This window comes from Mycoplasmopsis anatis (assembly GCF_900660655.1).
In the GTDB taxonomy this organism is placed as follows: Bacteria; Bacillota_I; Bacilli_A; order Mycoplasmatales; family Metamycoplasmataceae; genus Mycoplasmopsis; species Mycoplasmopsis anatis.
Window position 1 is genome coordinate 461,372 of the sequence record NZ_LR215035.1, and the last position, 57,671, is coordinate 519,042.

The window sequence follows — 57,671 nt, forward strand, 5'->3', positions numbered from 1 at the left end:
CATGACCGATTTTAAAATTTTTTTCAATATTATTTTGAGATAAGTAATAAATATTTGTTAATTCTATTGATCATTATTTGAATTTGTTCATCAGAAAATTTGTCCATTGAAATACCTTTAGCAATATATCTTCTGATATGTCTATGAATGTTCTCGATAGAACCTTTTTGATATGAGCAGTACGCGTCACATTTGTATAAATTGTTTTGATTAATAACTTCGTGCAACAACACGTTCTCGGAGCCGTTGTCAATTGTTAAAGTTTTGATTTTTAATGCGTTATTTTCAATAATTTTAATCAATGATTTTTTAACTGCTAATGAAGTTTTTAGTGACCTAACTGAATAGAGTCTTCTAGATTTTCTATCTAAAACAGTAACTAAACAATACTTGTCCTCACGTTTACCAATAACTGTATCAAGTTCATAATGACCTTCCATAGTTCTATTGTTAGCTTCCTCAGGTCTTTGATGAATTGGAATTGCATTTTTAAGAGAACTTTTTTGAGTTTTAACAGTTCTCTTTCGGTATTTTCCTACCGAAAGAAATTGTAAAATATCTATAGATAATGAAAACTCATTTGACTTTAAGCACTTATATACAGTGCTTGTCGTAGGACAAGGACTATTAGGGTAATGTTTTTTAAATTTATTAACAAGTGCTTTAGCAGAAACTTTTATGGCTCTTTTTGTAAAATCCTTACTAAATCGATTTTTTCTAAAATAGTCAACTTCTTCATTTCAAAATCTAATAAAATCTTTTCATTTGTTTTGAATAGTTTTTGAGTGAAGTCTAGTTCTTCTTGACCTATAAAATATCAAATGTTCAGCTAACAAATTAAAATCTATATAGTTAACATAGTTAATATAATTGTCGCAATTGCGACAAACTTTCTTAAATTTCTTAACAAAATCACCTTGATTTGTTGCAGAAATTTTTAATAGTTTTTTAATAGTTTTTGGTTGAAATCTTACAATGTTTGAAACTTGAGAAATGGTTTTATTTTGCCCTATTAACCTTAAACATTCATTAAAATGAAGAATACTCATTTGATTCTCTTTCAATAGTCTTGTTTTTAAGACTTTCGAATGTAATAACCTAATTTCTTCATCAGAATTCTTTATCAAATAATGATTGTTAGGAAGATGTTTTCGTTTAGTTTTTATACACACAACTTTTTCAAGAGAATTTTTAATATTTGCTATAATCATACTGGGTCCTTTCGTATTTTTTGGAGCAATATTATTTTACTAAAAGACCCAATAAATAAAAACAGTCATGCGATAATGGTCGCATGACTTTTCTATTTTACGTGAAATATAAAAAATATTTATGATCAACAATATAGACCATAAATATTTATTAAATTAAAACAATAAAATAAAATGATCAATTGGAAATAAAATTTGTTACACAAAATAAAATAATTTATTTATAGATTAATTTAAAAAAAATATTCATTTAAAATTAGTTTTGAAAAACACCATAAAAATGATAAAATAAATAAGCAATATTTAATTGCAGAAAGTAGATTCACTTCTCACCTGATAGCCAATAGCTTTGGGTTTTGCTACAATTAAATGATCATCAAATGATGACCTTTTTTAGTAGAGCAGAAGTGGGAAACCACATTTTTATTTTAAGGAGTATGTTATAAAAGCAGGAAATAGAAAACCTAGTGCAGAGCACTATGTAAATCAAGCAATCCCTTTCAAACAAGTTTTTCTTATAGGGCCAGATGGTGAAAAAATTGGAGTTAAATACACAAATGAAGCTATCGAAATGGCAAAAAGTCAAAAACTTGATTTGGTTTTAATTCAAGTTGAACCAAAACCAATAGCCAGAATGTTGGATTATGGTAAGTTCAAGTACGACCGTAAGAAAAACAAAAAGAAATTAAGGAAAAACAAACTAACATACAAAATCGCGAAGTTCGTCTTACACCTATGATTGGTGAAAATGACTTACTTACTAAAAGTCGTAAAGCACGTGAATTCTTGCTTAAAGGAGACAGAATTAAAGTGTCACTTAAGCTAAGAGGGCGTGAAATAGGACGTCAAGATTTAGGATTAGCTACATTAGATAAGTTTTTCAAAACTCTTGAAGATATAGCGGAAATCACTAAGGAAGCTGTGTTAGTAAATGATCGTTTTCTTGATATGAATCTCCAACCAAATAAACAAAAAATAGCTAAATACATGAAAAAGTTAGAAGACGAAAAGAAAAATGACGTCTCAACTAAAGAAGGAGAATAAATGCCAAAGATGAAATCTAAAAGTGCGTTAAAAAAACGTATTAAAATCACTGGAACTGGTAAAGTTTTAAGAGAACAAGCTTTCCGTTCACATTTAGCGCAAAATAAAACAACTAAGCAAAAACGTCATGCCCGTAAATCAAAATTAATGTCTAGATCAGATATCAAAAGATTTAAAGCATTATTTTAGTTAATTAACTAAAACACTAAAAATAAAATTTAAAACAAAGATTGAAAGGAAATAGATATTATGGCAAGAGTTAAAGGCGGAACAGTTACAAGAGCAAGACGTAAAAAATGATTAAAATTAGCTAAAGGATACTTTGGACACAAATCAATTGGTTACAAAGTTGCTAAACAAGCAGTTGTTAAATCATGAACATATGCTTTTAGAGACCGTAAGCAAGTTAAAAGAGACTTTCGTAAATTATGAATCGCTCGTATTAATGCAGCTACTAGAGCTGAAGGAATGAGCTACTCAAGATTTATTAACGGATTAAAGAAAGCTAATATTACAATCAACAGAAAAATGCTATCTGAATTGGCTATTAATGAACCTAATACATTTAAAGCATTAGTTAAAATAGTTGAAGATCAAAAATAATAACAACCATTGGTTGTTTTTATTTAACTTGTTAAATAAAAAAGTTTATAATTTATAAAGATTTAAAATAGGGGTAAAAATGGATAAAAAAAGGGTAGTAATTGGTTTAAGTGGTGGAGTTGACTCTTCAGTTGCAGCTTATTTATTAAAAGAGCAAGGGTATGAAGTTATTGGATTATTTATGCGAAATTGAGATAGCATGTTAAATAACGATATTTTAGGTAATGAAGATATATCTCAAGAAGTATGTCCACAAGAGCAAGATTATCTAGATGCAATTCAAGTTGCTAAAAAACTCGGTATTGAGTTACACCGAGTAGATTTTATAAAAGAATATTGAGATAATGTTTTTCAAAACTTTATTGAAGAATACAAAAAAGGTAGAACCCCCAACCCAGATATTTTATGCAACAAATACATAAAATTCAACGCCTTTTCGAATTATGCATTTAACGACTTAAATGCTGATTACATCGCAATGGGACACTACGCCAAAGTAAAAAATGGACATTTATATCGAGCTAAAGATGTCAATAAAGATCAAACCTATTTTTTATCACAATTAACTCATGAACAGTTATCTCGAGTTATTATGCCTCTTTCAGATCTAAATAAGGATGAAGTAAGAGAAATAGCTAAAAAAATAGGTTTAGTTACCGCTAATAAAAAAGATTCGACCGGAATATGTTTTATAGGTGAGAGAAATTTTGTTAAATTCTTACAAAATTATATCCCAGCTCAACCAGGTGATACAGTTGATATTATAACTGGAGAAAAAGTTGGTACTCATGATGGGTGTTACTATTACACAATAGGTCAAAGAAAAGGTCTTAATTTAGGTGGTATGAAAGAGCCTTACTATGTATGTGGTCATAATGTGCATAAAAATATATTATATGTTGCACCAGCATCACATGAAGAATTTCTAAATTCAAACAATTTAATTGCTTCAAACTTAAACTTAAATAATCATGATTTTAATTATGAAAATCTTAGTGCTAAATTTAGATACAGACAAAATGATATTAAAGTAAGAATAAAGATGCTTGATGATGATCGTGTTAGAGTTTATTATGATCAAGGTTCGCAAGCAGTTACACCAGGACAACAAGTTGTTTTATACGATGGAGAAAAATGTATTGGTGGTGGAATTATTGAAGAAATTTTCTACAATGATAAAAAATTAGATTATATTTAATCAAAGGACAAAATATGAATTCAAAAGAAATTAGACAAAGTTGATTGGATTTTTTCAAATCTAAGAATCACTTAGTAGTTGAAAGTAAAAGTTTAATCCCCGTAAATGACCCTTCACTTTTATGAATTAACTCAGGAGTAGCTACTCTGAAAGATTATTTCTCTGGTAAAAAAATACCCCCTTCAAATAGATTAACTAACTCTCAAAAATCAATTCGTACTAACGATATTGAAAATGTTGGAATTACAGCTAGACACCATACATTTTTTGAAATGCTTGGTAATTTTTCAATTGGAGACTATTTCAAAAAAGAAGCAATTGCTTTTGCTGTTGAATATTTATTAGATGTTCTTAAGCTAGATAAAGAAAGACTTTACTTTACATATTACTGTGAAGATATTGAAACCAAAGAATTATGAATGTCACACGGAATTACTGAAGATAAAATGATTCCAGGCTCAAAAGATACAAACTTTTGAGAAGTGGGTAGCGGACCATGTGGTCCTAATACTGAAATTTTTTATGATCGTGGTGAAAAATATGATTCAAGAGGAATTGAATTATTAAAAAATGACATTGAAAACGATAGATATATTGAAATTTGAAACATTGTTTTTTCAACATATAACTCAGATGGTGAAGGTAATTATACAGAGTTAAAACAAAAAAATATCGATACTGGTGCGGGGTTTGAAAGATTAGTTTCAATCATGCAAGATGCACCAACTAACTATGATACCGACTTATTTTTACCAATTATTCATGAAATTGAAAAATACACTGATTTTAAATATGATACAAATAATTATTTTGTTAAAAACAAGGAACAAGAATTAATAAACACTAATTTCAAAATAATTGCAGATCACATGAGAACAGTAGTTAATGCTATTGCCGATGGAGCTAAACCTTCTAATGTGGGACGTGGATATATTTTAAGAAGACTTTTAAGAAGAAGTATCTACAAATCTTTTGAATTAAAAATAAATGAACAACCATTTTTATTTAATCTTTGCTCTGTTATTAAAAAAACTTTACCATTTGAATATGATGAAACTGAAGTATCTAATATCATCAAACAAGAAGAAAATCTATTTGCAAACACGATGGAAAAAGGTCGTCAGCTACTTGCTAAACACATTGACGAAAATACAAAAGAATTTTCTGGAGAATTAGCTTTCAAACTTTTTGAAACTTATGGTTTCCCAATTGAATTAACCAGTGAAATTTTAAGTCAAAATAATATAACAATCAATCTTGATGAATTTAATTTAGCTAAGGAAAAACACACCGAAGCATCGAGAGTACAAAAAGTAAGTGGTATGGAAAAAGCTATTAACGTACTTGCTTTAATAAATTCTAAACTTGATAAATTCATAGGATATGATCACACTGATAATCAAACAAAGATTTTGAAATTAATGGATAGTGAAAATTTTGTTGATGAAATAGATGGTGTTGGATATGTGATTTTAGAGGAAACTCCATTTTACGCAACTAGTGGTGGACAAAAGCACGACCGTGGTCACATGATTCAAAATGGAAATAAAATTAAAATTCTAGATGTATTCAAAGATAAATTTGGTAACCATATACATAAAGTTAGTGGTGCCTTAAATGTTGATGATGAAGTGGAATGTCATGTAGATAAAACTATCAGACTTGGTTTAGAAAGAAACCACTCAGGAACTCACCTACTATTCTGTGCATTAAGAACTATTTTGGGAAATCAAATTGTTCAACTTGGATCAGACAATAATGAAGAGCGTTTAACCTTTGATATGCCAGCCGATGAAAAACCTACAAATGAACAAATTAGAGAAATCGAAAAATTAGTTAGAAACTATATTAAACGTGACGTAAAAAGAAATTATCTTCAAATGACAACTGAAGAAGCTAAAGCAATGGGAGCTATTATGACACTTGAAGAAGGTGAATATATGGATCCTAAAAACGTTAGAATTGTTCAATTCGAAGGTATAACAGCTGATCTTTGTGGAGGAACACACTTATCAAATAGCGCTAAATTGGAGAATTTTAAAATTACAAACGTTGATAAAAAAGGTGCTAGAATTTACAGAATTAGAGCAATTTCATCAAATAAATTAGTTAATGAATACTTAAATTCACAAATTGATGAAATTTTAGAATTACTAAATTCTTCAGTGGCTAAAATAAAAGAACTTGATTCATTATATAAATTAGAAGTTAAAGCAGTTTTTGAAGATAAAGAAGAATACATCGATTATTTAAATAATTTAGTTGAACAAGTAAAAGAAGATTCTAAAGCAATTCAAAAGAAATTATCAAACATTTCGAATGATGATTATATTTTAGAATTAGATTTAGAAATCAATGGTATAAATTTCTTAGTTGCTTCAACTAATAATTCAAATATTGTTAAAAATTTAGCTTCAACACTAAGAGAAGAAAATGTTGAAAAATTAGTAATAGTTTATTTGAAAGATTCACTTCCATCAGTTATTTCAATCGCTTCTAAAAAATACGATTCAAATCAATTTGCTAAAATCATTTGAGAAAAGTTTGATGGAAAAGGTGGAGGAAATAAAATTTTATCAATGGGTAGAATTAACAAAACTTTTAATATAGCTGAACTTTTTACAGATAATGCGTAAATTAGCTTTAGATTTAGGTACAAGAACATGTGGCTTTGCTATAAGTGATGAATTAGCGATAATTGCAAGCCCGCTTGAAAATTTTAGATTTGAAGAAAATGATTTTAATTCTGTAATTCATAAAACCTTAGCATATATAAATCATTACGAAAACATTGATGAAATAATTTTAGGTTTACCACTTCGTTCAAATGGTTCTAAAAGTGAGAGAACTATTATGGTTGAAGAATTCAAAAGTATTCTAGAAAGTAATTTAGTTAAAAACAATATTAATATTAAAATAAAACTCATAAATGAATATGGTTCTACTAAAGATGCCGAAAGTGTAATGATACAAGCTGGTTTATCTCGTAAAAAAAGAAAAAATCACAAAGATAAATTAGCAGCAGCAATAATTTTAGAAAGATACTTGAATTAGGAGTAATTATGAAGTTAATCTTAATAATTAGTGCAATAGTAGTGTTTATTCTTGGAATATCTATAGGAATGTTTTTAATTTTTAAAGCAAAAAGTATGCAAAAAAAATTAATTAAAGAATATGATTCAAAAATACAAGAAGACATAATTAAAATTAGAGAAAAATATGGAGAATTACCAGCTCATCTTTCAGAATTATTTCCTTGCAAAATTGATAAATTAGATGTTGAATTTATGATTCAAACAATCTGCAGAAACAACTATGAAAAAACCTTGATTATAAGTGATGAGTTATACTCATTCGCAACAGCTCAGGAAGTAACTAAAAAGTCCCTTTATTATATACCTGAATTTTTTGATGGTAGTAAATGGAATGAAGTTGTTAACTCAAATGATAAAGACATTATTAATTTTAAGCCTATTAAATATAATGAAGAAAATTTAGATTTGATCATTGTTTTTAAAGACATTGACCCCTACTCAATTTATAAAAAAATGTACTCAAAATTGAATAAAAATGGAATGATTATTATTAAATTTTCTAAAACAAATAAACAAGAATTCACACTACTTAAAAATGAATTATATAATAACGGAATACCACATGAGTTTTCGTTTGTAAAAACAAAATATTTATTTATCAGAAAAGACTAATAAAAGGATAAATGGTAAAATAATAATTAGGAGGAAAAATGGCAGTACAAAACCAAAATGATCAAAAAATATATATAGCATTAGAAACTCTTGAAAAATATAAAAAGGAATATGATAACTTAGTAAATGTTGAACGTCCTTTAGTTCAAGAAGCTCTTAAAGAAGCTAGAGCTCAAGGGGACCTCTCTGAAAACGCGGAATACGATGCAGCAAGAGATCGTCAAGCAATGGTTGAGTCAAGAATTAGTGAACTAGAAAGTATTATTGATCGTGCAGTAATTATCGAAAACAACCTAAAAGGTAAAGTTGGAATCGGTACAACAGTTACATTTAAAAATTTAAATGATAATGAACAAATCACAGTAACAATTATGGGTTCTCATGATGCTAACCCATTCGAAGGTAAAATATCAAATGAAAGTCCTTTGGCAGAAGCTTTACTTGAACACAAAATGGGTGATGTAGTTGAAGTTGACGCCCCTGTTAAATACTCTATACAAATCTTAAAAATTGAACAACAGTAGGATAATATGTTAATTGGAATTAGTGGAATGATAAGCAGTGGTAAAAGTACACTAACAAGCAAGTTAGTGAATTTTTATGGTGAACACTGCTTATTTTTAAATGAATACGAACATGATGATGAAGTATTTAACACTTTCTTAAAATGACTATATGATAGAAAAAATAATATTGGTCTTGGATTCCAAACATATGTTATTGAGAATCATCTAGCTAGAGTTAATGGTATAAATTATAGATTTAATCTTCTAGGAATGGACAAAAATAAAGAATATATATTTTTAGACCGTTTTTGTCTAGAACATTATATTTTTGCTCTAGTAAACTTAAAAACAAGCCAGCAAAAAGTATGATTAGCTTATCAAAAAGCCTTTGAAGCAATGGTATCAAATGAACAACTACCAGAATTAGTTATTTATTTAGATATTAGTTTTGAAACTTTCAAACAAAGAATTATGCAACGTGGTAGAGAGGTTGAAATCAATAATTTCGAGATTAACAAAGAATATTTTAATGAATTGCATTCAACCTATAAAACAATGTTTTTAAAATTAATCGAAAAATACAAACTTACTTGCAAAATAATAAATACAAATAACATGAATGAGGATGAAGTATTTAAAGAAGCGGCAAAACTAATTGAAGAATATACAAAGTCAAGAAATTGTGAGGTTTTTAATGAATAACATCATCGAAATAAAAGGTTTAACAAAGATTTATGATAAGAAAGTTAAAGCTGTAGATAATATTGACTTCGAAGTAAAAGAAGGTGGGTTATTTAGCTTTTTAGGACTTAATGGGGCTGGTAAAAGTACAACTATCAATATTATTTCTGGAATACTTAAAAAAACAAGCGGTAAAGTCATTATTAATGGTTATGATATTGATCAATACCCAGAAAAAACTAAAGAATATATCGGAATGGTTTTCCAAAAATCAGTTTTAGATGGGGAATTAAGCGTTTATGAAAATCTTTATTTAAGAGGGAAATTATATTTCAAAGATAAAAATGCTTTGAAAGAAAGAATTGAAAAAGTAATACAGCAGTTTGAACTTTCAAATATTAGTAAAAGACAATACAATAAGCTCTCTGGTGGTCAAAAACGTAGAGTAGATATTGCAAGAGCAATGATCCATAATCCTAAAATCCTAATTTTAGATGAACCAACCACTGGGCTTGACCCAATTACAAGAATTCTTGTTTGAAATGTTATAAAAAAACAACAAATAGAAAATAATATGACCATTTTCTTAACTACGCATTATCTTGAAGAAGCAAACGATTCTGATTATGTATGTATAATAGATAATGGTGTTATTAAAGTTAAGGGAACACCAGCTGAACTTAAAAAATCATATTCGTGAACCACGTTAAAATTAACACCTAAAAATATTGATCAATTTATAACAAAATTAAATCAAAAATTTGATAGATTCAATGATACACTAGTTATTGAATTTAAAACATTCGATGAGGCTAATAAGTTTTTATTAAATGTTATAAATGAACTATCATCATATGAAGTAATTAAAGGGAACATGGACCAAGTTTTCTTAAATGTTACTAATAAGAAAGTTAGTGAGGTTTAACATGATTGCATTATTAACTAGATTATTCAAAATTTTCTTTAAAAGAAAATTATCAGTCATATTCACATTACTTACTCCATTAATTATTATTTTTGTTTATATATTGGTTCTAAAAAACAACTTTAATAAAAACACCGATGATTTTATAGCTAAATTAACTCACAGTATGATGGTTGAACAGAATTCATTAGATTATATTAAAGAGAGAATGTATTCAATGGCCGATCAATTCTTTATTTGTGGACTTCTAGCTACTACCAGCTTCACAATAGCTTTTAGCTTGTGTAAAAGTATGATTGACGATAAAGATAAAGAGATTATTAACGATTTTATTTCAACACCAATTAGAAGTTGAAAGATAAGATACTCTTATATAATTTTCAACATTTTAGCTAATTGAATGATAACAACCTTTATTTTTATAATAGCTCTAATTTATATCAGCGCAACCAACTCAATTGCATATATGAAGCCAATTAAAATATTCTTTGTATATTTAATTTCACTTTTAGGAGTTGTTTCTTCATCACTATTAGCAGTTAATATTTTTTGAAGTGTTAAAAAAGACTGAGTATACTCAGCAGTGTTAATGCCAATTTCAGTAATTTCTGGTTTTGCTATTGGTGCTTATATGCCTGTTTCACTTTTCCCTGATTTTATCGAATCAATTTTCAACTTAATTCCTGCTTCAGGATTGTCAATATCAATGAGAAATATCTTGATGAATGAATCATTTAATGAAATTATTAAAAAAATGAATGAGTTAACAAATAACCAGTTTAACAATTCGCAAGTTTTCATTGACTTATTCAGTATTAAAGGTAATTTATTTGGAACATATTTTGACTATAAATTATTCACTTTATATGCTTCGATATTTACTATACTATTAGGACTAGGTATATTATTATTAGATATCAAACATAAAAAAAGAGTTAAATAAACTCTTTTTTATTTTAAAATAAAAAAGTTTAATACGTGAATTCGTATTAAACCTACGCAATAAGAATTAATGGTGCGCGAGGAGGGACTCGAACCCTCAAGCCGTTAAGCACTAGAGCCTAAATCTAGCGTGTCTGCCAATTTCACCACTCGCGCAATAAATTTGTAAAATAATTATAACACTTTTTATTTTTAAACGTAGTAAATAAAAAATATAAAGTGGAAAAGTCATGCGACCATTATTTTTATTTAAAGAGCTTGAAGTACAATAGTGCTTCAATATTTATAATTATATTGCTTTTTTATATAAAAAAGCACACCAAAAGAATCGGTCATGACCGATTTTAAAATTTTTTTCAATATTATTTTGAGATAAGTAATAAATATTTGTTAATTCTATTGATCATTATTTGAATTTGTTCATCAGAAAATTTGTCCATTGAAATACCTTTAGCAATATATCTTCTGATATGTCTATGAATGTTCTCGATAGAACCTTTTTGATATGAGCAGTACGCGTCACATTTGTATAAATTGTTTTGATTAATAACTTCGTGCAACAACACGTTCTCGGAGCCGTTGTCAATTGTTAAAGTTTTGATTTTTAATGCGTTATTTTCAATAATTTTAATCAATGATTTTTTAACTGCTAATGAAGTTTTTAGTGACCTAACTGAATAGAGTCTTCTAGATTTTCTATCTAAAACAGTAACTAAACAATACTTGTCCTCACGTTTACCAATAACTGTATCAAGTTCATAATGACCTTCCATAGTTCTATTGTTAGCTTCCTCAGGTCTTTGATGAATTGGAATTGCATTTTTAAGAGAACTTTTTTGAGTTTTAACAGTTCTCTTTCGGTATTTTCCTACCGAAAGAAATTGTAAAATATCTATAGATAATGAAAACTCATTTGACTTTAAGCACTTATATACAGTGCTTGTCGTAGGACAAGGACTATTAGGGTAATGTTTTTTAAATTTATTAACAAGTGCTTTAGCAGAAACTTTTATGGCTCTTTTTGTAAAATCCTTACTAAATCGATTTTTTCTAAAATAGTCAACTTCTTCATTTCAAAATCTAATAAAATCTTTTCATTTGTTTTGAATAGTTTTTGAGTGAAGTCTAGTTCTTCTTGACCTATAAAATATCAAATGTTCAGCTAACAAATTAAAATCTATATAGTTAACATAGTTAATATAATTGTCGCAATTGCGACAAACTTTCTTAAATTTCTTAACAAAATCACCTTGATTTGTTGCAGAAATTTTTAATAGTTTTTTAATAGTTTTTGGTTGAAATCTTACAATGTTTGAAACTTGAGAAATGGTTTTATTTTGCCCTATTAACCTTAAACATTCATTAAAATGAAGAATACTCATTTGATTCTCTTTCAATAGTCTTGTTTTTAAGACTTTCGAATGTAATAACCTAATTTCTTCATCAGAATTCTTTATCAAATAATGATTGTTAGGAAGATGTTTTCGTTTAGTTTTTATACACACAACTTTTTCAAGAGAATTTTTAATATTTGCTATAATCATACTGGGTCCTTTCGTATTTTTTGGAGCAATATTATTTTACTAAAAGACCCAATAAATAAAAACAGTCATGCGATAATGGTCGCATGACTTTTCTATTTTACGAGTAAATAAAAAATAAAAAGTTGTTATAAAGTGGAAAAGTCATGCGACCATTATTTTTATTTAAAGAGCTTGAAGTACGATAGTGCTTCAATATTTATAATTATATTGATTTTTTAATTAAAAAAGCACATCAAAAGAATCGGTCATGACCGATTTTTAAATTTTTTTAATATTATTTTGAGATAAGTGATAAATATTCGTTAATTCTATTGATCATTATTTGAATTTGTTCATCGGAAAATTTATCCATAGAAATTCCTTTAGCAATATATCTTCTGATATGTCTGTGAATGTTCTCAATAGAACCTTTTTGATATGAGCAGTATGCGTCACATTTGTATAAATTGTTTTGATTAATAACCTCGTGCAACAACACGTTCTCGGAGCCATTGTCAATCGTTAAAGTTTTGATTCTCAATTTGTTATTTTCGATAATTTTAATTAGCGATTTCTTTACTGCTAGAGAAGTCTTTAGTGATCTAACTGAATAAAGTTTTCTAGATTTTCTATCTAAAACAGTAACTAAACAATACTTGTCCTCACGTTTACCAATAACTGTATCAAGTTCGTAATGGCCTTCTGTAGTTCTATTGTTAGCTTCCTCAGGTCTTTGATGAATCGGAATAGCATTTTTAAGAGAACTTTTTTGAGTTTTTTTAATTCTTTTTTTGTATTTTCCTACCGAAAGAAATTGCAAAATATCTATAGATAAAGAAAACTCATTTGACTTTAAGCACTTATATACAGTGCTTGCAGTAGGACAAGAACTGTTAGGATACAGTTTCTTAAATTTATTAACGATCGCTTTAGCAGAAACTTTTATAGCTCTTTTTGTAAAGTCCTTACTAAATCTATTTTTTCTAAAATAGTTGACCTCATCATTTCAAAATCTAACAAAATTTTTTCATTTGTTTTGAATAGTTTTTGAATGAAGCCTAGTTCTTTTTGATTTATAAAATATCAAATGCTCAGCTAATAAATTAAAATCTATGTAATTAACATAGTTAATATAATTGTCGCAGTTGCGACAAACTTTCTTAAATTTCTTAACAAAATCGCCTTGATTTGTTGTAGAAATTTTTAATAGTTTTTTAATAGTTTTTGTTTGAAATCCGACAATACTTGAAACTTGAGAGACGGTTTTATTTTCTTTGATTAATCTTAGACATTCATTAAAATGAAGGATGCTCATTTGATTTTCTTTCAATAGTCTAGTTTTTATAACTTTTGAATGTAATAGTCTAATTTCATCATCAGAATTCTTTATCAAATAATGAGTATTTGTGAGGTGTTTTTGTTTATTTTTTATACACACAACTTTATCAAGATAATTTTTAATATTTGCTATAATCATATTGGGTCCTTTCGTATTTTTGGACACTATTATTTTACTAAAAGACCCAATAAATAAAAACGGTCATGCGATAATGGTCGCATGACTTTTCTATTTTACGAATTTTTTCAAGACTATTATTAAATAAGTGATAAGTATTCGTTAATTCTATTAATCATTATTTAAATTTGGAAATCTAAATATTTTTTATCTAAACCCTTTTAGTAATATATCTATTGATATATCTACAAATATTCTTAATTGAACCATTTTGATAGTAGCAATATACTCACATTTGTATAAGTTGTTATTATTAATAACCTCATATAACAACACATTCGAAAGCCATTGTTAATTGATAGAGCTTTGACTTGCAATAACAATTTTAATAATTTTGATCACTGATTTTTTACTAAAAGACCCAATAAATAAAAACAGTCATGTGCTAATGAACACATGACTTTTCTATTTTATTAAAAAACAAGGATAAACCTTGTTCTTTAATAATTATTATTTTAATTTAGCAAAGTAATCAACTGTTCTTACTAATTGGCATACGTATGACATTTCGTTGTCGTATCATGCAAATAATTTGTATAGGTTTCCGTCTTTTGTAGATTTAACTGATGTTAATTCTGGATCGAAGATTGAACCATATGTTGATCCAATAATGTCAGATGAAACGATTGGGTTTGTTTCGTATTTTAATGTTTCATTAGCAGCTTTAGCAAATGCAGCATTAATTTCTTCTACTGTTGGTTGTTTGTCTAACACTAATGTTAAGTCAACAAGTGATCCTGTAATTGTTGGAACACGAACAGCTGAACCATCTAAAATTCCAGCAGCTTCAGGAACTACAAGACCAATAGCTTTAGCAGCTCCTGTTGTTGTAGGAACCATGTTTTGAGCAGCAGCTCTAGCTCTACGTAAGTCACGGTGAGGAGCATCTTGAATGTTTTGGTCTCCTGTGTATGAGTGGATTGTTGTCATGAATCCTGATTTAATTCCAAAGTTGTCTACTAAAACTTTAACAACTGGAGCTAAACAGTTTGTTGTACATGAAGCACCAGAAATAATGTCATCTTGTGCTGTTAATGTTTCGTGGTTTACGTTGTAAACGATTGTTTTAACATCGCTTCCAGCTGGAGCTGAAACAACAACTTTTTTAGCACCTGCTTTTAAGTGTTTTGAAGCTCCTTCACGTTTTACGAATCTTCCTGTACATTCTAATACAAGGTCAATTCCTAATTCACCTCATGGTAAGTTTTCTGGATCTTTTTCAGCGAAAACTTTAATTTCATTTCCGTTTAAGAATAATGAATCTCCTTCAACTTTAACATCAGCTTTTAATTGTCCAAAAGCTGTATCGAATTTCAACAAGTGTGCTAATGTTTTAGCATCTGTTAAGTCATTTACAGCAACAACTACTAAATCTTTGTTGTTTAATTCAACTAAACGACGTAAAACTAATCTTCCAATTCTTCCGAATCCGTTAATTGCAATTTTTTTCATTGGATATACCTTTCTAATTTAATAAATATATTTATTTGTATAGATTTATACATAAATATTATATAGATTTAACTAAATATAGGAGTTAACTTTTAACTATAGAAAAACTATTATGGTAATAATAACAAGAAGTTTATTTTATTCTTATTGATGGAAAATGTTCATAACCTAAATCATTAATAGGTTTAATATAATCATTCTGAACTATTTCATATGAAAAGTTATTTATATTAATTGAGTTTGTTGTATTAACAAAAGAATTAAAAACAAATCCTAATTCACTTATTAATTTAGCTTTTTGAAGGGAAGTTAAATTTTCAACAAAATTAGATAATAATGTATCAAAGTCTGCTTGATTTTGATTAGTTAATTTCTTTAGTATTGATAATAACTCGAATTTTTCTGCAAATTCAGAATTTTTCACAAAACTCTTAAGTGCATTTTTGTCAAATTTCTTAATAGCTTCAATATAACTATTATTTATATATTCTATATTTGAGTATGTTATAAAAGTATTATGTTTATTAAAATATGATAAATCAACTTCTTTGAATTTCACACTTATATGTTCATTTAACCCATTTATGATTTTTTCTAAATTTGAATAAATTTGTTTGTATCTAAAAGAACCCAAGTGTAAAAATGGTATTGTAAACGATATTTTCTCATTTGTTTCTAAGCTAAATTTACTAATTAATTCATTTAACTCTTTCTTTATATATTCATAGTGTGGAGATTTTAATAACTCTTCATAATCAATTAATAAATTAGAGGTTTGATAATACTTGTAATCAATTGGATTTATTGTTTTAATTTCAGTTAAGTTATTATTAAATATGTATTGTTGGTTAACTCAGTTGTATGAGTCTGTTAATTGCTTATATGATGAGTGTTGGTCTGAAATATCGATGAATGGATTTATAACGCTAAGTCAATAATCATTTCCTGTTGTTAGTTTTATAAACTCATTAACGTTAATTGAGTTAAATATAAAATTTCTAAATAAAATTGAATTAGTGTCACTGAAGAAAAATTCTTTAACTTTAGAATAATCTAGAGCGGCAATATTATCACCATATATAATTTTAGAAAAGGTATCGTTAAAATCAAATTCATAACCTTGTTTAAAATCATAATTTAATATTAACTTATTAATATTAGTGTTTGAAATATTATTAAATTTAGGTTGCAACCCATAAATTGAACTATTATTTTTTATATTTTCAATCTGTGAAGTATTAAAAATACTTAAATCAGCTTCACTAACCAAAGTTTGTCTAAAACTTTTAAACGTTTGTAATCTAAAAGTTTCATCGTCTAAAGGAGTAGAATTAAAATTTAATATTATTTTATTTAATGTACTATCAGAATTATTGAACTCTACATCAGCTGAGTGCTGATTTTTAATAAAAACTTGCTTGTCAATAGAATTTTTATTTAATACGTAATTACTTAAAAAAAGCATTTGTTCTAAAGAAGGTTTATACATATTAATAGATATATTATTTTCCTCTAAAAATTCTGTTGATATAGGATTAAATATCATATTTTGAATCATTTGTTCAAAGATAAAATTACCGGCTAATCCATTACTTGAATTTATTATCAACATATCATTTTCTATTGAAAACTGTATTCCGTAGTCTTCTAATAAATTTAATAATTGAGTACTATTATTTAAATTAACAATAAAATCATTAGCTTTTAACTTATATTTTGTTGGTTCACCATCTTTGTTTACATAATTAATATTTTTAATTAAAAACTTAATTTTTTTTGCTTTATTTAGATTATTAAAAAAGTCTTTATTATTAATTGAAAAAACATCCGAACTACTAAGTTTTATTATTGGTTCATTTTTAATAATTTGATTAAGATCGTTATATGAATTATTATTATAAACCTGTGTTGTACTATCACTAAATTCCAAAATTAAGCCATCTATTAAGTTTAACTTTAAATATTTCTTAGTTGATTGTTTAACTTCGTTATTAACGTTATCATAAATCATTTTATCATAGTAATTGTATGAAATTAATGGACTAAAAAGTAATGACTCAGTGTCATTATCAATTTTATTAAATGAATTTAGACTAAATTTATCATTAATCAAGGTGTTTTCAAAATTAAAACTTTTAATATATATTCGTTTATCCTTTATATCTCCTATATACTGACAGGAAACGACAGGCAAAAACGAAACAAAAGCTACTACAGAAAACAGATGTTTTTTTAATTTCATATTCTCCTATCTTATTACAACTTTTGAACATATGTATAAATTCACAGTTAATATTTTAAGCGTAACAATATAAAAACAAATACCAAAAATTACTAGTGAAGTTAGATAAAAATCACTAAAGTTGTCCAAAATGTATTTGAATAAATTGCCAATATTTAGGCTCTCTTTAATTCCTTCTACATTATAAAAACTAATACTTGAAAGAATAAGTATAACTACTGTAAATTGATCAATAACTAAACTTAACGATCTTGCTAAAACTCTGGGAAAAATCACATTAAAAATAATTTTTATTTGGCTATACCCATTTACTTTATAAGCATCAATTAATAAACTATTTTTCAACTCTTTTGTGTCTGGATAAGCACTAAAGAAGAAAACCGGAATCATAATGATACTTAATATAATAATAGCTAATCAGTGCTTGTATCCGAAAATATTAAAAAGCAAAATTGAAATTAAGGTTGAAGGAATTAACGAAATTGTTGAAATTAATAATTTGTCAATTGATAAGTTAAAATTAAACCTATAAGCTAGAATAGTGCCTAAGGAATTTCCAACTAAAATAGCTATGAAACAGCTAATTATTGATATTAAAATTGTTATACCAAAACTATTTATAAAAATTGAATAATTATCATACCCTTCATTATTTGTACCAAATCATGGGATAAAGTGTAATATTTCAATATTATTTTTTTCCAAAGACAAGGCGTTGATAAGCTTATAAGGATTATAAGTCAATGACACAATATTTTCAGAATAAACTGTTTTTATTATTTCTATTTTATTTTCAGAAGCTAATTTTATTATTAAATCATATTCATTGTCATAATTAAAACTTTTTGTGATATATGGATTAAAAATGTTTGGTAAGTTATAAGAAAGATGACTATTTAATACTACTTCATCATATTTATATGGATATAAAAATAAACTTAGTAATATTCAAATAATGAATAAAAATAATAAAACAGTAAAAACTAAATTTATTTTTTTAGAGAAAAACCTAACAAAAAACTTATTGCTGTTCTGGTTAGCAAAAGAATTAGATTCAACTTTATTTAGAGATAGTTTAAATAGATTATTCATATCTACCTCCGATTTTTTTTATAAATCTTAGTTTAGATTGTTTTCCTAATAAAATTTTCTTTGATGAAAATGGATTTAGTAATTGAACTAATAAATCGATCAAAAACTGTAACGAAAAAATTATTACTGTTGTAAAGAAAATTAAAAACATAATTAAGTCATTTTCACCCAATCTAAAACCATTTAAAAGAATTAGTGATTGTCCTGGAATTTGAAATAATCTTTCTATAATTAATGAAAATGCTATATTAATGGTTAATGTAGGAACAATAAAATCAACTAAATTAAGGAAAGAGTTTTTAAAAATATAACTAATAAATATTTTTCTACTACTTAACCCGCAAGTTTTAGCATGCAATATAAACTCTTTATAAATGAGCTCTAGAACAACAGTTTTGGTAGGCAAAGCAATTACACTAGTGGTTAGAACTGTTAAAACCAAAATAGGAGTTATTAGAGAATTAATAGTTATATTAATATTTATCAATGTAGGTTCAATAAATATTATTGGGGCGTCAATTGATTCAATAAAATTTATAATAAAAGGAATTATTATGAAAATCGGTATTGATGAGATAATAAATAAAATAATTTGGGTGGTAATTTCATGTCCTTTATTATTGTTATAGGCCATATAAACACCTATAATATATCCCAAAATTATTCCAATTATAAAACTTATAAAAACAATTATTGATGTTCATTTAAAATAATTAAAGAATAAGTTTGAAATATTTTTGAACTCGCTATTTAAAATCTCACTTTTAATAGTTCCAAATTTTAAGCTAATAACATTAACTCAATATTTACCTAATTGTTTTAAAAGTGAAAAATCTCCAGAAACATCTGAAGTATTTTTTAGTGAAATTAACGTAATAAATAAATAGAAAATATTTATGATTATAAAAATAAGTAATATAAAAATAAATATTTTAAGTGTCAATTCCTTAATTATTCTCACATTTTCCTTTAATATTTTAAAAAAAGTCGCTAAAATAGCGACATGAACAAATTAAATTAAATTGTTTGTTTTTAACGCATTTTCAATTGCAGCAATTGCGTCATTTTCATCTTCACCTGATACTTTAAAAGTAACTTGCGCACCAAATTTAACACCTAAAGCCATAATATTCATTATTGATTTTAAGTTTGCTTCACGTCCACCAACTAAAAGTTTAGAATCTGATTTAAATTTAGATGCAGTACCTACAAGAATTGTTGCAGGTCTAGCGTGTAACCCGATAGGATCGGCAATTGTACATGTAAATTCTTTCATTTTCACCTCCAACTTATTTACTAATAATTGATATAAGAAATATTAACTAGTTAGTCTTAATAATTTTAGCATAAATATATAATTTTTAATCTAATTTGACTTTTATAAACTAATAAATTTATTTTATTTATTTTCTTTTTTGCTTTATTTGTAGATTTTTGGATTTTTTCCTAAGAAAATAACTTCATATATTTGATCATAAGTTTTAACTGGAATATAATTAATTTCTGATTTGATTTCATCAGGGATATCTTGAAGATTTTTAACATTAGCATCAGGAATAAAAATATTCTTGATTTTTCTTTGTGTTGCAGCAAATGATTTTTCTTTAAGTCCACCAATTTCAAGTACTTTACCTCTTAAGGTTATCTCTCCAGTCATTCCATAATTAGTTGGGACCGATCTCTTAGATAAAGCAGAAATAATAGCGGTTGTAAAGGTAACTCCAGCACTTGGACCATCTTTTGGGACCGCACCCTCAGGAACGTGGATATGAATTGTATTATTTTCAAAATCAAAATCATTTATTTCAAATTTTTCAGCATTTGCTCTAACATAGGTAAGAGCAATTTGTGCAGATTCTTGCATAACATCCTTAAGTTGGCCAGTTAATTTAATTTCTCCCTTGCCTGGATATGTTGTTACCTCTATTTGTAGTGTTGAACCACCATATGAAGTATATGCTAAACCGTTTACTATTCCTGGAACTTCATTTTGTTCAACTTCATCATCTTTGAATTTAACAACACCTAACATTTCGGTGATTTCTTTAGTTGTTATATTAAATTCAATTAATTTAGGATTATCAAGAACCTTAACAACAATTTTACGAGCTAACTTATCTAAAATTCTCTTTAGACCTCTAACTCCAGCTTCCATTGTGTAATGTTTAATGATGTATTTTAATTCCTGATCTGTAATTTTGAATTGTTCTTTAGTTAATGAAGCTTGTTCAATAACTTTAGGAATTAAATGATTTTTAGCGATTTGAATTTTTTCGTTAATTGTGTAAGGACTTAGTTCAATAATCTCAACACGGTCTAAAAGAGGTGCTGGAATATCTTCATAATAATTTGCTGTAGCAATAAATATTACTTTAGATAAGTCGTATTCATGTTCTAAATAATGATCTTGGAAATTAGTATTTTGTTCTGGGTCAAGAACCTCGAGCATAGCACTAGCTGGATCACCCTTCATATCTGAAGCCATTTTATCAATTTCATCAAGTAATACTAATGGATTTGAAACTCCAGATTTAGAAATTCCTTTTATAATCTTACCTGGCATAGCTCCAACATATGTTCTTCTGTGACCTCTAATTTCACTTTCATCATGAACACCACCAAGTGAAATTTTTACAAACTTTTTAACAAGAGCTTCGCTAATTGCTTTTGCTAAAGAAGTTTTTCCTGTACCTGGAGGACCAACTAAAGTTAGGATTGGAACATTGTTAAAAGTTTTGTTTTCATCTTTTTTGTTAGAATCATTTTTTTCTTTAAATAAATTTAGATCAATTTGTTGATTATCATCTAAATTTATCAATGTCCCTTTTTTGACAGGGTTATTATTTCTATTATTAATCATAACAGCAAGATATTCAACAATTCTTTCTTTAACTTCTTTTAGTCCATAGTGATATTTATCCAATACTTTTCTTGCTCTATTTATATCTAAAAAATCTTTTTCAACTTTTCTTCATGGGAGTTGTTTAAGAGTCTCGATATATGTCTTAGAAATATTTGCATCAGGACTTGCAGGCATCATTTGTGAATATCTATTTTCTTCATATTTAATGATTTTAATAACAGATTCTGGATAAATTTGCCTTAGTTTTTCATCTTCGATATCTTTAGAAAATTTATCAAAGTTTTCTGTTCCATCAATCTCATCAAGAGTTCCTTTGATAATTTTCATTTTTTCTCTCAACATATATTCTTTTTGATGTTGACTAAGAGATAAATTAATTTTTTCATTGATTTCATTTTCTAATTCAAGATTTTTTGCCATCGATGTTAGGAAATTACCAATGTTATTTATTTTTGAAGGAATATCAAATGACAAGAAATAATCCATTTTCTTGAATGTTCCAAATTTACTTTTTGTAAAGCTAAATATTAAAGAAATCATACCTTTATTTTCTTTAATATTTTTCTCGCTTAAACCATCTTCAGCTTGCAATTTTATAATTTCATCGTATGTATATGTTTTCTTTGTTAATGGATTCTTCATAAAAATTGATTCACCCATTTTCTCAAAAGCTAATGTCCCACTTAAAATACTAGTATTGCTATAATCTAGTTCTGAATAATTACTATTAGTTAAATTCTCATCTTCATCTGAAAAAACTACCATTAAATAATCTTCTCTTTCAGAAGGTAATGTCTTTTCAAGAATTTCTTTCTTCATCTCTTCAGTATATGAGCTAGATAAAAGTTCTAATTGTTTTTCAAAACTTTTTTTATTACTTGAGCAGAACGAGTGAGCTCTTGCTTTTCTAATTCCTTTGAACACTAAATAGTGTTTACCATTTTGTTCAAATGTTCTAATAAATTTAGCATATAAACAATAAGGAGCAATATTGTAATTTTCTTCTCCTTTATATCTATAAATTATTGCAATTCTATTATTATTTTCTACACTTAAAGTCTTTAGTGCTTCTAAATTATCTTCGTCTACTTCAATCATGCTTACAACACCAGGTAGTGTTATTTCATCTTCAAAAGTTACGAAATATTTCAGTATATTCATATTAATTTACTCCATTCTTTAGTTATTTTATTACAAAATTAACTAATTTATTTGGTACAAAAATTTCTTTTATTATTTTCTTATCTTCTAGTCATTTTTGAACTTGTTTTTTAGCTAACTTAATAATTTCATCTTTAGAAAGATTTTTATCAACGGTTATTTCAGCTCTTGCTTTACCATTAATTGTAATTCCATAGCTTACTTCATCAGTTTCAAGAGCTTTTTTATCAATATTAAAGTCATATAAATTCTTTAAATTGAAAAATTCTTCGGATAATTCTCATGCTAAGTGAGGTATGAAAGGTTCTAAAATATTTAATGTTACATAAAAGTATTCTTTAATTAATAATGGATTTGTAACATTTGAATATGCATTAAATGTTTCCATTGTTCAAGAAATTAAAGTATTGAATGCAAACTCATTTTTTGGTTCTTCGAAAATTTCTTTACTTTTCTTTAGACCTTCGTAAAGTTTTCTTCTTGCTTCTTTTTCTTCTTTGTTTAATTTTAATGTGTTAATTTTAGTGATATCATCATCTTTATTTATCTCAGCACTTCTTTCATATAATTTACGAATAAATTTAAAGCAACCAACAACTCCACTATCAAGTCATTCTAACTCTTTTTGAGGAGGGGCAGCAAAAAGAATAAATAGTCTAGTAGTATCAGCTCCAAATTTTTGAATCATTTCATTAGGATCGACTATATTACCTTTAGATTTAGACATTTTCGAACCATCTTTTAAGACCATTCCTTGAGTTAAAAGGTTGTTGAAAGGTTCGGTAAAACCAACCATTTCTAAATCTCTAAGAGCTTTAGTGAAAAATCTAGCATAAAGTAAATGCAATATTGCATGTTCAATTCCGCCAATGTATTGATCAACACTATTTCAATATTTTATTGATTCTTCATCAAACATTTTATCTTCTCTTAAATGAGGAGGTGTTGTATATCTTAAAAAATATCAACTAGATTCAAAAAATGTATCTAAAGTATCTGTTTCTCTAAGAGCTTTTTTATTACAATTTGGACATTTGGTTTCAGCTCATGCTTGATTTGTTTCAAGTGGATTACCATTACCTGTAAATTTAACATCGTAAGGTAAAGTAATTGGTAAATGTTCTAATTTTACTGGAAGAACACCACAATCTCCACATTTAATAAGGGGGATTGGAGTTCCTCAATATCTCTGTCTAGATATACCTCAATCTCTTAGATTATATTTTGTTGTTTTAGGATAATCAATTTCACTCTCTTTAATTTTTTGTTCTAAGTCAATGTTTAAATTATTACTTATGATGAATTTTTGATCTCTTTCAACAGTAAATGAACTTAATATTGCTTCTTCTTCAATATTAAATGATGCAAAGTCTGTAATATAAACAGGTAGGGTTTCCCCAGAAATAGGATGTTTTACAAAAAGTTTTGTATCAACTAAAATATTTTGCCCAAATGTTTTAGTATTAACATTTGAAACAATTTTTTCGCAAAGTTCTTTCTCATTCTTGCTAAATAAATTAGATGAAATTAATTTTTTTGCTAGTGAAGAGTTAACATTAAGAGCAATGAATGAAGAGTTATTGATTATAGTTTCTTTTTCTTCAAAAAGGTTTATTTTGTCAAACTCATGATCTAATATTTTTTTAGAATCTTCAATAAACTCAAATATTAATTCATATCCATTTTTCTTACCAATTCAATTTTTTTGCATTGCAATAACTTGTTTTGGCCATTTACCTTCAAGTAAGTCTAAATCTTGTAAAAGTTCTTCAGCGTAGTCGGTAATTTTTAAGTAATATTGTTCCATCTCTTTCTTACTTACAACTGAATCACAACGTCAACATTGGTTGTTAATAACTTGTTCATTAGCCAAAACAGTATTATCTACTTCACAATAATTAAGTAAAGTCTTTTTCTTATAAATCAAACCTTTTTCTCAAAGTTTTATAAAAATGTTTTGCTCTCATTTTGTATATATTTCATCAGCAGTAATACATTCATAATCCCAAGCAAACGACATACCTAGTTTTTTAATTTGATTATCCATTGATTGAATGTTTTGGTATGTTCAATTTCTAGGGTGAATTTGGTGCTTAATTGCAGCATTTTCAGCAGGCAAACCAAAAGCATCTCAACCAAATGGATGGAGAACATTAAAACCTTTTCTGCGATAATATCTAGCAATTACATCACCTAGAGAGTAATTTCTTACGTGCCCCATATGTAAATTACCGCTAGGATAAGGAAACATACTTAAAATGTACTTTTTAGGCAACTTAAGATTATTTTTAGGTTCAAATTCTTTACTTTCTTCTCACTTTTGTTGTCATTTATTTTCTATTAATTCAAAGTTATATTCGTTTTGCATGTTTTCTCCTTAATATTTGGTTTTTTTGTGAACTTCAATAAAGTTTTGTATAAATTTTGTCTTATATTCTCAAATTATAATTGGCAGTGAAAAGATGAAAATAATAAAACCATTCAATAAGTTAAATCCTAAATATAGCGATATTGAACCTAAGAAATAATTATCAATACCTAAGAAGTATCCTTTAAACTTAGTTTGATAATTTTCTAACAATAAAGTTAAAAACGGTTTTTCTAAAAGTTTAAAACTATAGAAATATAGCGAGTTAAACACAAATGTATTTAACAAACTCATTACTATAGCAGTAATCAGTGTTGAAACTACAAAAGATACTATAGATTTTACAAGAAAGTTCATTGAATTTTTTTTAAGAACTTTCATAAACAAAATATAAGTTAATACTAAAGTGATATTAGCTATAAGTAGGATTGTATTACCAATTAAATTAGTTAATATATCCGAACTTCCTGTAATAAATACTTTTAGTAAAAACCTTAAAAAAATCAATATAAAACCGTCAATAAAACTAATATAAACAAAAAAAATAAATATAAAAACTGTAGTTAATTCTATTGTAAAAAAGCTAATTTTTAGAAATTTTGATATGAAATCAAAAATCAAAACTAATGACAAGAATATACTTAAAATTGATATTCTAAAAATTATTGTTTTTTTCAATTTTTAACCCCCTATATTCTTACATTTTATAATTTATTTTAAATTTATATAATAATTTTAAAAAAATTCGTTTTTTAGCTAAAATTCAACAAAAATACACTTTTTGCCCATATTCAATTCATTAAAAGTACTCTTTAGAATTAAATTGCTAGATAAACCATGAAAATTATCAAAATTATAAAAATAATTAATACAAATATAAAAGCTACTCACCCAAAAATATTCCTTTTAACATTAATTGAATATGATTCTTTATTAATGTCTAATTTAGAAATTATTTTTTTGTTTTTTTCTTTCATTTGATTGATTTCATCTTCTGAAATCATAGATTTCTTCTCTTCTTTTTCCATCCTTATACCTTATGTTTATATATTTTACCATTTATTGTATGTATTTAGTAATAGTTTTAATAGTTCAAATTAAAAATGCAAATGTAAACATTTGCATCTTATATTACTTAACTTCAGCAACTTTAGTGCTTGATGTTGTAACCTTAGTACCAAATTTAGTTTCGATTGTTGTTTTACTTGATTCAGGTAAAATGACTGTAACTAAGTCAGTTCTTAGGTTTTTACTTTTAACTAAACTTAAGTTAACTTTAGCTAATTTATCACCAACTTGAACTAAACTTTCAAATCCCTCACCATTAAGTTTAACAGTATCTATACCAATGTGCAATAATGCACAAACATCGTCTTTAGTTTTAACAACATAAGCATGTTTTGTTGGGAATACCATAGCAACTTCTCCATCAAATGGAGCAAATACTGTAGCACTTTCCTTAGCGTTGAATTCAACAATAAATCCATCACCACTTAATTTTTCACTGAATACTCCATCATTTAATGTAGATAATTCCTTAATTTCACCAATAGCAGGCGCAAATACCTCAGTTATTGTTGAGTTTTATACTGTTTCTTTCTTACTTTCATGAGAGATTGGTTGTATATCTTTATTATTTTCTAAATAAGATTTAATTTTATCTCTCTGAGATTTAATTAAAGCGTTTAACTGTTCAGCTTTAGGTCCGAAAATTGCTTGAACGTGGTTATTTCCTTCCACTTTAACACCTGCAGCACCGGCAGCTTTAAGAGCTTCTTGATCAACTTTTGAAGCATCTACAACATCATAACGTAAACGTGATGCACAGTTATTAAATGCTGTAATGTTGTCAATTCCTCCATAAGCAACTACAACTGCAAGGGCAACTGGATCGATATTTTTAGCATCTTTTTTGTTTATGAAATCAGCTTTAGTAAATAATTTTGTATTTGAACCTCTTCCTGGAGTTTCAATATTAAATTTCTTAATAAAGAATAAGAATCCAAAGAAGTAAATTGGTACGTAAAATAGACCAACCACTAATGTTCATCAGAAGTGTGTACCTTTAGCAACTGGAATAATTCCGTAGATCAATAAGTCTAATAACCCTCCTGAAAATGCCATTCCAACATGAACGCCTAAAAGATTTGCAATCATAAATGAAAGTGCACATAAGAATGCATGGAATCCTCAGAATAAGTATGGAGCTAAGAATAAAAATGTAAATTCAATAGGCTCAGTAACTCCAGTAACTAAAGATGTAACTCCTGCTGGTATAACTGTACCAAGTGTAACTTTTCTGTTTTCTTTTGGTGCAGCCATAACCATAGCAAAAGCAGCGGCAGGAAGTCCAAAGATCATAAATGAAAATTTACCATCTAAGAAACGACCTATTTTCATTCCTAATTTATCACTAATAAAGTCATAAAGTGGAATTGAATAATTTTGTCCATTTAAAACATAATCAATTGTGTTGTATTTAAATCCAACAAGTGAAAGAGCTGCAGTTGAATCACCAACGTATTTATTTGGTTCATTTTGTACAACTTTGATTAATTCACGTAAACTTTCACCTGCAACTAGTCCATCTTGATTAATGAATTGTTGTAAAGGTCCATTAATTTCACCACCAGCATTAGTGTATCATAGTGGAGCATAGAAAGCATGGTGAAGTCCAAATGGTACAAGTGATCTTTCTAAATATCCAAAGATAAATGATTCAAATCCATAAGGAACTTTACCTAAAAAGTTTCCAAATAAGTTTAATGCAACTCCTATTCAAGGTCAAACTAACAAGAATACTAATGCTAGAATTGCGCTTGATGGAATTGTAATAATTGAAACAAATCTCTTTCCTCCAAAAAATGATAAAACCGAAGGAAGTTGAATTGTATGGAATCTATTGTATAAATATTGAACAAGAAGTCCAACAGAGATACCTCCAAAGGCTGAAGTTTGCAATGATTTGGTTCCAAGAGTAGTTCCAACAACATTAGTTAATGCTCGAGGATTTCTACCAAGTCCTTCAAATAAAATTTTGTAACCTACAAATTGTTTTTGAATTAAAACAACTTGATTTGAGACACTTGACGAGATTGTTATTTTATTTCCATCAAGTATCACACTAAATCCATCAACAACAACTTTATTATTTGCAGAATCAAATGCTAAATGTCCATCAGAAACTACAACAGTTCCACCAATTGAAAGTGTACCTGAGTTGTATACTATTTCTTTTCCATTGACTAATAATGGGTTTTCACTTGAAAATGAAGTTCATCTATTAGCAAGTTCACTCCCATTACCATTAATAATCATATATTGGTCAATATTTGTATCTCAAATAAATACTGATTGAACCGCATTAAAAATTAAATAACCTATCACTGCCGCAAAAACTCCAACACCAGCTTCATCTGTGAATGAGATAACAAATGCAGCCGCAAATAATAGAGGTAAGGCACCAAATACTGGGTCACCAAATTGCTTAATTAGGTCACCGATAGCTTGAAGTGCAAAAATATTTGCATCATCACCGATTTTACTTATCGTTGCACCAACACCTAAGAACAATCCAGCAATAGCCATAACCGAAATAGGTAACATGAAAGCACCAGAAATTTTAGATAAAATTTTTCTAGCTTTTCCACTTCCGCTATTATCAAGAGATCTTTTGGCTTTTTCTTTTTTGCCTCTTAAAACTTTTGTTAATTGCATATTTCCTTTCATATTATCGCTACAAAGAGTAGCATTTATATTATAAAAAATATCTTAGTTTTTTTATAACAAAATTAAAAATAAACTATGAAATATGAAATAAGCTATGAAATCAATTTAATAAGAAATCCAAAAGCTACTATAAAAAAGACAATCGAAAGAATCAAAGGCGCATTATATAAAGCTCTCAGACTTGATGGAACATACATTCCAGTAGCGTTGTAATCAGTTAATTTGCTCTTAGGGTGGTTTTTCTTATATTCTATCATTTGAGCTTGTTTATAGTTACGCATTTTCTTCATAGAAATTGGATAAAGTGATAAACAAAAAATCGCTAAAACTAAGCAAACAATTAAAGCAATAAGATAAATTCAAAAACTCATATTTCTCCTTTTGTTAAATAAAATTTTACAATGATTTTGAACAAAATATTTTAAATACATCAACTTACTTAAGTATCATAAATCATAAATATGGTAAAATTATTAATATAAAATAAAGGAACATAATGAAATTAACAATAATATCATCAATCACAGAAAATGAACGTGATACTAATAGTTTTTTAAAAGATTTAACTGAGCAAGATACTCAGGATTTTGAGGTTATTTTGTGTTTAAATAAATCAACAGGTACTAAAAAAATATTTTCAATCATCTCTGAGTATAGTAAATTTTTTGGTTCTCGTTTGAAGGTAATTTGAAATTATAAAAATCAGTCAGTTAACTACAACATTGCTAGTGCATTTAGGATTGCCAAAGGAAACTATATTACAATCATCAACAGCGATACATCACTTAGAAAATATTATTTATTAAAAATGATTGAACAAGCTACAAAATATGATGTAGATGTATTGGAATTTAAACCAAGATTAATTGGTTCTACACGTTGAAAGCCAAAAGCTAGAATTATAACTAATGAACCTGTAAAAATTGCAAATAGACCTGATGTTTTAGCTTACACATTCCCATTTATATTAAATAAAATTTTCAAAAAATCACTTGTTCAAAAATGTGACAAAAATTGACCAGAACATTCTACAGATGATAAATTAGCAGTAACACTAAACTATCAATTAATGCTCCTTTCTAAAACTTATATGTATGTAGATTCTAGAATTAAAAGGGATTACTTTGATTTAGAGACATGAATTAACCCTAAAACTTACTTCAATAATTTTAAAGATGTTGAAAAAATGTTTATGAATTATGAAAGTAAAATTATGCATGAATATGAATATGCCAAAAATTACTTCTTTAAGGTATTTCTACCAGGATTAATTACCAACATTTCATTTATAAGCGTAAGAAATTTAATCCATTACAAAGAATTGAATGAAAAAAGAAGTAAAAAATTTATAAATGACTTAAAACTTTATATTGATAAATTACAAAAATCACCAGAATTTAAAATATTTATGGATACTAACAATTATATGTTATTAAAAAATACTGAAACTGACATTATTAAAAATAATATTCCTGTTTCAAAATGACGTGCTATCCTTAATGAATTAGAAGAGTAAAAATGTATTTATATCAAAACTCAAGTTTTTTAAGAGATTCTTTAGTTCAATATTTGATACTATGATTTCTATAATTGTTTGTGTTTTTTTATTTTTTTTAATCGGTAAATTTACTGATTTAAGATATGTTGATTTTAATAAAATTCAATACTACTCAATTTTTATTTTAATCATTATTTTTTTAATTTTTTACTATATTTTTATCCCGTACTTTTTAAATGGTTCAACTCTGGGTATGCTTATTTTTAAGATGAAGATTATTCACGAGAATAAAGATAGAAGATTAAATTTAATGGATTTAGTAAAAAGAAATATTTTATTGTACATAGTAATTTTTAATCTACTTTATATTATTGTTTTTTTTAATAATGAAAGTATAAAGTTATTTAAATTAAGTGATGAACAGATAAAAAATTTAAGCTTTATCGATAAAACGAGAATTAATTTTAGTTACGCTTTTACAAGCGTATTCATGTTTGTTTCTTTTATTAATTTTGCAGTTTTATTACTGAACAAAAAGAAACTATCAGCACTTGAATACATCAGCTCAACTAGAGTTGTTAATAAAAAAATGGTATATATTCATCAAAACGAAAATATTAAATTGATGCCAATACAAATAGAAGAAAGAGAAATAATTTTATACATCAATGATTAGGAGGATGTTATGAGATTAAATAATATATCACTATTAGATGACTTAAATGAACAACAAAGAGAAGCTGTTCAATATTTTGACACTTCACTTAGAATTATCGCAGGTCCAGGTAGTGGAAAAACAAAGGTTTTAACTAGAAAAGTAGCTTACTTAATTAATGATTTAGGTATAACTCCTAATAAAATTTTAGCTGTTACTTTCACAAACAAAGCTGCAAATGAAATGTCTGAGAGAATTAGGCAATATTGTGATGCTGATACAAATAAGTTAAACATCAATACCTTTCACGCTTTATGTGCCAAAATTCTTAGAATAGAGTATTTAAGCGCAGAATTAAATAGTGACTTTTTAATTATTGATGAAATTGATAAAAAAGATATTCTCGCTAATGTTTACAAGGAATTAAATATTAGTAAAAGTCAAATAACTTTTTCTAATATGATTCAAAAAATATCTTGATATAAAAACACTAAAGTTACACTTGAAGAATTAGCTAAGGAAATGAGAATTTCAATTGATGATCCAATCATTCTGGCAATTAAAAGCTATGAGCGTGAATTATCAACAAAAAGAATGGTTGATTTTGATGATCTAATCATACATGTAGAAAATCTATTTGATAAACATCCTGAAATAGCCAAAAAATGATCAGAGAAATTCTCTTTTATTCTTGTTGATGAATTTCAAGACACTTCAGTATCTCAATATAATATTGTTAAAAAATTAATTAATAATGATACTCATCTTACAATAGTGGGTGACCCAGATCAAACAATTTATAATTGGCGTGGTGCTGATGTAAACTTAATTTTAGACTTCCATAAAGATTTTACTAACGCTAAAACTGTTGTATTAGAAAAAAATTATCGTTCAACTAAAAAAATTGTTAATTCTGCAAATCAATTGATTGTTCATAATAAGAAAAGATATGTCAAAGATTTAGTAACAGATAATGAAATAGGTAGTGATATTGAATTTTTCCATGCGTTTAATATGGAAGCTGAAGCTAGATGAGTAATTCAAAAAATTAATGAATTAAAGAAAAATAAAATTCAACTAAAAAATATTGCTATTCTTTACCGTTCAAATTTTTATTCTAGACCATTTGAAGAAGCCTTAATCAAAGAAAATATTAACCACAAAATCTTTAATGGCGTTAAATTCTTCCAAAGAGAAGAAATCAAAAACGCTATTGCATTCTTAAGAATTTTATATGATGGTTCTGACCTAGCTTTTGAGAGAATCATAAATGTCCCATCAAGAGGAATTGGTGAAGTAGCTTTAGAAAAATGTATTGAAATTGCAAAAAATAATAAAAAAACCTTATTCAATACATTTATTCAAGATTATAAAACCTTACCATTTAGAGCAAATATCATCAGAGAAAAAATTTATCCCTTTCTTCGTAGCATAAGAATACATAGTATTTGACTAAAATCTGAGAAAAGAAAACGAAAAATCTCTGAAGTTTTAAAATTATTCCTTGAAGATATCGGATATTTGAAATCAATAGAAAGTATAACCAATTTAAGAGGTTCAGCTCTAGATAATGTTAATGAATTAATTGAATCTATTAAAACATGAGAAGAAAAAAACCCTGATAAAGGTGTTAAGGAATATTTAGAAATGGTCTCACTTCTTAGCTCTTCAGATGAATTTGACTCAGGAACTAATTATGTATCATTAATGACAGTTCATTCAGCAAAAGGACTTGAATTTGATAATGTATTCATTGTCGGAATGAGTGAAAATATCTTCCCTTCTGTACGTTCTAATAATGATTCTAATCCTGAATTAATTGAAGAAGAAAGAAGATTAGCATATGTGGCCATCACTAGAGCAAGAAAAAGATTATTTATTTCTGATTCTCGTGGAATAGTTCTTGGTACAAGAATCGACAAATCACCATCTAGGTTTATTACAGAAATGGGTATTAATATTGAGAAATTTATTTTGGTTAAAGATGATTATGCAAGTTTTGATACTGATTTAATCAACGATGACCATTATAATGACAATATCATTGTAGGGGATTTTATTTCACACAACACATTCGGTGAAGGAGAAGTTTTAGAGGTTAATAATTCAGATATTATAGTTTCATTTGTTAATGACAATAAAACAAGAACACTTAGAAAAAATCATCCCGCAATTAAATTAATTAAGAAATAATTATGCAAACTTCAATACTTATTTTACTGATAGCAATTTTATTTATACTTCTTATTATTAGCGGGATAGTTTCAATAATAATTTTTAGATACGTTAATGGTCGTTCTAATAGTGGATTAATTTTATTTAAGATTGACTCAATTAACAAACGTGTTCTAAGATTTACCGAAACTGAAAAACTACTTCCAACTCCATTAGATTATAAAAAAGGTAAATTTGAAATTTATAATTATTTACCATTAAGTGATTTTTTAGAGTTTTTTGACTCACAGACAATTTCATTAATCAAGGATGTTTTAGATAATAACCTTAAAAGAAGGGTATTTATAACAGCTAAATTAAATTTAAATTCTAAAGTTAAAAAAACTTTTTTGGAATCATTAATTACTAAAATTGATAAAAAAACCAAAAGAAATGAAAATATAATATATAACTTAAATATTGTTCCTCTCGATGATGAGAGTTACTATTGTAGTATAAGCTGATTTTTGAATGAAATTTCTAAATCAAAAACATTCTATAAAAATGAAAAAAATGAATTTGTAAAGTATGTTAAGGGTCCATTTTTATGTATTTCAATATTAAAAAAACCTTACTATTTTATTAACGAAGTTTCGAAAAACGAAAAATTAAAATTAATGAAAAAATTAAAGTTGCAAGTTCATTTTGTTTCGGTTCATGAAACTAAAGAATTATTAATGTTTATAATTAAAATGCCAAAGAAACAAAAATATGAAACATTAATAAAATCAATAAACAATTTGAATCAATCAACTTTATTTAGAAAAATAATTGATGTTATTTCTATTCAAGAATTCAAAAAAATAATAGATAACTATGAATTTGAAGTTCTTATAAATAAAGCAAGATATTGTTTATATAACCTAAAAAACAATAATAGTACTGAGCAGTATTCGGTTTATCAAGTTTTAAGTGATTATAAAGAAGGATTTGACCAGTTTAGTACACAATACAATAATTTATTAGAAGCAAATAATAACTTAAAATATAAAATCAAAAAATCTTCAGTGCTTACATATGCTAAGTTAGAAAAAACTGAATATGATATTGTAACTTTTGAATATCCAGAAATTAATAAAAATTGAATTGAATTTTTCTTAAAAATACCTTATATAAGATATAAATTTGAAAATTTACAAATAGAAAATTTTATTAAGAGTAAAGAATTTTCGCAACACAACACAAATAAACAAAATAAGAAATGAATCTTACCAATTTCCGAGCAAAATTTCCTCAATATTTCAGCAGAGATAATACCTAAAAATGTAATATTAATGATTTATTCATTTGATAATAATTTTGACTATACCAAAATATTATTTAAGCTAGATGAATTTAAAAACAGAGAAATTGATTGTGCCATATATATCAATAAATTAACCAGTCAATTAATGAATTTAATGAATAATAAATTAGTTAATTTAATGATAATAGGTAAAAATATCACATCTAAGATTAATCAGCAAAAAATTTTCTTTGATTGCATGAATATCTATGAAGTTTCTAAGTCTATTAATTCTAAATTAATTTACGAAATAGACTCTTTAATGTTTGATAACTATCATATTGAAAAATTGGGAATAAACTATATCTATTCAGAAACTCCACTTAATACTCAGAAAAAATAAAAGCCTAAGTTTTAATTACTTATGGCTTTTATTTTTTATAAACGATTAACTTCAATAATAGCAAATTTATTATTTTTGTTTTTTGTTTCAATAACCTTGAAAGTTGCTATATCTTCAAAAGTATATTTTAAATTTTTTATTAATCTTACCCTTTTTGAACGTTTTAACATCCATTCAGATAAAGTCAGACTCAATTCATTTTCATCTAATTTTTCATCATTTAATTCAAGTTGCTTAAAAATATCTTTCATTAAAGCGTTTGATTTAACTCTAGATTTTTCTAAACTGATTTCGTAGATATCTTCAACTTCATCAGTTTCGTCATAAATTTCTCCAACAAGTTCTTCAATAATATCTTCAATAGTGATGATACCAATAACATCTGTTGAACTATTATTTTCCACTACAAAGGCCATTTGCGCCTTAGCGTATCTCATTTTTTCCAGAGCACTAGAAAGTATTGAATTAGCAGAAATGTAAGGGACAGATTTGATAAAATCTATTACCTTACCTCTTTTTAGGTGATAAATATCTTTAAGAATGACTATACCTATAAGTGTTCCATCTTTACTTTCAACAGGCAATCTTGAGTAATTCGAATCCTTAAATACTTCTAAGGCTTCTTCTATTGTACTGTTATATTTTATTGTGACAACTTCTTTTAGTTTAATGTAATGTTGAGTTACTTTAATTGAATCTAAATCAAGGGCATTTTGTGCTAGTAAACTCTCACCTTTTTGCAAAACGCCCTCTTCTTTAGCTATATCAATCATTGTTTTTAGTTCATCTTCAGAGTTTGTTATATATACTTTTTTACCTAGTTTACTAATAGGATAGGCAATAATAAAGAAAATTCAATTAAAGAACTCAATTAGTCATGCAAAATTTCTTAGGTAGAAAAATGGATTTGCTTTAGCAATCATCTTAGGCATTATCTCACCAACTATAACAATTATTGGAGTAACCACTAAAGTGGCTACAATTGCAACAAGACCTTGATCGTTTAATATAATTTGGCTAAGTAATAATGATGTCAATGTTGAAGAACTAATATTTACAATATTATTACCGATTAACACTGTACTTAAAACTTGGTTATACTTCTTGAGATGTCTTTGAACAAGTTTAGCTCCAGGTTGTTTATTTTCTACCATTTGCATCACTTTAGCAGCTGAAATAGATGTATATGCTGTTTCAGCACCACTAAAAATACTACTTAATAAAAATAGTAAAATTAAAACCACTAATAAAATTATTTTGATATAACTAGGCATTTAAAACCTCCATATCAAAATTAATTACTTTTTTATAAAAACTATGATAACAGGGGGATTCACCCATAATTACTCCTTATTGTTTTCTGTTTTTATCATATCACTAAAACGACTGATATTCATTTGAAATCTTAATTTTTTTGTGTCTGTAGCACCAGAACGATATTTACCTATAATAACATCAACAATCGATCCTGCTGCTTGTTCTTGCTCTTTTGTTAAAAAGCTAGGATTTTTTTTATTTTTATTATAATAATCGTCTCTATACAAGAAAAATATCATATCAGCATCTTGCTCAATCGCACCACTTTCACGTAAATCACTTAGTAATGGTCGCTTATCTTCTCTGTTTTCTACTGAACGAGAAAGTTGTGATAGTGCAATAACTGGCACGTTTAACTCACGTGCAAGTTGTTTGAGAGATCTTGAGATTTTAGCCACTTCATTTTGTCTATTATCTCTATTATTACCTTCAATTGATAAAAGTTGAAGGTAATCGATTACAATTAAGTCTAATCCAATAGTTCTCTTTAGTTTACGAGTTTTTCACATTATTTCACCAAGTGCAGAAGATGTGGACTCATCAATATATAAAGGTAATGGATCGATTGTGGTATATTTGGCAGTAGAAATTGTATTTCATTCCTCAGATGTAATAAATTGAGGTTTTTTAAGTTTATTGCCATCTATTTCAGCTATTGAAGCATAAATTCTTGACATTAATTGTAAATCTGACATTTCTAAACTGAAAAAAGCAACTTTTTTACCAACTCTAGCTGCATTAGTGGCAATATTTAGTGCAAATGCAGTTTTACCCATAGCTGGACGAGCTGCTATAATTATTAATTCCCCACCTTTAAATCCTTGAATGCTTTTATCCAATTCATTAAAACCAGTAGGAATCCCAAAAAGCTCATCAACATTAGCATTTCTTCTCTGATTTAAGTCCATGAAATACTCATCAGAAATTTCCTTAACCGATTTAAAATCGTTTATTCTAGCCACTTCGGATGCTTCAGAAATTTTCATCTCTAAAGTGGGAACAAAAACCTCCAGGTCTGTATTTAAGTCAGTTTTAACTTTATACAACATCATTTCAAGAGTATTTTCAACTTCTCGTAATGCACTTAAGCGATTTAGATGTTGAAAATATTGAATTCTGTTTTTTACCAAGGCTGCATTAATAACCAAATCATGAATATAATCAATGTTTATCTCACTATTTGAATGAGATAAATTCAAAATAAAGTTAACTAATTCTTGATACTCTAAAATATTTAATTCATGATTTGCATCATAATAATTCATTAGTGCATTATAAATAAGTTTATTAGCATATTTGTAGAAGCATTTTTCACTCAAGAAATTTTGTGCTTCTTCAAAGTATTTTTTCTCCTTAGATACAAGCAACATTCCTAAAACTTTTTTCTCACTAAATTCATCGTAATGAATTGTTGTATTACTGTTCTGTGTTAGGTTATTATTAACACTTGATGACATTTGTTACTTTACTTCCTTGATTTTTATTTCAATATAAACTTTAGCAATAATATCATTGTAAACTTTAACTTTAATTTCATGTGTTCCATTAGAAACTAAATGAATCTTTTCAAGAGAATGTTTATCTAATTTAAAACCAAGATTTTTAAGGTCTTTTTCAATTTGTTTAGTTGAAATAGATCCGTGTACGTTTAAATTAAAGTTAGCATCTATGTTAGCTTCGAGTTCATAAACTAATCTAACATTTTCTAATTCTTCTTTAACTCTAAGCGCTTCTTGTCTTGTTTCATGTTCTTTAGCACTTAGTTGGTCTAATTTTCTTTCTAATGTTCTTTTTGTTGCTTCATTAAAAGGTAAAGCTAATCCTTGACGAATTAAGAAGTTTTTTGCATATCCATCAGATACTTCAATAACTGTATTTGCTTTACCATCTTTACAATCTTTAATTAATATCACTTTCATTTGTTTTACCTCCAACAATCGCTTGAATAATATTATCAATAAATACTTCTAGTGGTTCATCTGTTACTGCTGCGGCAGTTCCAAAATGACCCCCTCCACCGACGTCCTCGCAAATAATTTGAACATTTGTATTTATTCCACGAGCACTAAGTTTGTATAAATTAGTGTTTTCTTGTTTAGCTACAACAAAACTTGCAACTCTCCCACTAATTTTTAAGATTTCATTACTTGCAATACTTATAATATCATTACTTACTTCAATATCTTTATATGCCAAGTAATAACCAGGTTTAACTTCCTGAATATTTTCAAGTAGTTCACTAACAATTTTATTTGTCTTTTCATCAATTTTTAATATTTCATTACTAATTGTTCCTTTAGCTCCTAAACTTTCTAAATAAGAAGCCGCACTAAAAGCTCTTGGTGTAATGGATTTAGTAAATTGAGCGGTATCTAAATATATTCCATTTAACAGCAACTGAGCGGTTAGTGAGTCAATAGTGTTATTTTCCTGAGTGAACATTATTACCTCACTAACAATTTCTGATGCACTTGAAGCATTTGGATCAATATAACGATTTTCTCTTAAACAGAAGTCAACACTTGGGCCTACTCTGTGGTGGTCAAAAATAAAAATATTATCAATCTTAGCATTTACAATAGCATCTGGGTTATCTGTTCTATTTAAAACTGAATTATCAACCAAAATAACAACCGTTGATGAATTCGTTAAAGAGTTTGCTTCAGAAGGTTTTATAAATATATCTTCGTCTTTTAAGTTGTGTTTCTTAATAACTTTTAATGCTGTCGAATCAAAAGTTGTATTACAAATATATGCTTGCTTACCAAAATTTCTAGCTAATTTATAAATACCATATGCACTTCCAATTGCATCTAAATCAGCAAATTTGTGGCCATATATAATTACGTTTTTAATACTTTTTGATTTTAGTTTTTGTTCAAGTTTGTTTGCTATTAATTTAATATTTGTCCTACTATTATCAGGTAAAATTTCACTACTTGAACCATAATATACAGGTGTTGACACATTAGAGAAAATAGTTACTTGATCACCACCACGATTTTTTGATTGTAGTAAAGCTTTTTTAGCTTGCTCAATTTTTGTATCAAGACTTGGTCAACCTTTAGCAAACCCCACAGATACACTAATACGTTCAGAAACTCCAATGTCAGAATAATTCTTAAAGGTTAGAAAATTAGCAAATGATTCTTTTTCTAACATATCTAGTGTTTTCTCATTACAAATAATGACAAATTTTCCATTTGTGTACTGTCTATAAATAAAATTGTATTCATTGTTTTTGACATACTTTTCAAAATTATCTACTATTGATTTATTTATATTGAATAGTTGTTCCTCACTTAAAATAGATTGGTAAAGTTGATAGTTGTCAATTTCAATTTCACCTAGAACAATTTTTTGATCTTTAAATTCACGAACAATATTAACTTCATTTGTAATATCTTTAATTGAAATTATATTTTTTAATGATCAAACTTTAACCTCATACTCAAAATTATTGTGAGAAATATTAAATGTATTTATTCTAGGGAACTCTTTTGATTTATTATAGTATTTTGTAAAGAAATCCTTTAATGATAAACCAATGACATTTCTATCGAATCTATTTTTGATAAAGGTACTTGCTCAAGTAATTCTTTCATCATTATTGTCGTAAATAATGATCCCAAAGTTATTGTTCGATATAATTTCGTCAATATATGAACTAAATGACTTTTTAACCAATTCACGACTTTTAATAAAATTAGAAATTGCGAAATATGAACTAAGAATGAATATAGTTAAAGCGAATAGCAATGCAATAATCGCTATTCATTCCATCAATACACTATGATTGTTAATACCTAAAATAAGTGATACTATTACTAAAACTAGTGAAGCAACTGCAATAATTATTCATAAATAAAACTGTTGTTTTTTATTCATATTTCTCCATTATAATAAATATATTTATTATTATACCAAATACTACACTTTTGAGTAGTTTGAAAGAGTCAAACAAATTAAAATATAAAGTGGAAAAGTCATGCGACCATTATTTTTATTTAAAGAGCTTGAAGTACGATAGTGCTTCAATATTTATAATTATATTGCTTTTTTATATAAAAAAGCACACCAAAAGAATCGGTCATGACCGATTTTAAATTTTTTTCAATATTATTTTGAGATAAGTAATAAATATTCGTTAATTCTATTGATCATTATTTGAATTTGTTCATCCGAAAATTTATCCATCGAAATTCCTTTAGTAATATATCTTCTGATATGTCTATGAATATTTTCGATTGAACCTTTTTGATATGAACAATATGCATCGCATTTGTATAAATTATTTTGATTAATAACTTCATGTAACAACACGTTCTCGGAGCCATTGTCTATTGTCAAAGTTTTGACTAGCAATGCATTATTTTTGATAATTTTGATCAGTGAGTTTTTTACTGCTAGTGAAGTCTTTAAGGATTTAACTGAATAAAGTTTTCTAGATTTTCTATCTAAAACAGTAACTAAGCAATATTTATCTTCGCGCTTACCAATAACTGTGTCAAGTTCATAATGTCCTTCAGTTGTTCTGTTGTTAGCTTCCTCAGGTCTTTGATGAATTCGGATTGCATTTTTAAGTGAACTTTTTTGAGTTTTAATAACTCTCTTTCGGTATTTTCCTACTGAAAGAAACTGCAAAATATCTATAGATAAGGAAAACTCATTTGACTTTAAACACTTATATACAGTACTTGTAGTGGGACAAGGACTATTAGGATAATGTTTTTTAAATTTATTAACAAGTGCCTTAGCAGAAACTTTTATAGCTCTTTTTGTAAAATCCTTACTAAAGCGATTTTCCCTAAAGTATTTAACTTCATTATTTCAAAATTTGACAAAACTTTTTCATTTATCTTGAATAGTTTTGGAATGAAGTCTAGTTCTTTTTGATTTATAAAATATTAAATGTTCAGCTAATAAATTAAAATCTAAATAGTTAACATAGTTAATATAATTGTCACAATTAGGACAAACTTTTTTAAATTTCTTAACAAAATCACCCTGATTTGTTGTAGAAATTTTCAACAGCCTTCTAATAGTTTTTGGTTGAAATCTTACAATTTTCGAAACTTGAGAAATAGTCTTATTTTCTTTAATTAATCTTAAACATTCATTGAAATGAAGAATACTCATTTGGTTTTCTTTTAATAATCTCGTTTTTATGATTTTTGAATGCAATAGCCTAATTTCTTCGTCAGAATTCTTTATCAAATAATGATTGTTATGAAGATGTTTTTGTTTAGTTTTTATGCATACAACTTCTTCTAAAGATTTTTTAATATTTGCTATAATCATATTGGGTCCTTTCTTATTTTTGCACTATTATTTTACTAAAAGACCCAATAAATAAAAACAGTCATGCGATAATGGTCGCATGACTTTTCTATTTTACGAAACAAATTAAAAATGTAAGCATAAGCTTACAATTATAATGGGAAATATTTAACTAATATTTCATAAGCTTGTTCTTGAGTTTTTGCATTCATTATTTCAGAGTGGAAATTATCATCTAAAGAATAATCTGCAATCACTTGTATAGAATCAAGTTGAATTTCACGGTCTTCTTTACTTAAAACTATAGTAAAAATTAAATTAACTTTTTTATTATCTTCAGCTTTTCAATCGATTCCATTTTTTAAAATAGCCAAAGAAATTGTTGGTTGAATAACAGTTGATGAAATACCATGTGGAATTGCAATTCCATCATTTAATGCTGTAGACATTAAATTTTCTCTATAATTCAATGCATTAAGAAATCTTGTTTTATCTTCGATGAAATTTGCTTCATATAATTTCTTAGCAATCATTTCTAGTGCATCGTTGTGATCGTTTACATCTATGTTTATAAAAATTGATTTAGGATTTAAAAGTTCTTTAATAATCATAAGAAATCTTTCTACTTTTTATTAAGTTTAGGCATAACTGAAATACTGAATGCTGATGGTCCACAATGAATGGCTACAGCACCAGAAGTAGACTGAATTGAGTCTAAAACAATTCCAAATTCTTCAGCTACTTGACTTACTAATTCAACAACCTTATGATCAAGTCCTCTAATTAATCTAAAAGAAAAATCATTGATTTTTTCATTTCCACCAATTATCTTAACTAGTTTTTCAAAAGTTTTGCTTATTAATGAGCTAGTTGTTCTCTTTAGTGTTGATACAGTAACAGATTCTCTGTATTTAAGTAATGGAATCATCTGTATTTTTGTCATAATAAACTTTTTAGCTCCAGTTAATCTTCCACCTTTGATAATATAATCAAGATTAACAGGTAAGATATATGTTTGAGATTTCTCATTTATTTCGTTAATTTCTTGAATTACTTTGTCAATATCTTGGTTCTTTTCAAAGCTTTTTTTAGCATATAGAGCAACATCAACAAATTGATCTCCACTGAAAAAATTACTTACTATATGAACATTTGTATATTCTTGAGCAATAGTTTTGCAATACCTAGCAGAACTACTTAAACTTTCATGAAGAATTAAAATAATGACTTCGTCAAAACTTTTGGCCATTCTTTCAATTTCTCCTTCAAGTAAATCTAATCTTGGAAGAGAAGTTAAAACATTATTTGCTTTTTCAATTTTATCTAATAAAATTTCAGGTTCTTGAAGTCCATCTTGAAAAACTTCACCATCAATTTCTGATTGAAGTGAAAGAAATCCAAAGCCATATGAATTAGCTTGTTCTTTAGTTAAAGAACTAAAAGAATCAATTATAAAACCTAATTTTTTCATATATTTATTATATTTATTTATATTTAAAAGCAAAATATTTTTTAATACTATATTTAATGTAAAAACAGAAAAAATAATTATCTTATTTGCAAGAATAAATTTAAGTAATTTAATGAATTTTTGCTCATTTTTTTGAAAATTTATTTGTCCACATAATAATATTTATCATTAGCTCTCAAATGGTTTGCTAATTTAGTTTTAATATTTGGGTAGATTTCTTTTAAAGACATTAAATATCAATTGTTTTGTGTTAATTCACCATTATTAGCGATATTTGAATTAAAAACACTACCGTTAAGGTAGTGAGATATATTATATAGAGAATGGTAAGGTTGAAAAAAAGATAATTAAATTTAGAATTATTGAAAATATAAATCCAAATGAAGTTCTTTGTGATTTTTTAATTTCTTTTTCTTTTTCGATTTCTTTTTTATTTTCTAGCATTTTTTGATAAGCAATTTTTTCGCTTGTACTCATTTTTTTAAGTTGTTTTTTTTGTTTATAGTCAATTCTATCTTGACGAGCTGCTTGATATCTTCTAAATGACGAACCCAGAAATCCTTTTGCAGCAACAATGCACAATAATCCAATTAATGCAGTAATAAGGAAAATAATATTAAGCATTTGAATAACTTTTTGTTTACCAAATACAAGTGCATAAATTATTAACCCTATCGAAATAATTTCTACAATTGTAAAATGAATATAAGTTCATTTATTTCTAATAGATTTAATTAAATAATCTTTTATTAAATAAATTACTTTCATATTATTTTAATGTACTTGCTTTATAGTGTTCTTCATTAATTCATTTTTCAAATTGTTGATCGGTTGAATAAATATAATGTTGATCTTCAACTTTGTGTAACGTAGGTATATTTGGGAACTGTTGTTCTTCTAAATACTTAAGTTCAAATGAGATATTTTGGAATTTTTCATTAGCATTTGAAATTTTAGGAATTGCTTTAAATAAATTATTTGTGTACGGATGAATAGGATTTTCATAAATTTTTTCAGTTTTTCCTGATTCTACAATCTTACCTAAGTGCATTATTTGTACATTATCTGCTACATATTCGATCATACTTAAATCATGAGCGATAAAGATCATTGCAATGTTTTTATTTTTACATAAGTCTTTAAGTAGGTTAACAACTTGAGCTTGAATTGAAATATCTAACGAAGCAATAGGCTCATCAGCAATAATAACTTTAGGTTCAGTAATTAATGCACGTGCAATTACAATACGTTGACGTTGTCCACCACTAAATTCATGTGGATAACGGTAAGCAAATTGTTTAAGAAGCCCAACACTTTCAAGTGATTTGTAGATTTTTTCTTTAATAAATAATTTCTTAATATCTTTTTTGAAAAAGTAATCTTTAATTTTAGAAGCTATTTTTCTGAAGAATACAACACTTATATTATTAAATTTATTATCAAGATCGTGAATTCCTAAAAGTTTATAGATGTTAAATAAATCTTTATCTAAATATTTCATCTCGATATCATATGCTTTAAGACCTTCAAGACGTTTTGAGACAGTGGCTTTATAAACATTTAATTCAACAACTAGTTTTTTAACTTCTTTTTTGCTATTTGCTTGTGATTTAATTTGTTGTTTAAAATTATGAACAAAAGAATCAAAAGCTTTTTCAAATAGTTTTAGTTGATTTTTGTATTCAACCTTAAGAGATAAATATTTTTCTTTACCAACGCTGATTTCTTTGTTAATTTTGTCTAATCTTAGGTTAAATTCATGAATATATTTTTTTAATTCATCTTGGTGAATTGCTTCAGCTTTATCTAAATTCTTTTGGTAAACTATTAAATCCTCAGATGAGTATTTTGCTTTAGCTTTACCTGCAATTTTAGTTAGATCATTTTCTAATTGAATGATTTTGTGATTTAAGTTATTGATTTTATTATTAAAATCTAAAGCACGCTCTTTTGAAATGCTAATTCATTTATCTAAATTTAGATGACTTGAGGAAACGATGAATTTAGATAAATTCAATTTAAAAGCATTTGTGAAAACTTTATTTGATTTAGCTAAATTACTTAATTTCTCATCTTTAGAAATCTCATCGTAAATGTTCTTTATTTTTTCATTAATTTCCTTGAACATCTCTCTAGTTTCATTTATAGACAAGTAATATAAAGTGTTTTTTATATTTTTGCAATTAGAACTCTTGATATTGTTTTTCAATCTATAAATCGGACATAAAGGAGTGTTACTGAACAAGTTAAATTTTGAACTGATTTTGCTTTTAAGAATTTTTCTAATAACCTTATTAATTTCACTAAGTTTTACTGAGTGAATATAAAATTCTTTATCAAAAGTATAGTTTGAATTATTGCTTTGGAACTTAGCTTCGTTGCTTAACTCATCTAAAAAGTTATTAAATGAGTTTTGAGCTATTGACATAATTTCATACTGCTCGTTTCTTAGTTCTTTTAGTTGGTTTTTTAATTCTTTAATAGTTTTTTTAGTGTTTAACTCTTCTTCAGAAATTTTTGATAACACATAAGCTTCATTGTAAGCATTTTTAGCATTTTGTAAATCAACCTCATCAAAATCAAGTTCATTATTTCTGAAATTTTCTTTCTTTTGATTATAAATCAATAATAATTCATCATTAACTTTGTGTAAATTAGTGATTATTATTGAGTTAATTTTATTTCTCTCTTCAATAAAGCTAAAAAGATTATTGAAATTATCTTCAGCTGAAAGATTACTGTCATATTTATAATTATTCAACTTCTCATTTCATACTTGATGAAAAGGAACTAATTTAGCATTAGCTAATTGATATGATTTTAATACAAGATTTCTGGTTCTTTCAAGGAATGAATAGTGGAAATTATCCTTAATACTGTTTCAATCTTTAGAAAGATCTTTGATTTCATCATTAATAATTCCATTTACAATAAGAGGTTCTTTAAGAATTGAGAATATTGTTTTTTGACCGTTTAATGATGCGTGTGGATCCTGGAAGATCATTTGGATATTTTTACGCATCATTTTAGTTCTTTTACGGCTTATTTTTTTACCAGAGATAATTTTGTCATCAAGTGAAACATAACCGTTAAAATCATCATAAAGTCTTAATAATGAACGACCAACTGTTGTTTTACCACTACCTGATTCTCCAATTAATCCAACAACTTCACCTTCATGAACTTTGAAAGAAACACCATCAACCGCACGGTTAATGTGGTTTTTGTTAATGAAATATTTTTTTAAGTTTTCTATTTCTAAAACTACTTTTTTATTATTCATCTTTAAAAACCTCTCTGAATTTTTCTAAACGTATTTGTAATTCTTTGCTTAATTCCACTTTTGGTGCTTCTGGGTGTAATAATCAAGTTGCTGCTGAGTGAGATTCACTTATTTTAATAAGTGGTGGTTCCTTGATAAAATCAATTTCTAGGGCGTAATCATTTCTTGGTGCAAAAGGATCTCCAAGAGGTAAATTATTCATATCTGGAGGTGTACCTTTAATTGAATAAAGTCTATCTTCTTTGTTTTCTGGAATAGCCGAGATAAGAGCTCATGTATATGGATGAGCCGGTTGAGTAAAGATATCTTTTTTAGTTCCTCTTTCAACGATTTTTCCGGCATACATAACATAAATGTAATCACAGAATTTAGCAACAACTGAGATGTTATGACTAATTAAAATAATTGAAATGTTCATTTTTTGCCGAATTTCTTCAAATAGAGCTAGAACACTAGCTTGAACTGTTGGATCAAGAGCAGTGGTTGGTTCGTCAGCAATAATTAACATAGGTTTAAGTGCAACAACCATTGTAATAACCACTCTTTGTTTCATACCACCACTAAGAGTATGTGGATACATATAAAACACTTGCTCCGCATTCATAATTCCAAATTGTTTAAGTAAACCAATTAAATATTTTATTTTTTCAGCCTTTGTTTTATTTTTTCAATCTTCATTGTAATTAAGTGCATCAAGAAGTTGTTTACCTATCTTACGAGTTGGGTTTAATGATGTAAGTGGATCTTGGGGAATATACCCGATTTTACTTCCACGCACTTTTCTTCATTCTCTTTCTCTTTTAAGCTTAGTTAAATCAACTCCATTAATTTCCATCACATCAGCACTAGTAAAGGTATTTTCATTAACGTTTATTAACGATTTAGATGTAACACTTTTACCTGAACCTGATTCTCCAACAAGTCCAACAATTTGTCCTTTTTTAATATTAAGGTCTACACCACGTACAATTGTGATAAATTTATTCTTCTTAAGTTTAAAACTTACTTTTAAGTTTTTAACTTTTAATAAAGTTTCTTGTTTTTTATCCATAATATACCCCTAGTTTTTACCTTTAATAACTTTTGGATCAAGTGCGTCATGGACACCAAGTGCTATGAAGTATAGAGAAACAGATATTCCCAATAAAATAAGTGATGGAAGAAGTAATACTCAAATGTTTTCACCTACCTTAGCAACTGCATTTGAAAGAATTGAACCTAAGTTAGCTTCATTTCCTTGGAAGAACCCTAAGAACGCAAGTGAAGAAACCGAAAGAATAATTGAAGGAATAGCTGAAACAAATGAAGTTGCTATCTTACCTATAATTGCAGGAAGCGCATGAGTATAGATTAATCTAGCTTTTTTAGCACCAATAGACTTACTTGCTGTAATATATTCTTCATCTTTGACGGTTATGATATACATTCTAGCTCCACCAACTGAACCAGTTCAACCTGTAAAGATTAGTGAAAAACCTAGAACTATATCACTTGTACCAAAAACTGATACGAATGTCAAAAGTCAAATTAATGAAGGGGGAGCTGAGAAAATTTCAATTAAACGCATAATGATTGTATCAATTAAACTTCCTGCATGAAAACCTAAATATGAACCAATAGCCACACCAATAAATGTTTGAATTGTGGCAACTATAATTGCAAGTCTAATTGCTTTTCAAGTACCGATTCAACTACTTGTTCAAATATCAACTCCAACATTATCAGTTCCTAAAATAGTATTTATTTGAAAGTTATTGTTTGCTTGAAGAGTCTTGCTCATTCAATCAATAATTTGATCGTTATTCATTGTAGCTAAAAGATTACTTTGATCTTTAACAGCAATTAATAATGAGTCAAAAGCTGCATAAGCATTTGGGTTGATTAAAAATGTAGTTGAACCTTTTGTTTCATAAAATTTTAATATTGGACTATTAGCAGGACCCATAATTTGTAATAAATTACTACTTAATTGTTTTGAAGTATCAGTATAAGCTAATTTTTGACCTAAAATATCATACAATTGCTTAAATCCTGGCTGTTTTGGGTCACTAAGATAATTAAGTAATTGACGTCATTTTTCTAGTGTTAAATCCGATCTCTCAATAGTAATATATTGAGCATCTCAAGAATAGATAGATGGAGATAAGTTCTTAACTTGTGGAGTTCCAGTAAGAGTTTTAATTACTTTTCCATTTTCGTCTACTATTGAAATAACTAAATTTTTAGCAATACTACTATTTTCAGGGAAAATAGAAGTTGCATTAACAATAATACTTATTAAAAGTATTGCAACAAAAAGAATTAAAAGTGATACAGCAAGTCAGTTTGTTGAGAAACGCTTAATAATTTCATTAATTAATTTTTTAGGTTTTCCTGCAATATTATTACCTAAATCAGAAGAGTTATTATGTTTTACTAATGATTTAGTTAACAATGGATTTAGTTTATATTTTTCATTAAATTCATTAGCATTCATTATAAATCCTCCTTAATTTTGTACATTTTATTTCTTTGGTGTTTGATTTTAAGTTTAGTAATAAAGTCAAATCCTGAATTGCTTCCGTATTTAATTCTTGGATCAAGAATGGTGTATGAAACGTCCACAATAATTGAAGTAAATAATCCTAATGCTGTAAATAACACAGTACTGAACATAATTAAATTAATTTCACCAGTTGGAAAGGCTTGAATAAGAGCTTTAGAAATTCCGGGAACATTTCAGTAGGTTTCAACTATAAAACTACCACTAAGAAGTCCTATATATGATGGAATAAATACTGCGGCAAGAGGAATTGAGATATTTCTTAAAACATACTTGAAGAAAATTTCAACATTCCCAATTCCTTTTGTTTTAGCAATTAAAACATAATTTGAAGTTAAAACTGTAATAATTTGGTTTCTTGTAAATGAAATATATCCCGAAAGAGAACCTAGCACAATAACTAAAATAGGTGGAGTTCATGAAAGAACAAATTGTCCTGTTGTATAAATACTTAGATCATTTTCACTTTCTGGATTTAAGAATCTTGGTGCTACACCAAAGTATTTAAGCATAAAACTAATTACAATTGGAGCAATAATAAATGATGGTAATGCAACGAAAATTAGTGTAAATGCATTGATAAATGAATCAAATAATGATCCTCTTTTATATCCAGCAAAAATTCCTAAAGTAACTCCGATCAATGCGCTTATAACAAATGAAGGTAAACTGATAATTAAACTAAATTTAATATATTTAAAGTAAAATTCAGGAATAGTATTTGATTTTGTATTTGCAAATATTGAATCATTATATGGAAGTCCAAAAGGTCTTTCTTTATCAAATAAATCTGCAATTCAATATCCAAATCTTAATAATGGGTTCATTTTTTGATCAATTCAATGGTCTTTAACTCATGGATCATTTCAATCTTCTATTTTATAAGGAATCAAGTGATGAATAACCGATTTTTCAAAAAGAGGTTTGGCAATATCGTAAATGTTACCTTTATCAGTAGCACCTCCAGAATTATTTCTATCACCACTAGTGGTTATGGCTGCTTCAAATTGTTTAACAAATGGATTATCACTAAATATATCTACTGTAAGATAAACAACAAATACAATGATAACCAAAGTTAAAAGGGCAAAACCAAGACGTTGTAGGATGTATTTAGTCATCTTTTTTCCTTTCTCTTTTAAATGCAATAAACAATTAGCAATTGCTAATTGTTTAAAACATTATTTATTATAAATTTGTTTTAATATTTCAAACTGCCATTGGACCATCAGTTGCTGGAATAATATAGTATGGATTAACAATTCTTTTAATGAATTTATCACCCGCTACAGCTCCGCTTCCATCAAATGCTGGTAATTGAGTATTTCCAATTTCTCTAACAAGAGCAACCGCTTGTTCATCATTCAAATGATTTGATTGATAATTTAATCAAAACTCAGCGCTAATAGTATTTAGTGAATCATATTGATTTCTTTCAGCAGCTGGAATTAATGAAAATTCTTTAGTTTCTGGGTTATATTTATATTGTCCTAAGTATGCACCTAAGTTATTAGCATCTTCAAGAGATAATGTAGGTCATACCTCAACTGGAATAGATAATTTTTTAGTTTTTGCATATTTAACAAAAGCTAATCCTGCTTTAACTAATTCAGGGAATGATTTCTCTAATTTTGTTTTATATTCATTATCTGTTGCAATAAGTGCAAAAAGATTGTGTAATTTCATTGCATTATTATATCCATCAAATCCTGAACCTATTCTTTCATAGTCATAAGTTCAACCTGAATATAATACAGGTGAGATAGAATTATAAGCAGCAAAGAATTTATACAATTTATCTCTAACCTGATCGTCACTAAGTCTAGTTTCTTGGAATTCAATTTGTAAACGACCTTTTTTATCTAATCTATTTCAAACTTCAACAATTCCCTTGTTTGCTTCGATATATGTAGCAAGCATGTTTGAATATCTTCAAGGAATAGTGATTTGAACTTTTTCATTAGTAAATCCTTTTTCTGCATAAACTCTATCCAATAATGCAGTCATTTTTTCGCTTAATTCATCAAAAATAACTGATTGATATTTTTTAGAATTTTCTACACCGAATGTTCTATTGTCATCAACTCTCATAAATTCTTGATTATTCAATTCATTAAATCTATATCTTTCACCAGTTTGTGAGTCAACCACGAATGTTTTTGTTACTTCATCATAGTAATCAAGTAATGTATTTGAAGTCTTATCATTAATTGGTGAAGCTGAGGCAAATGAGTTATTTCATGGTTTAACTGGGTTATCTGGATTTATTGTGTTAAATATAGCTCCTAAATTTAGTGCTGAAAGTAAAATTGTTTTAAATTCAATTCCTGTACCAGCTGTTGATTGTTTTAGCACATCTCCAACACTAACATATGTTTTAGAACTTGTACCTTCAGATCTGATAACTGATTTTGAGTTATTCAATTCTTTAACATTATATCCGTATAAAACATCATAAAATACCGAGTTCCCTTGCATATAAGCTAATCAAGAGTTATCAGCTCCAGGAACTGGTGCTAAAGATCAGAAAGTATTTCTTGTAATAGAATCTTTATTTCCTGCTTGAACATAGTCATAACTAATATCTTGAGCTAATTTTTTAGCTTCAGAGTTTAATTCGTTAATTCTAATAGTAGGCGATGAACCGCTGATGAAGTTATTTGAAATTGTATTAATTCAGATACTTGGATCAGATGGTGCTTGAGAGTATTGTTCTGAGAATGTTTTAATAGTTGAACTAGCATTTACTCATTCTTTATCATGATAATGTGTATTTACTTTGTAATTTACATATAATGAATTTGGATTATATCCTGAAGAGTAATATCTAGATGAGAATAAAGTGTTATCAATGCTTGTCCCATATCAGAATAGACCTGATTCTTTAACACTTCCTTCTGGTAAGTTTGCAATAGTTGTTTTGATATCTTCAACTTTTGCAGATTTTGATTGAATTTGATATACATCTTTATTTGAAGCATTTTCAATAATGTATTGACTTGGTGCCGCGATAAAACTTGAATCATCAAGCAATTTAGGCAAGTACTCAACAAATTTAGGATCTCTAGACTCATCTAATACATTAAATGTAAAGTATGAATTACCTTGTTCATCAACTCTAACGGATTTAGAAGGGTCTACTAAATCATCAAATGAAACGTTGAATAACTCAAATAAGTATTTATTAGTGAATGATGATGGTTCATCATTAGTAAAAGTAGTTGGTGCATTATTAAATTGAGTTGAAATTAATTTATCAGTTTCTATTGAACTACCATGTGAACGTCTATAACTTGCATCTGCATAAACTAATGTTCTAAGAGCACTCATTCTAAAGTCATCAGCAACAACTTTGTATTTAGTTTCATTACCATTTTTATCTACTCATTTTTGGTTAGGTCTAATTCTGAAACTCAATTTTGTAGCTTTAGCTAAATCGCTCATAAATTCTTTAGAGTTAATAGATTTAACATTTGAACTAATACCTTTAACAACAGATTGTTTCCATCCTTTAGTTACGTCTTCATTTAATTCATTTGATACTGAATCAATGTCATCGTTGTCGTATACTTTTCAATTACCATCAACTCATAATAAAATTTGATCAGCTAAGTCAAATTGCATCTTTTTAATAGATGGTCTTAAAATAATTGTTGTTTCCTCAACATTTAAACCATTAATTTTGGTTTTAGTTTCATAAACTGCTTTACCAACGTATGAATACTCAAGAAGCTTTCCAAATACCGATTCACTAATAGTACCACTTAATGTTCCTGAAAGCATTGAAGAGTCAAATGGATATGCACCTTCTGAATATGAACTGTTAAAGTATTGTGTGTAAAGTCCATTACTTGCAGCTAATTTTAATTCTTGTTTTAATGAAGGATTAATTTGTTCTGCAGCTAATTTATTGGTTCATCCTTTGTTTGTTACAGTAAGAGAAGTCTCAACATTTGTTTCAACTTTTGGTTTTTCTTCTTTTTTAGAGTTTGAACAGCTAGCAGAAAGAAAGGCTAGAGGTCCAACTGCAATAGTAGCAGAAGTTAAAAGTAGTCTTTTTTTCATTTTTTCTCCTTAAGTCAAATTGTTATGAAAGTACACAATTATTGAAAATAAAAAAGTTTTGCGACTTTAACTTCGCAAAACTTTTGATATAAATAATATTTATAATATCATAAAGAATTGTCGAAGTTATAGCACCAATGGTTTACCAAAGAATAAAAATCTTTTATGCTTTTTTATCAACAGTCTTGATTGCCATCAAGAGAGTTTCGGCCTTTATACCCTTTCTATAGTTTCTAAGCACGCCTGCTCCGCTATATACTATTGTTAGAGGCTCCTCTATAACTCAATCACAGAGACATCTAATAATTGTGTGTCTGTTGCAAATATTTTTTATTTTATTAAACAAATCAGACACAAAACTAAATTCAAATAAAATTATTTGAAAACTTAATCTTGTTAATAATCCGATTTATATTAAATTTCATAACGTAATTATTATAATGATTTTTTATTTTTTCCAAACTATTTTTTATACTATTTTCTTCCTATAAATTTTCTAAGTTGATGAATAACTTAGATTTCATAAATATTTGATAGTTAATTGTTAAATATAATTATTTTAGTTAGCTTTAATTAACATATAACTATGGGAAAATAATTGATTATTTTATACCTGCGATTTTCATTTTTCTATTAAAAATTTCAACATTACTATCACTTGAAAATTGAACTTGGATCTCCTTCATAGCAGCTACTTTTTCTTTATTACCTAAAACTAATTCTACGTTTTCATTAGTTAAATATTTTTCATCAGAAAGAAGAAGATCAATTGTAAAAATATAACTAGAAAGATTGTATCTATTTACTTTTTGTGAGTCATCTCTTAATTTAGTAATAAAAGTTAAATTACTTACATTACCAAGATCATCAGTATTTGTTACAAAATAATCTCTAAGAAGTTGGGCACGAGCATCAGTAAGTTTAGAAATTAATAACCTATCATTTTCTGTAAGTGATCTATTATTTACAGGGTTTACACTTTGATTTACAAATGCTAAGGTTTCATTTCTATTTTTTGAGTATGAAAGACCTAAATACGTATCATCTGAAGCTACTGTATTAACAGATGGTGATTTTCTTAAAGTTTTTAATGTTACTTTGGTCTTAACAACTTGAAAATTATTTGTTTGACCTGCAATAACTTTTGGATTAGCTTCGACTAATTCATAGCCTTTAGGAACATTATCAAAATTAACAACATCATTTTCTGACATCATGAATGTTAATGTATAAATAGCTTGATTGTTATAAATGTAATTTAAAACTGTAGATTTTTGTTGATTAGTTTCAGTTGTTTCTGGTTGAGTTGGTTGAGCTACATCTGGATTAGTTGTATTTCCATTTTCTGTACCAGTTGAAGGGTTTTCGGGTTGTTCTGGATTTGTAACTTCAGGTTTTTCTGGTTGAGTTGGTTGAGTTTCACTTGGATTAGTTGTATTTCCATTTTCTGTACCAGTTGAAGGATTTTTGGGTTGTTCTGGAGTACTTGGTTTTGTTTCGCCTGGGTTAGTTGTACTTCCGTTTTCTGTTCCGGTTGAAGGATTTTCAGGTTGTTCAGGTGTAGTAGTTTCAGGTTGGTTAGGTTTTGTTTCGCCTGGGTTAGTTGTACTTCCAGTTTCTGTACCAGTTGAAGGATTTTCTGGTTCTGTCGGTGTTGTTCCTGGTTGTTCAGGAGTACTTGGTTTTGTTTCGCCTGGGTTAGTTGTACTTCCGTTTTCTGTACCATTTGATGGGTTTGATGGGTTTGATGGTTCTTCTTCCTTTTTGGTATTTGAACATGCAGCAGAAATCGCGAACAATGCAGTAGATGATAATATTGAACCAACTAACAATAATTTATTTTTTATTTTTTTCATAATTTCTCCATTATTTTAGTAATTTATATAATCTATCCTCTAGTACAACAATACTATCTAATTGTGATCATTGACTAGGAGTTTTAGTTCTATCACCAACGATAAAATATAAATTTTCTTTGCTTAAGTAATTTGGATTTTTTAACACAAAATCAATTGTAAAGATGAATTTAGAAATCATAATAGGATAAATAAAACTTTCTTCATTAATGATTTTTTGTTTTAATTGATAAGCATTATATTCTTGAAAAATTACTTTTTGAGGTGAATTGTAGGCAAGAGATATAAGTTTTTGTCTTTCTTTTACAAGTTCATCATAAACATTTCTTTGTTCTTCGTTTAAATTATCAATAAAATCAACTTTTTCAACCACAGAATTAATTAAATATTGGTTGTTAACGTATTGACCTGATTCATTTTTTTCTTTAACGTATGTAATCACTCTATAACTCATTCTATCTTCTGTATTATTTGAATTTTCATATGTAACAAGTGGTTGTATTCTTAATCTAGTAAGTTTTTTAAATTCTACTGGTTTATTATCAGTTGAGTTTTCAGTTGTAAAATTACTATTTTCTCCATTATTTGAAGGTGATTCAGGTTGTTCAGGTGTACTTGGATTAGTTGTACTTCCAGTTTCTGTACCAGTTGAAGGATTTTCTGGTTGCTCAGGTGTAGTAGTTTCACCAGTTTCAGGTTGATTAGGTTGAGTTTCGCCTGGGTTAGTTGTGCTTCCGTTTTCTGTACCAGTTGAAGGATTTTTTGGTTCTACTGGATTTGTAACTTCAGGATTTTCGGGTTGACTTGGTTGAGTTTCGCCTGAGTTAGTTGTGCTTCCGTTTTCTGTACCAGTTGAAGGATTTTTTGGTTCTACTGGATTTGTAACTTCAGGATTTTCGGGTTGACTTGGTTGAGTTTCACCTGGGTTAGTTGTGCTTCCGTTTTCTGTACCGGTTGAAGGATTTTCTGGTCCTACTGGATTTGTAACTTCAGGATTTTCGGGTTGACTTGGTTGAGTTTCACCTGGGTTAGTTGTGCTTCCGTTTTCTATACCAGTTGAAGGATTTTCGGGTTGACTTGGTTGAGTTTCGCCTGGGTTAGTTGTGCTTCCACTTTCTGTACCATTTGAAGGATTTTCCGGATTTTGAGGTTTTTCAGGTTTTACAACTTCCTTTTTATCGCATGAAGCGGCTACTGAAACTAAAGAAAGAGCAGTAATAGGTGTACTTAAAATTGTTATTAGTTTAATTTTTGATTTAATTTTCATATGCCTCCTTGTGTTATAAGAAATAAAAAAGTTTTACGGTTTATATCTCCGCAAAACTTATGAATTATACATTTCATATGTTTAACGAAGTTATAGCACCAATGGATTTACCAAAGAATAAAAATCTTTTATGCTTTTTTATCAACAATTTTAATTGCCATTAAAATCATTTCGGCCTTTATACCCTTTCAATAGTGTCATTGCACGCCTGCTGGACTATCTACTATTGTTAAAAGCTCCTCTATAACATCTTTAAATTATGGACTTATTATATAATAAAATTTATTAATTGAAAATAAAATGTAAAGTGGAAAAGTCATGCGACCATTATTTTTATTTAAAGAGCTTGAAGTACAATAGTGCTTAAATATTTATAATTATATTGCTTTTTTATATAAAAAAGCACACCAAAAGAATCGGTCATGACCGATTTTAAATTTTTTTCAATATTATTTTGAGATAAGTAATAAATATTCGTTAATTCTATTGATCATTATTTGAATTTGTTCATCAGAAAATTTGTCAATTGAAATACCTTTAGCAATATATCTTCTGATATGTCTATGAATGTTCTCGATAGAACCTTTTTGATATGAGCAATATGCATCACATTTGTATAAATTGTTTTGATTAATAACTTCGTGCAACAACACGTTCTCGGAGCCGTTGTCAATTGTTAAAGTTTTGATTTTTAATGCGTTATTTTCAATAATTTTAATCAATGATTTTTTGACTGCTAATGAAGTTTTTAGTGACCTAACTGAATAGAGTCTTCTAGATTTTCTATCTAAAACAGTAACTAAACAATACTTATCCTCACGTTTACCAATAACTGTATCAAGTTCGTAATGGCCTTCTGTAGTTCTATTGTTAGCTTCCTCAGGTCTTTGATGAATTGGAATTGCATTTTTAAGAGAACTTTTTTGAGTTTTAAGAGTTCTCTTTCGGTATTTTCCTACCGAAAGAAATTGCAAAATATCTATAGATAATGAAAACTCATTTGACTTTAAGCACTTATATACAGTGCTTGTCGTAGGACAAGGACTATCAGGGTAATGTTTTTTAAATTTATTAACAAGTGCTTTAGCAGAAACTTTTATGGCTCTTTTTGTAAAATCCTTACTAAATCGATTTTTTCTAAAATAGTCAACTTCTTCATTTCAAAATCTAATAAAATCTTTTCATTTGTTTTGAATAGTTTTTGAGTGAAGTCTAGTTCTTCTTGACCTATAAAATATCAAATGTTCAGCTAACAAATTAAAATCTATATAGTTAACATAGTTAATATAATTGTCGCAATTGCGACAAACTTTCTTAAATTTCTTAACAAAATCACCTTGATTTGTTGCAGAAATTTTTAATAGTTTTTTAATAGTTTTTGGTTGAAATCTTACAATGTTTGAAACTTGAGAAATGGTTTTATTTTGCCCTATTAACCTTAAACATTCATTAAAATGAAGAATACTCATTTGATTCTCTTTCAATAGTCTTGTTTTTAAGACTTTCGAATGTAATAACCTAATTTCTTCATCAGAATTCTTTATCAAATAATGATTGTTAGGAAGATGTTTTTGTTTAGTTTTTATACACACAACTTTTTCAAGAGAATTTTTAATATTTGCTATAATCATATTGGGTCCTTTCGTATTTTTTGTTCACTATTATTTTACTAAAAGACCCGATAAATAAAAACAGTCATGCGCTAATGGTCGCATGACTTTTCTATTTTACGATTGAAAATAAAAATGAGAGAAAACCCTCAAATTTATTCATATTCACCATTTTTTCATTTTTTTAATTCTTCTTTAGTAGCTAAAATGAAATGGTTTTCA

At 27.1% G+C, this 57,671-nt stretch carries 46 protein-coding genes, 1 tRNA gene, 1 pseudogene and 2 riboswitches (1 of these 50 cut by a window edge); of the genes and pseudogenes, 15 read left to right on the forward strand and 33 right to left on the reverse strand.

From position 1 onward, the window contains the following. Positions 1 to 29: 29 nt before the first annotated feature. Positions 30 to 1,211 (reverse strand): IS30 family transposase, encoded by a 1,182-nt coding sequence (locus EXC66_RS01970; RefSeq protein WP_129622287.1) that lies wholly within the window; start codon positions 1,209 to 1,211, stop codon positions 30 to 32. 442 nt (positions 1,212 to 1,653) lie between these two features. On the opposite strand from EXC66_RS01970, the pseudogene infC reads away from it, so the two are divergent. The 11 genes and pseudogenes from infC (at position 1,654) to EXC66_RS02025 (ending at position 10,818) form a co-directional block, all read left to right on the forward strand. Beyond that, a pseudogene (gene infC / locus EXC66_RS01975) lies at positions 1,654 to 2,255 on the forward strand (translation initiation factor IF-3). Then, on the forward strand, positions 2,256 to 2,444 hold the full coding sequence (gene rpmI / locus EXC66_RS01980) for a 50S ribosomal protein L35 (RefSeq protein WP_006886302.1): 189 nt from the start codon (positions 2,256 to 2,258) through the stop codon (positions 2,442 to 2,444). It begins immediately after the preceding pseudogene. A gap of 60 nt (positions 2,445 to 2,504) precedes the next feature. Beyond that, positions 2,505 to 2,858 (forward strand): 50S ribosomal protein L20, encoded by a 354-nt coding sequence (rplT, locus tag EXC66_RS01985; RefSeq protein ID WP_006886301.1) that lies wholly within the window; start codon positions 2,505 to 2,507, stop codon positions 2,856 to 2,858. 79 nt (positions 2,859 to 2,937) lie between these two features. Continuing rightward, positions 2,938 to 4,056: a tRNA 2-thiouridine(34) synthase MnmA gene (mnmA, locus tag EXC66_RS01990; RefSeq protein ID WP_006886300.1), complete on the forward strand. Its 1,119-nt coding sequence runs from the start codon at positions 2,938 to 2,940 to the stop codon at positions 4,054 to 4,056. 14 nt (positions 4,057 to 4,070) lie between these two features. Continuing rightward, the gene (gene alaS / locus EXC66_RS01995) at positions 4,071 to 6,692 is read left to right on the forward strand and encodes an alanine--tRNA ligase (RefSeq protein ID WP_006886299.1); all 2,622 of its coding nucleotides are present in this window, start codon (positions 4,071 to 4,073) and stop codon (positions 6,690 to 6,692) included. Next, positions 6,685 to 7,110, forward strand: coding sequence for a Holliday junction resolvase RuvX (ruvX, locus tag EXC66_RS02000; RefSeq protein WP_006886298.1), 426 nt, complete (start codon positions 6,685 to 6,687; stop codon positions 7,108 to 7,110). Before alaS ends, ruvX begins: the two co-directional genes overlap by 8 nt. A gap of 8 nt (positions 7,111 to 7,118) precedes the next feature. Further along, positions 7,119 to 7,763, forward strand: a complete 645-nt coding sequence (locus tag EXC66_RS02005) for a BC85_0335 family putative methyltransferase (RefSeq protein WP_006886297.1) — start codon at positions 7,119 to 7,121, stop codon at positions 7,761 to 7,763. 38 nt (positions 7,764 to 7,801) lie between these two features. Further along, positions 7,802 to 8,287 carry a transcription elongation factor GreA gene (greA, locus tag EXC66_RS02010; protein ID WP_006886296.1) on the forward strand — a complete coding sequence of 162 codons (486 nt, stop codon included), beginning with the start codon at positions 7,802 to 7,804 and terminating at the stop codon, positions 8,285 to 8,287. 6 nt (positions 8,288 to 8,293) lie between these two features. Continuing rightward, the gene (locus EXC66_RS02015; RefSeq protein WP_006886295.1) at positions 8,294 to 8,971 is read left to right on the forward strand and encodes a deoxynucleoside kinase; all 678 of its coding nucleotides are present in this window, start codon (positions 8,294 to 8,296) and stop codon (positions 8,969 to 8,971) included. After that, entirely contained in the window at positions 8,964 to 9,875 is a 912-nt protein-coding gene (locus EXC66_RS02020; RefSeq protein WP_006886294.1) for an ABC transporter ATP-binding protein, read from the forward strand. Before EXC66_RS02015 ends, EXC66_RS02020 begins: the two co-directional genes overlap by 8 nt. 1 nt (position 9,876) lies before the next feature. Continuing rightward, positions 9,877 to 10,818 (forward strand): ABC transporter permease, encoded by a 942-nt coding sequence (locus EXC66_RS02025; protein WP_006886293.1) that lies wholly within the window; start codon positions 9,877 to 9,879, stop codon positions 10,816 to 10,818. Between the two features lie 70 nt (positions 10,819 to 10,888). On the opposite strand, the gene EXC66_RS02030 is transcribed toward EXC66_RS02025, so the two are convergent. The 15 genes from EXC66_RS02030 to EXC66_RS02100 form a co-directional block, all read right to left on the reverse strand. Beyond that, a tRNA-Leu gene (locus tag EXC66_RS02030) sits at positions 10,889 to 10,973 on the reverse strand. 206 nt (positions 10,974 to 11,179) lie between these two features. Beyond that, the gene (locus EXC66_RS02035) at positions 11,180 to 12,361 is read right to left on the reverse strand and encodes an IS30 family transposase (protein ID WP_129622287.1); all 1,182 of its coding nucleotides are present in this window, start codon (positions 12,359 to 12,361) and stop codon (positions 11,180 to 11,182) included. A gap of 274 nt (positions 12,362 to 12,635) precedes the next feature. Beyond that, on the reverse strand, positions 12,636 to 13,817 hold the full coding sequence (locus EXC66_RS02040) for an IS30 family transposase (protein ID WP_129622342.1): 1,182 nt from the start codon (positions 13,815 to 13,817) through the stop codon (positions 12,636 to 12,638). Positions 13,818 to 14,306: 489 nt separating this feature from the next. Further along, positions 14,307 to 15,308 carry a type I glyceraldehyde-3-phosphate dehydrogenase gene (gene gap, locus EXC66_RS02045; protein ID WP_006886782.1) on the reverse strand — a complete coding sequence of 334 codons (1,002 nt, stop codon included), beginning with the start codon at positions 15,306 to 15,308 and terminating at the stop codon, positions 14,307 to 14,309. A 133-nt stretch (positions 15,309 to 15,441) separates the two neighbouring features. Further along, positions 15,442 to 17,550 (reverse strand): OppA family ABC transporter substrate-binding lipoprotein, encoded by a 2,109-nt coding sequence (locus tag EXC66_RS02050; protein ID WP_006886783.1) that lies wholly within the window; start codon positions 17,548 to 17,550, stop codon positions 15,442 to 15,444. Between the two features lie 6 nt (positions 17,551 to 17,556). Further along, positions 17,557 to 18,642: an ABC transporter permease subunit gene (locus EXC66_RS02055; RefSeq protein ID WP_006886784.1), complete on the reverse strand. Its 1,086-nt coding sequence runs from the start codon at positions 18,640 to 18,642 to the stop codon at positions 17,557 to 17,559. Then, positions 18,635 to 19,603, reverse strand: coding sequence for an ABC transporter permease subunit (locus tag EXC66_RS02060; protein WP_006886785.1), 969 nt, complete (start codon positions 19,601 to 19,603; stop codon positions 18,635 to 18,637). The genes EXC66_RS02055 and EXC66_RS02060 overlap by 8 nt, the downstream gene beginning before the upstream one ends. A 51-nt stretch (positions 19,604 to 19,654) precedes the next feature. Further along, the gene (locus EXC66_RS02065; RefSeq protein WP_006886786.1) at positions 19,655 to 19,918 is read right to left on the reverse strand and encodes an HPr family phosphocarrier protein; all 264 of its coding nucleotides are present in this window, start codon (positions 19,916 to 19,918) and stop codon (positions 19,655 to 19,657) included. Positions 19,919 to 20,062: 144 nt separating this feature from the next. Further along, positions 20,063 to 22,666 carry an endopeptidase La gene (gene lon / locus EXC66_RS02070; RefSeq protein WP_006886787.1) on the reverse strand — a complete coding sequence of 868 codons (2,604 nt, stop codon included), beginning with the start codon at positions 22,664 to 22,666 and terminating at the stop codon, positions 20,063 to 20,065. 22 nt (positions 22,667 to 22,688) lie between these two features. Next, a complete protein-coding gene (locus tag EXC66_RS02075; RefSeq protein ID WP_006886788.1) occupies positions 22,689 to 25,034 on the reverse strand; it encodes a class I tRNA ligase family protein in 2,346 nt (781 codons plus the stop codon). A gap of 9 nt (positions 25,035 to 25,043) precedes the next feature. Continuing rightward, positions 25,044 to 25,712: an MPN527 family putative ECF transporter permease subunit gene (locus EXC66_RS04535; protein WP_006886789.1), complete on the reverse strand. Its 669-nt coding sequence runs from the start codon at positions 25,710 to 25,712 to the stop codon at positions 25,044 to 25,046. A gap of 140 nt (positions 25,713 to 25,852) precedes the next feature. Then, complete coding sequence (locus tag EXC66_RS02085) at positions 25,853 to 26,062, reverse strand: hypothetical protein (protein WP_006886790.1); 210 nt, start codon at positions 26,060 to 26,062, stop codon at positions 25,853 to 25,855. A 103-nt stretch (positions 26,063 to 26,165) separates the two neighbouring features. Further along, entirely contained in the window at positions 26,166 to 26,609 is a 444-nt protein-coding gene (locus EXC66_RS04405) for a PTS glucose transporter subunit IIA (RefSeq protein ID WP_223213206.1), read from the reverse strand. Positions 26,610 to 26,618: 9 nt separating this feature from the next. Beyond that, a complete protein-coding gene (locus EXC66_RS02090; protein ID WP_223213201.1) occupies positions 26,619 to 28,751 on the reverse strand; it encodes a PTS transporter subunit EIIC in 2,133 nt (710 codons plus the stop codon). A gap of 104 nt (positions 28,752 to 28,855) precedes the next feature. Beyond that, positions 28,856 to 29,134: a hypothetical protein gene (locus EXC66_RS02100; RefSeq protein ID WP_006886791.1), complete on the reverse strand. Its 279-nt coding sequence runs from the start codon at positions 29,132 to 29,134 to the stop codon at positions 28,856 to 28,858. Between the two features lie 125 nt (positions 29,135 to 29,259). On the opposite strand from EXC66_RS02100, the gene EXC66_RS02105 reads away from it, so the two are divergent. Genes EXC66_RS02105 through EXC66_RS02120 form a run of 4 tightly spaced genes read left to right on the forward strand, consistent with a single transcriptional unit; the run spans position 29,260 to position 34,758 of the window. Beyond that, the gene (locus EXC66_RS02105) at positions 29,260 to 30,279 is read left to right on the forward strand and encodes a glycosyltransferase family 2 protein (RefSeq protein WP_006886792.1); all 1,020 of its coding nucleotides are present in this window, start codon (positions 29,260 to 29,262) and stop codon (positions 30,277 to 30,279) included. 10 nt (positions 30,280 to 30,289) lie between these two features. After that, positions 30,290 to 30,937 (forward strand): RDD family protein, encoded by a 648-nt coding sequence (locus EXC66_RS02110; RefSeq protein ID WP_223213207.1) that lies wholly within the window; start codon positions 30,290 to 30,292, stop codon positions 30,935 to 30,937. A 9-nt stretch (positions 30,938 to 30,946) separates the two neighbouring features. Beyond that, positions 30,947 to 33,109 carry an ATP-dependent helicase gene (locus EXC66_RS02115; RefSeq protein ID WP_006886794.1) on the forward strand — a complete coding sequence of 721 codons (2,163 nt, stop codon included), beginning with the start codon at positions 30,947 to 30,949 and terminating at the stop codon, positions 33,107 to 33,109. Between the two features lie 2 nt (positions 33,110 to 33,111). Further along, positions 33,112 to 34,758 carry an MHO_4530 family protein gene (locus EXC66_RS02120; protein ID WP_006886795.1) on the forward strand — a complete coding sequence of 549 codons (1,647 nt, stop codon included), beginning with the start codon at positions 33,112 to 33,114 and terminating at the stop codon, positions 34,756 to 34,758. 35 nt (positions 34,759 to 34,793) lie between these two features. On the opposite strand, the gene EXC66_RS02125 is transcribed toward EXC66_RS02120, so the two are convergent. The 17 genes from EXC66_RS02125 to EXC66_RS02205 form a co-directional block, all read right to left on the reverse strand. Then, complete coding sequence (locus EXC66_RS02125; protein ID WP_006886796.1) at positions 34,794 to 36,032, reverse strand: CNNM domain-containing protein; 1,239 nt, start codon at positions 36,030 to 36,032, stop codon at positions 34,794 to 34,796. Positions 36,033 to 36,101: 69 nt separating this feature from the next. Beyond that, positions 36,102 to 37,532: a replicative DNA helicase gene (gene dnaB, locus EXC66_RS02130; protein WP_006886797.1), complete on the reverse strand. Its 1,431-nt coding sequence runs from the start codon at positions 37,530 to 37,532 to the stop codon at positions 36,102 to 36,104. 3 nt (positions 37,533 to 37,535) lie between these two features. Continuing rightward, entirely contained in the window at positions 37,536 to 37,994 is a 459-nt protein-coding gene (gene rplI, locus EXC66_RS02135) for a 50S ribosomal protein L9 (RefSeq protein WP_006886798.1), read from the reverse strand. Continuing rightward, positions 37,975 to 39,963, reverse strand: coding sequence for a GGDEF domain-containing protein (locus tag EXC66_RS02140; protein WP_006886799.1), 1,989 nt, complete (start codon positions 39,961 to 39,963; stop codon positions 37,975 to 37,977). Before EXC66_RS02140 ends, rplI begins: the two co-directional genes overlap by 20 nt. A gap of 231 nt (positions 39,964 to 40,194) precedes the next feature. After that, a complete protein-coding gene (locus EXC66_RS02145) occupies positions 40,195 to 41,376 on the reverse strand; it encodes an IS30 family transposase (protein ID WP_112579099.1) in 1,182 nt (393 codons plus the stop codon). 131 nt (positions 41,377 to 41,507) lie between these two features. Next, complete coding sequence (locus EXC66_RS02150) at positions 41,508 to 41,966, reverse strand: PTS sugar transporter subunit IIA (RefSeq protein ID WP_006886944.1); 459 nt, start codon at positions 41,964 to 41,966, stop codon at positions 41,508 to 41,510. Positions 41,967 to 41,977: 11 nt separating this feature from the next. Continuing rightward, positions 41,978 to 42,826: a DegV family protein gene (locus EXC66_RS02155; protein WP_006886943.1), complete on the reverse strand. Its 849-nt coding sequence runs from the start codon at positions 42,824 to 42,826 to the stop codon at positions 41,978 to 41,980. 312 nt (positions 42,827 to 43,138) lie between these two features. Then, the gene (locus EXC66_RS02160) at positions 43,139 to 43,594 is read right to left on the reverse strand and encodes a hypothetical protein (protein WP_006886942.1); all 456 of its coding nucleotides are present in this window, start codon (positions 43,592 to 43,594) and stop codon (positions 43,139 to 43,141) included. A 1-nt stretch (position 43,595) separates the two neighbouring features. Beyond that, positions 43,596 to 46,109, reverse strand: coding sequence for an ATP-binding cassette domain-containing protein (locus tag EXC66_RS04490; protein WP_006886941.1), 2,514 nt, complete (start codon positions 46,107 to 46,109; stop codon positions 43,596 to 43,598). Beyond that, positions 46,102 to 47,160 carry an ABC transporter ATP-binding protein gene (locus tag EXC66_RS02170; RefSeq protein ID WP_006886940.1) on the reverse strand — a complete coding sequence of 353 codons (1,059 nt, stop codon included), beginning with the start codon at positions 47,158 to 47,160 and terminating at the stop codon, positions 46,102 to 46,104. Before EXC66_RS02170 ends, EXC66_RS04490 begins: the two co-directional genes overlap by 8 nt. A 9-nt stretch (positions 47,161 to 47,169) precedes the next feature. Further along, positions 47,170 to 48,585, reverse strand: a complete 1,416-nt coding sequence (locus EXC66_RS02175) for an ABC transporter permease (protein WP_006886939.1) — start codon at positions 48,583 to 48,585, stop codon at positions 47,170 to 47,172. After that, positions 48,585 to 49,772 carry an ABC transporter permease gene (locus EXC66_RS02180; RefSeq protein ID WP_112579097.1) on the reverse strand — a complete coding sequence of 396 codons (1,188 nt, stop codon included), beginning with the start codon at positions 49,770 to 49,772 and terminating at the stop codon, positions 48,585 to 48,587. The genes EXC66_RS02175 and EXC66_RS02180 overlap by 1 nt, the downstream gene beginning before the upstream one ends. A gap of 67 nt (positions 49,773 to 49,839) precedes the next feature. Continuing rightward, complete coding sequence (locus EXC66_RS02185; protein ID WP_112579095.1) at positions 49,840 to 52,716, reverse strand: OppA family ABC transporter substrate-binding lipoprotein; 2,877 nt, start codon at positions 52,714 to 52,716, stop codon at positions 49,840 to 49,842. A 121-nt stretch (positions 52,717 to 52,837) separates the two neighbouring features. Continuing rightward, a riboswitch (Lysine riboswitch) is annotated at positions 52,838 to 53,003 on the reverse strand. A gap of 315 nt (positions 53,004 to 53,318) precedes the next feature. Continuing rightward, on the reverse strand, positions 53,319 to 54,572 hold the full coding sequence (locus EXC66_RS02190) for a hypothetical protein (RefSeq protein WP_112579093.1): 1,254 nt from the start codon (positions 54,570 to 54,572) through the stop codon (positions 53,319 to 53,321). A gap of 10 nt (positions 54,573 to 54,582) precedes the next feature. Next, a complete protein-coding gene (locus tag EXC66_RS02195) occupies positions 54,583 to 55,839 on the reverse strand; it encodes a hypothetical protein (protein WP_129622348.1) in 1,257 nt (418 codons plus the stop codon). Between the two features lie 85 nt (positions 55,840 to 55,924). Further along, a riboswitch (Lysine riboswitch) is annotated at positions 55,925 to 56,091 on the reverse strand. 197 nt (positions 56,092 to 56,288) lie between these two features. Next, positions 56,289 to 57,470 carry an IS30 family transposase gene (locus EXC66_RS02200; protein ID WP_129622350.1) on the reverse strand — a complete coding sequence of 394 codons (1,182 nt, stop codon included), beginning with the start codon at positions 57,468 to 57,470 and terminating at the stop codon, positions 56,289 to 56,291. 134 nt (positions 57,471 to 57,604) lie between these two features. Next, positions 57,605 to 57,671 carry the 3' portion of an ABC transporter ATP-binding protein gene (locus tag EXC66_RS02205; protein ID WP_006886743.1) on the reverse strand. 1,259 nt of this gene lie beyond the right edge of the window, so 67 of the gene's 1,326 nt are visible here — the last part of the coding sequence; its start codon lies off the right edge, out of view — the gene reads right to left on this strand; the stop codon is at positions 57,605 to 57,607.